The 54831-nt window shown below is 67.6% G+C and carries 56 protein-coding genes and 2 tRNA genes (2 of these 58 running past the window's edge); 29 read left to right on the top strand and 29 right to left on the bottom strand.

The window, feature by feature from the left end:
- The 5 genes from atpA to QSJ34_RS07160 all read left to right on the top strand — a co-directional run.
- A protein-coding gene (atpA, locus tag QSJ34_RS07180; protein ID WP_285573192.1) for a F0F1 ATP synthase subunit alpha crosses the window boundary here: on the top strand, positions 1 to 513 show its 3' portion. The gene continues 1056 nt to the left of window position 1, outside the view; 513 of the gene's 1569 nt are visible here — the last part of the coding sequence; its start codon lies off the left edge, out of view; its stop codon occupies positions 511 to 513.
- 4 nt (positions 514 to 517) lie between these two features.
- A complete protein-coding gene (gene atpG / locus QSJ34_RS07175; protein WP_285573189.1) occupies positions 518 to 1399 on the top strand; it encodes an ATP synthase F1 subunit gamma in 882 nt (293 codons plus the stop codon).
- A 119-nt stretch (positions 1400 to 1518) separates the two neighbouring features.
- Complete coding sequence (atpD, locus tag QSJ34_RS07170) at positions 1519 to 2955, top strand: F0F1 ATP synthase subunit beta (RefSeq protein ID WP_285573187.1); 1437 nt, start codon at positions 1519 to 1521, stop codon at positions 2953 to 2955.
- A gap of 63 nt (positions 2956 to 3018) precedes the next feature.
- Complete coding sequence (gene atpC / locus QSJ34_RS07165) at positions 3019 to 3441, top strand: ATP synthase F1 subunit epsilon (RefSeq protein WP_285573184.1); 423 nt, start codon at positions 3019 to 3021, stop codon at positions 3439 to 3441.
- A gap of 49 nt (positions 3442 to 3490) precedes the next feature.
- Positions 3491 to 3847 carry an Hpt domain-containing protein gene (locus QSJ34_RS07160; protein ID WP_285573182.1) on the top strand — a complete coding sequence of 119 codons (357 nt, stop codon included), beginning with the start codon at positions 3491 to 3493 and terminating at the stop codon, positions 3845 to 3847.
- Between the two features lie 17 nt (positions 3848 to 3864).
- Here the strand turns inward: QSJ34_RS07160 and QSJ34_RS07155 are convergent, their stop codons facing one another.
- A complete protein-coding gene (locus QSJ34_RS07155; protein ID WP_285573179.1) occupies positions 3865 to 4626 on the bottom strand; it encodes an MBL fold metallo-hydrolase in 762 nt (253 codons plus the stop codon).
- Positions 4627 to 4703: 77 nt separating this feature from the next.
- Positions 4704 to 5297, bottom strand: coding sequence for a hypothetical protein (locus QSJ34_RS07150; RefSeq protein WP_285573176.1), 594 nt, complete (start codon positions 5295 to 5297; stop codon positions 4704 to 4706).
- Positions 5298 to 5662: 365 nt separating this feature from the next.
- Between QSJ34_RS07150 and QSJ34_RS07145 the strand changes: the two genes are divergently transcribed.
- Together QSJ34_RS07145 and QSJ34_RS07140 are read left to right on the top strand one after the other, a co-directional pair.
- The gene (locus tag QSJ34_RS07145; RefSeq protein WP_285573174.1) at positions 5663 to 6706 is read left to right on the top strand and encodes a tetratricopeptide repeat protein; all 1044 of its coding nucleotides are present in this window, start codon (positions 5663 to 5665) and stop codon (positions 6704 to 6706) included.
- A gap of 92 nt (positions 6707 to 6798) precedes the next feature.
- Positions 6799 to 7677, top strand: a complete 879-nt coding sequence (locus tag QSJ34_RS07140) for a phosphoribosylaminoimidazolesuccinocarboxamide synthase (RefSeq protein WP_285573170.1) — start codon at positions 6799 to 6801, stop codon at positions 7675 to 7677.
- A gap of 6 nt (positions 7678 to 7683) precedes the next feature.
- On the opposite strand, the gene QSJ34_RS07135 is transcribed toward QSJ34_RS07140, so the two are convergent.
- The 3 genes from QSJ34_RS07135 to QSJ34_RS07125 form a co-directional block, all read right to left on the bottom strand.
- The gene (locus tag QSJ34_RS07135) at positions 7684 to 8937 is read right to left on the bottom strand and encodes a M16 family metallopeptidase (RefSeq protein WP_285573167.1); all 1254 of its coding nucleotides are present in this window, start codon (positions 8935 to 8937) and stop codon (positions 7684 to 7686) included.
- The gene (locus tag QSJ34_RS07130) at positions 8934 to 10586 is read right to left on the bottom strand and encodes a M16 family metallopeptidase (protein ID WP_285573163.1); all 1653 of its coding nucleotides are present in this window, start codon (positions 10584 to 10586) and stop codon (positions 8934 to 8936) included. Before QSJ34_RS07130 ends, QSJ34_RS07135 begins: the two co-directional genes overlap by 4 nt.
- A gap of 282 nt (positions 10587 to 10868) precedes the next feature.
- The gene (locus tag QSJ34_RS07125; RefSeq protein ID WP_285573160.1) at positions 10869 to 11774 is read right to left on the bottom strand and encodes a DUF4097 family beta strand repeat-containing protein; all 906 of its coding nucleotides are present in this window, start codon (positions 11772 to 11774) and stop codon (positions 10869 to 10871) included.
- 106 nt (positions 11775 to 11880) lie between these two features.
- Between QSJ34_RS07125 and QSJ34_RS07120 the strand changes: the two genes are divergently transcribed.
- The 3 genes from QSJ34_RS07120 (at position 11881) to yihA (ending at position 14454) form a co-directional block, all read left to right on the top strand.
- The gene (locus QSJ34_RS07120) at positions 11881 to 13056 is read left to right on the top strand and encodes an acetyl-CoA C-acetyltransferase (RefSeq protein ID WP_420798833.1); all 1176 of its coding nucleotides are present in this window, start codon (positions 11881 to 11883) and stop codon (positions 13054 to 13056) included.
- A gap of 89 nt (positions 13057 to 13145) precedes the next feature.
- Entirely contained in the window at positions 13146 to 13832 is a 687-nt protein-coding gene (ftsE, locus tag QSJ34_RS07115) for a cell division ATP-binding protein FtsE (RefSeq protein WP_285573156.1), read from the top strand.
- Between the two features lie 34 nt (positions 13833 to 13866).
- A complete protein-coding gene (yihA, locus tag QSJ34_RS07110; protein WP_285573154.1) occupies positions 13867 to 14454 on the top strand; it encodes a ribosome biogenesis GTP-binding protein YihA/YsxC in 588 nt (195 codons plus the stop codon).
- On the opposite strand, the gene QSJ34_RS07105 is transcribed toward yihA, so the two are convergent.
- Positions 14451 to 15521, bottom strand: a complete 1071-nt coding sequence (locus QSJ34_RS07105; RefSeq protein WP_285573151.1) for a VanZ family protein — start codon at positions 15519 to 15521, stop codon at positions 14451 to 14453. The genes yihA and QSJ34_RS07105 overlap by 4 nt on opposite strands.
- Before the next feature lie 157 nt (positions 15522 to 15678).
- Here QSJ34_RS07105 and QSJ34_RS07100 point away from each other — a divergent pair, with 157 nt between their 5' ends.
- Together QSJ34_RS07100 and QSJ34_RS07095 are read left to right on the top strand one after the other, a co-directional pair.
- Positions 15679 to 15927 carry a hypothetical protein gene (locus QSJ34_RS07100; RefSeq protein ID WP_285573148.1) on the top strand — a complete coding sequence of 83 codons (249 nt, stop codon included), beginning with the start codon at positions 15679 to 15681 and terminating at the stop codon, positions 15925 to 15927.
- A gap of 4 nt (positions 15928 to 15931) precedes the next feature.
- Complete coding sequence (locus QSJ34_RS07095) at positions 15932 to 16681, top strand: YdcF family protein (RefSeq protein WP_285573146.1); 750 nt, start codon at positions 15932 to 15934, stop codon at positions 16679 to 16681.
- Between the two features lie 81 nt (positions 16682 to 16762).
- Here the strand turns inward: QSJ34_RS07095 and QSJ34_RS07090 are convergent, their stop codons facing one another.
- Together QSJ34_RS07090 and QSJ34_RS07085 are read right to left on the bottom strand one after the other, a co-directional pair.
- Complete coding sequence (locus QSJ34_RS07090; RefSeq protein WP_285573143.1) at positions 16763 to 18886, bottom strand: S8 family peptidase; 2124 nt, start codon at positions 18884 to 18886, stop codon at positions 16763 to 16765.
- Positions 18887 to 18902: 16 nt separating this feature from the next.
- A complete protein-coding gene (locus QSJ34_RS07085) occupies positions 18903 to 20927 on the bottom strand; it encodes a cadherin-like beta sandwich domain-containing protein (protein ID WP_285573142.1) in 2025 nt (674 codons plus the stop codon).
- A 211-nt stretch (positions 20928 to 21138) separates the two neighbouring features.
- Between QSJ34_RS07085 and QSJ34_RS07080 the strand changes: the two genes are divergently transcribed.
- Positions 21139 to 21804, top strand: coding sequence for an SOS response-associated peptidase (locus tag QSJ34_RS07080; RefSeq protein ID WP_285573140.1), 666 nt, complete (start codon positions 21139 to 21141; stop codon positions 21802 to 21804).
- Positions 21805 to 22073: 269 nt separating this feature from the next.
- Here QSJ34_RS07080 and QSJ34_RS07075 read toward each other — a convergent pair.
- Both QSJ34_RS07075 and QSJ34_RS07070 read right to left on the bottom strand, forming a co-directional pair.
- A tRNA-Glu gene (locus QSJ34_RS07075) sits at positions 22074 to 22148 on the bottom strand.
- A 17-nt stretch (positions 22149 to 22165) separates the two neighbouring features.
- Positions 22166 to 22240, bottom strand: a tRNA-Gln gene (locus tag QSJ34_RS07070).
- Positions 22241 to 22333: 93 nt separating this feature from the next.
- On the opposite strand from QSJ34_RS07070, the gene QSJ34_RS07065 reads away from it, so the two are divergent.
- From QSJ34_RS07065 to QSJ34_RS07040, 6 genes are read left to right on the top strand one after another with little or no spacing between them, the layout of a single operon-like run.
- Positions 22334 to 22882, top strand: coding sequence for a hypothetical protein (locus tag QSJ34_RS07065; protein ID WP_285573138.1), 549 nt, complete (start codon positions 22334 to 22336; stop codon positions 22880 to 22882).
- On the top strand, positions 22882 to 23667 hold the full coding sequence (locus QSJ34_RS07060; protein ID WP_285573136.1) for a hypothetical protein: 786 nt from the start codon (positions 22882 to 22884) through the stop codon (positions 23665 to 23667). Before QSJ34_RS07065 ends, QSJ34_RS07060 begins: the two co-directional genes overlap by 1 nt.
- Positions 23664 to 24602: a GGDEF domain-containing protein gene (locus QSJ34_RS07055; RefSeq protein WP_285573134.1), complete on the top strand. Its 939-nt coding sequence runs from the start codon at positions 23664 to 23666 to the stop codon at positions 24600 to 24602. The genes QSJ34_RS07060 and QSJ34_RS07055 overlap by 4 nt, the downstream gene beginning before the upstream one ends.
- Positions 24603 to 24632: 30 nt before the next feature.
- The gene (locus QSJ34_RS07050) at positions 24633 to 25565 is read left to right on the top strand and encodes a GGDEF domain-containing protein (protein WP_285573131.1); all 933 of its coding nucleotides are present in this window, start codon (positions 24633 to 24635) and stop codon (positions 25563 to 25565) included.
- Positions 25562 to 26980: a serine/threonine-protein kinase gene (locus QSJ34_RS07045; RefSeq protein WP_285573128.1), complete on the top strand. Its 1419-nt coding sequence runs from the start codon at positions 25562 to 25564 to the stop codon at positions 26978 to 26980. Before QSJ34_RS07050 ends, QSJ34_RS07045 begins: the two co-directional genes overlap by 4 nt.
- Positions 26981 to 27022: 42 nt before the next feature.
- Positions 27023 to 27490, top strand: coding sequence for a DMT family transporter (locus QSJ34_RS07040; protein ID WP_285573126.1), 468 nt, complete (start codon positions 27023 to 27025; stop codon positions 27488 to 27490).
- A gap of 15 nt (positions 27491 to 27505) precedes the next feature.
- Here QSJ34_RS07040 and QSJ34_RS07035 read toward each other — a convergent pair whose 3' ends face one another.
- Both QSJ34_RS07035 and QSJ34_RS07030 read right to left on the bottom strand, forming a co-directional pair.
- The gene (locus tag QSJ34_RS07035) at positions 27506 to 28036 is read right to left on the bottom strand and encodes a hypothetical protein (RefSeq protein ID WP_285573124.1); all 531 of its coding nucleotides are present in this window, start codon (positions 28034 to 28036) and stop codon (positions 27506 to 27508) included.
- Positions 28037 to 28085: 49 nt separating this feature from the next.
- On the bottom strand, positions 28086 to 28370 hold the full coding sequence (locus QSJ34_RS07030) for a hypothetical protein (RefSeq protein WP_285573122.1): 285 nt from the start codon (positions 28368 to 28370) through the stop codon (positions 28086 to 28088).
- Positions 28371 to 28473: 103 nt separating this feature from the next.
- Here QSJ34_RS07030 and QSJ34_RS07025 point away from each other — a divergent pair, with 103 nt between their 5' ends.
- The 5 genes from QSJ34_RS07025 (at position 28474) to QSJ34_RS07005 (ending at position 34256) form a co-directional block, all read left to right on the top strand.
- Positions 28474 to 29286, top strand: a complete 813-nt coding sequence (locus QSJ34_RS07025) for a DUF4097 family beta strand repeat-containing protein (protein WP_285573120.1) — start codon at positions 28474 to 28476, stop codon at positions 29284 to 29286.
- Positions 29287 to 29439: 153 nt separating this feature from the next.
- Positions 29440 to 29937, top strand: a complete 498-nt coding sequence (gene nrfH, locus QSJ34_RS07020; protein ID WP_285573118.1) for a cytochrome c nitrite reductase small subunit — start codon at positions 29440 to 29442, stop codon at positions 29935 to 29937.
- Positions 29938 to 30014: 77 nt separating this feature from the next.
- Positions 30015 to 31505 carry an ammonia-forming cytochrome c nitrite reductase subunit c552 gene (locus QSJ34_RS07015; protein ID WP_285573116.1) on the top strand — a complete coding sequence of 497 codons (1491 nt, stop codon included), beginning with the start codon at positions 30015 to 30017 and terminating at the stop codon, positions 31503 to 31505.
- A gap of 179 nt (positions 31506 to 31684) precedes the next feature.
- On the top strand, positions 31685 to 32938 hold the full coding sequence (locus tag QSJ34_RS07010) for a hypothetical protein (protein ID WP_285573114.1): 1254 nt from the start codon (positions 31685 to 31687) through the stop codon (positions 32936 to 32938).
- Between the two features lie 25 nt (positions 32939 to 32963).
- Entirely contained in the window at positions 32964 to 34256 is a 1293-nt protein-coding gene (locus QSJ34_RS07005; protein WP_285573113.1) for an amidohydrolase, read from the top strand.
- Between the two features lie 31 nt (positions 34257 to 34287).
- Here the strand turns inward: QSJ34_RS07005 and QSJ34_RS07000 are convergent, their stop codons facing one another.
- From QSJ34_RS07000 to QSJ34_RS06980, 5 genes are all read right to left on the bottom strand, one after another.
- A complete protein-coding gene (locus QSJ34_RS07000; protein WP_285573112.1) occupies positions 34288 to 35073 on the bottom strand; it encodes a PhzF family phenazine biosynthesis protein in 786 nt (261 codons plus the stop codon).
- Between the two features lie 54 nt (positions 35074 to 35127).
- Entirely contained in the window at positions 35128 to 35514 is a 387-nt protein-coding gene (locus QSJ34_RS06995; protein ID WP_285573108.1) for a response regulator, read from the bottom strand.
- Between the two features lie 27 nt (positions 35515 to 35541).
- Positions 35542 to 36600, bottom strand: coding sequence for a helix-turn-helix transcriptional regulator (locus QSJ34_RS06990; RefSeq protein ID WP_285573105.1), 1059 nt, complete (start codon positions 36598 to 36600; stop codon positions 35542 to 35544).
- A gap of 73 nt (positions 36601 to 36673) precedes the next feature.
- Positions 36674 to 37807 (bottom strand): chromate efflux transporter, encoded by a 1134-nt coding sequence (gene chrA / locus QSJ34_RS06985; RefSeq protein WP_285573102.1) that lies wholly within the window; start codon positions 37805 to 37807, stop codon positions 36674 to 36676.
- 52 nt (positions 37808 to 37859) lie between these two features.
- Positions 37860 to 38477 (bottom strand): class I adenylate-forming enzyme family protein, encoded by a 618-nt coding sequence (locus QSJ34_RS06980; RefSeq protein ID WP_285573100.1) that lies wholly within the window; start codon positions 38475 to 38477, stop codon positions 37860 to 37862.
- Between the two features lie 136 nt (positions 38478 to 38613).
- On the opposite strand from QSJ34_RS06980, the gene QSJ34_RS06975 reads away from it, so the two are divergent.
- Together QSJ34_RS06975 and QSJ34_RS06970 are read left to right on the top strand one after the other, a co-directional pair.
- Entirely contained in the window at positions 38614 to 40278 is a 1665-nt protein-coding gene (locus QSJ34_RS06975; RefSeq protein WP_285573098.1) for a DUF4382 domain-containing protein, read from the top strand.
- 160 nt (positions 40279 to 40438) lie between these two features.
- Positions 40439 to 41602, top strand: coding sequence for a serine hydrolase domain-containing protein (locus QSJ34_RS06970; RefSeq protein ID WP_285573095.1), 1164 nt, complete (start codon positions 40439 to 40441; stop codon positions 41600 to 41602).
- Here QSJ34_RS06970 and QSJ34_RS06965 read toward each other — a convergent pair.
- The 5 genes from QSJ34_RS06965 to murA all read right to left on the bottom strand — a co-directional run bounded on the left by QSJ34_RS06965 (position 41599) and on the right by murA (position 46430).
- Positions 41599 to 42762 carry a class I SAM-dependent methyltransferase gene (locus QSJ34_RS06965; RefSeq protein WP_285573093.1) on the bottom strand — a complete coding sequence of 388 codons (1164 nt, stop codon included), beginning with the start codon at positions 42760 to 42762 and terminating at the stop codon, positions 41599 to 41601. The genes QSJ34_RS06970 and QSJ34_RS06965 overlap by 4 nt on opposite strands.
- Positions 42762 to 43709: a ribose-phosphate diphosphokinase gene (locus QSJ34_RS06960; protein ID WP_285573092.1), complete on the bottom strand. Its 948-nt coding sequence runs from the start codon at positions 43707 to 43709 to the stop codon at positions 42762 to 42764. The genes QSJ34_RS06965 and QSJ34_RS06960 overlap by 1 nt, the downstream gene beginning before the upstream one ends.
- 145 nt (positions 43710 to 43854) lie before the next feature.
- Entirely contained in the window at positions 43855 to 44364 is a 510-nt protein-coding gene (locus QSJ34_RS06955) for a DinB family protein (RefSeq protein WP_285573090.1), read from the bottom strand.
- 64 nt (positions 44365 to 44428) lie between these two features.
- On the bottom strand, positions 44429 to 45115 hold the full coding sequence (locus tag QSJ34_RS06950) for a helix-turn-helix transcriptional regulator (protein ID WP_285573087.1): 687 nt from the start codon (positions 45113 to 45115) through the stop codon (positions 44429 to 44431).
- Between the two features lie 13 nt (positions 45116 to 45128).
- A complete protein-coding gene (murA, locus tag QSJ34_RS06945) occupies positions 45129 to 46430 on the bottom strand; it encodes a UDP-N-acetylglucosamine 1-carboxyvinyltransferase (protein ID WP_285573086.1) in 1302 nt (433 codons plus the stop codon).
- A gap of 85 nt (positions 46431 to 46515) precedes the next feature.
- Between murA and QSJ34_RS06940 the strand changes: the two genes are divergently transcribed.
- Both QSJ34_RS06940 and lon read left to right on the top strand, forming a co-directional pair.
- Positions 46516 to 46929: an Hsp20/alpha crystallin family protein gene (locus tag QSJ34_RS06940; protein WP_285573083.1), complete on the top strand. Its 414-nt coding sequence runs from the start codon at positions 46516 to 46518 to the stop codon at positions 46927 to 46929.
- A gap of 13 nt (positions 46930 to 46942) precedes the next feature.
- The gene (gene lon / locus QSJ34_RS06935; protein ID WP_285573081.1) at positions 46943 to 49342 is read left to right on the top strand and encodes an endopeptidase La; all 2400 of its coding nucleotides are present in this window, start codon (positions 46943 to 46945) and stop codon (positions 49340 to 49342) included.
- Between the two features lie 5 nt (positions 49343 to 49347).
- Here lon and QSJ34_RS06930 read toward each other — a convergent pair whose 3' ends face one another.
- The 5 genes from QSJ34_RS06930 to QSJ34_RS06910 form a co-directional block, all read right to left on the bottom strand.
- A complete protein-coding gene (locus QSJ34_RS06930) occupies positions 49348 to 49563 on the bottom strand; it encodes a nuclear transport factor 2 family protein (RefSeq protein WP_285573079.1) in 216 nt (71 codons plus the stop codon).
- A gap of 65 nt (positions 49564 to 49628) precedes the next feature.
- Positions 49629 to 49781 (bottom strand): hypothetical protein, encoded by a 153-nt coding sequence (locus tag QSJ34_RS06925; RefSeq protein ID WP_285573077.1) that lies wholly within the window; start codon positions 49779 to 49781, stop codon positions 49629 to 49631.
- Positions 49782 to 49867: 86 nt separating this feature from the next.
- Entirely contained in the window at positions 49868 to 50785 is a 918-nt protein-coding gene (locus QSJ34_RS06920; protein WP_285573074.1) for a helix-turn-helix domain-containing protein, read from the bottom strand.
- A gap of 49 nt (positions 50786 to 50834) precedes the next feature.
- Positions 50835 to 51266: a signal peptidase I gene (lepB, locus tag QSJ34_RS06915; protein ID WP_285573072.1), complete on the bottom strand. Its 432-nt coding sequence runs from the start codon at positions 51264 to 51266 to the stop codon at positions 50835 to 50837.
- A gap of 5 nt (positions 51267 to 51271) precedes the next feature.
- Positions 51272 to 51625 (bottom strand): 6-carboxytetrahydropterin synthase, encoded by a 354-nt coding sequence (locus QSJ34_RS06910; RefSeq protein WP_285573071.1) that lies wholly within the window; start codon positions 51623 to 51625, stop codon positions 51272 to 51274.
- A gap of 181 nt (positions 51626 to 51806) precedes the next feature.
- Here QSJ34_RS06910 and QSJ34_RS06905 point away from each other — a divergent pair, with 181 nt between their 5' ends.
- Positions 51807 to 53843, top strand: a complete 2037-nt coding sequence (locus QSJ34_RS06905; protein WP_285573063.1) for a (Fe-S)-binding protein — start codon at positions 51807 to 51809, stop codon at positions 53841 to 53843.
- Positions 53844 to 53913: 70 nt separating this feature from the next.
- Here QSJ34_RS06905 and QSJ34_RS06900 read toward each other — a convergent pair whose 3' ends face one another.
- Positions 53914 to 54576, bottom strand: coding sequence for a 3-oxoacid CoA-transferase subunit B (locus QSJ34_RS06900; RefSeq protein ID WP_285573059.1), 663 nt, complete (start codon positions 54574 to 54576; stop codon positions 53914 to 53916).
- 8 nt (positions 54577 to 54584) lie between these two features.
- A protein-coding gene (locus QSJ34_RS06895) for a CoA transferase subunit A (protein ID WP_285573056.1) crosses the window boundary here: on the bottom strand, positions 54585 to 54831 show its 3' portion. 440 nt of this gene lie beyond the right edge of the window; the window shows 247 of its 687 coding nt (coding positions 441–687); the start codon falls outside the window, past its right edge — the gene reads right to left on this strand; its stop codon occupies positions 54585 to 54587.

Below are 54831 nucleotides of genomic sequence, written 5' to 3'. Positions count from 1 at the left end.
CAGATCTTCCTCGAGAGCGACCTCTTCAACGCGGGCGTCCGCCCCGCCGTGAACGTGGGCATCTCCGTGAGCCGCGTGGGTGGTTCCGCCCAGGTGAAGGCCATGAAGTCCGTGGCCGGCACCATCAAGCTCGACCTCGCCCAGTACCGCGAGCTGGCGGCCTTCGCCCAGTTCGGTTCGGATCTGGACAAGGCCACCCTGGCCCAGCTGAACCGCGGCCAGCGCCTCGTCGAGATCCTCAAGCAGGGCCAGTACCAGCCCATGCCCGTGGAAAAGCAGGTGGTCAGCATCTGGGCCGCCACCAACGGCTACGTGGATGATCTGCCCGTGCCCCAGGTGCGCCGCTTCGAGGCCGAATTCATGGCCTTCCTCGACGTCAACGCCCCCGAGGTCCTGCGCGGCATCCGCGACTCCAAGACCCTCAGCGACGACGCCAAGGCCCAGCTCAAGACCCAGGTGGCGGCCTTCAAGGAGACCTTCGTGGCCTCCCTGAACCAGACCGCGGGAGCCTAGTCCGATGGCCGGTCTCCAGGACATTCGCCGCCGCATCCGGTCGGTGAAGAACACCCAACAGGTCACCAAGGCCATGAAGATGATTTCCGCGGTCAAGCTGCGGAAGTCTCAGGAACGCCTGGTGGCGCTGCGCCCCTACGCCGGCAAGATGATGGAAGTCGTCCAGCGCGTCGTGGGCCGCATCAAGGGTGATTCCGAGATCCAGCCGGGCCCCACCGCCCAGGCCTTCCTGAACCCTCGCGAGGAGAAGCGCATCCGCGTCGTCCTCGTGGCGTCGGACAAGGGCCTTTGCGGCGGGTTCAACGCCAACGTGCTCAAGGCCGCCAACGCCTTCGTCTCCGAATGCGCCGCCGAGATCGTCCACCTGGACGTGGTGGGCAAGCGGGCCGTGGAGTGGGCGCGCAAGCGCAAGATGACCGCCGCCGGGGAGTATCTCAACATCCCGCTGACGGGCTTCCAGCATGTGGTGACCGAGATCGCCGCAGGTGCCGCCGCCCAGTACCAGGCCGGCGAGATCGATGCGCTCTACGTGATCTACAACTACTTCAACAGCCCCGTGGCCCAGACGCCCACCGTGTTCCGCGTGTTCCCCATGGCGCTCGACCGGCGCGAGGACAGCCGCGAGGTGCCCGAGGTGTCCCACCTGCTCGAGCCCGATCCCAATTCGGTGCTGGAGACCCTCCTGCCCCGTTTCGTGGAGACGGAGCTGCTGCGCAACCTGCTGGAAAGCAGCGCCTCCGAGCACGGCGCCCGCATGGCCGCCATGGACAAGGCCAGCAACAACGCGGGTGAGATGATCGCCAAGCTGACCCTGACCATGAACAAGATCCGCCAGGCCAGCATCACCAACCAGATCATCGAAATCGTGTCCGGAGCAAATGCCTGAAACCGCGAATTTCGCGAATGTTCGCGAATGGAACGGCTCCTTGAATCACCCGTCTTGTTTTCACGTTTTTCTTCGCGCCCATTAGCGTCATTCGCGGTTACTTCTTTTTCGAGGTCCCCATGTCAACCAACCTTCAAGGCCGCGTGATCGCCATCGTCGGTCCCGCCGTGGACGTCGAGTTCGGCAGCCACCTGCCCGAGATCATGAACGCCCTGCTCACGGACATCACCAATGCCCAGGGCGTCACGGCCTCGGTCACGCTGGAAGTGCAGCAGCACCTCGGCGAGAACCGCGTGCGCTGCGTCGCCATGCAGCCCACCGAGGGCATGGTGCGCGGCCAGATCGTGACCGACACCGGCAAGCCCATCAATGTGCCCGTGGGTCCCGAGACCCTGGGCCGCATCATCAACGTCGTCGGTGATCCCGTCGACGAGCGTGGCCCCATCGGCCACAAGATGACCCTGCCCATCCACCGCGAGGCCCCCAAGTACGAGGACCTGAACACCTCTTCCGAGATGTTCGAGACGGGCATCAAGGTCATCGACCTGCTGGAACCCTACGCGAAGGGCGGCAAGACGGGCCTCTTCGGAGGCGCCGGCGTGGGCAAGACCGTGCTCATCATGGAGCTCATCAACAACATCGCCAAGGGCCACGGCGGCTACTCCGTGTTTGCGGGCGTCGGCGAGCGCACCCGCGAGGGCAACGACCTCTGGCACGAGATGATGGACAGCGGCGTCATCGACAAGAACGACCTCTCCAAGAGCAAAGTGGCGCTCATCTACGGCCAGATGACCGAACCCCCCGGAGCCCGTGCCCGCGTGGCGCTGACTGGCCTCACCGTCGCCGAGTACTTCCGCGACGTGGAAGGCAAGGACGTGCTGCTGTTCGTGGACAACATCTTCCGCTTCACCCAGGCCGGCGCCGAAGTGTCCGCGCTGCTGGGCCGCATGCCTTCGGCCGTGGGCTACCAGCCCACCCTCGCCACGGAAATGGGCGAGCTGCAGGAGCGCATCACCTCCACGAAGAAGGGCTCCATCACGTCCGTGCAGGCCGTGTACGTGCCCGCGGACGACTACACCGATCCCGCGCCCGCCACGACCTTCGCCCACCTGGACGCCACCACGAATCTCTCCCGTGAGATCGCAGCCCTCGGCATCTACCCCGCCGTGGATCCCCTCGCGTCCACCAGCCGCCTGCTGGATCCCCGCATCCTGGGCGACCACCACTACAACACCGCCATGCGCGTGAAGGCGATCCTGCAGAAGTACAAGGAGCTGCAGGACATCATCGCCATCCTCGGCATGGACGAGCTGAGCGACGACGACAAGCTCATCGTGGCCCGCGCCCGCAAGATCCAGCGCTTCCTCAGCCAGCCCTTCTTCGTGGCCGAGCAGTTCACGGGCATGTCGGGCAAGTACGTGAAGCTCGAGGACAGCATCAAGGGCTTCAGCGAGATCTGCGACGGCAAGTGGGACCACCTGCCCGAGCAGGCCTTCTACCTCGTCGGCACCATCGAGGAAGCCGTCGAAAAGGCCGAGAAGCTGGCGGCTGTCTAGTTCCTGCCTTTCTCCAACTCGGAATCCGCGCAAGCGGATTCCGAGCTTTGAAAAGAGTCTGCCATGTCTCAAACCATCAAACTGGAAGTGGTGACCCCGGAGCGGCCCGTCTTTTCGGCGGAAGTCGCCGAGGTGCAGTTCCCCACGGCTTCCCGCGGCTACTACGGCATCCTGCCGGGGCACACGCCCCTGATGACCGAGGTGGGTGACGGCCTGCTCTACTACATCCTGGACGGCCAGAAGCACTGGCTGACCGTCTTCGGCGGCTTCGCGGAAGTGGGCCCCGACCGCGTCACCATCCTGGCCCGCGAAAGCGAGACCGTGGACATGATCGATCTGGAGCGGGCCGAAGCCTCGCGTCAGCGCGCCCTGGCCCTCCTGAAGGAAGCCCACACCGAGCATGACCTGGCGAACGCCCAGGCCAAGCTGGACGCGAGCCTGATCCGTCTCCAGGCCGCCGGACACCCCGCGGGCCACGGCTTCTGATCGATTCCGGCCTTCCTGCCAGGCGAAGATCCCCCATCCCGGAGCTGCCTTGAGCGAATGGCCCATCCTTGATCCGCAACCCCTGCGCGACCTGCTGGACATGGGTGCCGAGGGGGAGCTGGTCCAGGAACTCATCGCGCTCTTTCAGGAAGATGTGCCGCCCCGCATGCAGGCGCTTCGTGAGGGACTCGCCTCGGGAAACCTGCAGGCCCTCCTGATGGAATCGCATCAGATGAAGGGTGCGTTGAGCAACCTGGGCCTGGTGCGCTTCGCCGAGATGGCCGGGCGCATCGAGATCGAGGCCCGCGCCGGAAACCTGGAGGAGGCCCCCGCCCTCATCGCCTCGCTTCCCGCGGCCTACGACGAGGCGCTGCAGGCCCTGCAGCAGGCCTTCCCCGCGGCCTGAGGCCGTTCTTCACCCGGTTACCAGGCCAGGCGTTCGTCCTGGGCCAGCAGGCTGATGCGGGCGTCGCCCAGGGCCTCGAGCTGGGGCAGCATGATGGCCTTGTCCCCGGGGGTCAGGTGGTAGATCCGCACGGGGACCTGACCCTTGAGCTTCTTCAGCTCGGCGCCGAGCTTGGCGGGCGTCAGGTGCTTGGAAGCCTCCGCCAGCCAGGCCTGCTCGTTGGGGAAGCTGGCCTCGGCGATGACGAGTCGCAGGTTGGGCGTGGCGTTGGCCACTTCCCAGATGCGGTCGGTTTCCGCCGTGTCGCTGGTGAAGATGAAGGCGTCCTTGCCGTCCTCCACCACATAGCCGACGCAGGGCACCAGGTGGTTCACGCGGATGGGCGTGATGCGCAGGCCGCACACCTCATAGGTGTGTTCCGGCTCGATGTCGGTGTAGCGGATGGTGGGGTCGTTGGGGCTGGGGATCACGCTGAAATCGGGCCATAGCTCGTCGTTGAAGAGGTGGCGGCGAAGCACGTCCAGGGTTTCGGGCAGGGCGTGGATCTCCACGGCCTCATGGGTGTGGCCGAAGATGTTCTTCGTGAAGAAGGGCAGCGTGCAGATGTGGTCCAGGTGCGAGTGGCTGATGAAGACGTGCTGGATCTTCACCTGCTCCTCCACCGTGAGGGCCGCGGTGAGGGAGCCGGCGTCGATGGCGACGCAGCCGTTCACGAGCAGCCCCGTCAGACGCTCGCCATCCGCCTCGCCGCCGCTGCAACCCAGGACCCGCAGTTCCATCGTTCCTCGGAGAAAGTGTCTCCATCATACGTAAAAGGGGCACCGCAGGGTGCCCCTTTCATGCGGATGTCTTGCGATCAGAAGCGGATGCCGCCGTAGATGCCGATCTGCACCTGGGGTGCGAGGGCTTCGGCGAAATCCTTGGGCGTGGTGGTGGTGTCCTTCTTGGAGAGGGGCGCGGCCACCTCGAAGAGGAAGAAGGGGCTCACCAGGGGGGTGGGGATGCTGAACCCGACGTTCACGCGGGCCCAGGGGCGTCCCTGGGTGGCGTCGCCGTTGCCGAAGGCGGCCGTGGTCGAACGCCAGGTGACCTTCTCGGAGCGGTACTCGACGCCGGCGCCCACGTTGACGAGCAGCTTCCAGTTCACCATGGCGCCCGCGGCCAGGTACTGGTTGTCGAATTCACCGTAGTTGTTGCCGCCGTAGGTCAGGTCGCTGGTGGTCTTGTTGTGCCAGGTGGCGTTCAGCTGGAGGGCGGCCACCTTCAGGTCGAGAATGTCGAAGCCGCCGCGGATGCCAAAGCCGGTGGGGCTCACGGCGTCGTATTTCTGGGTGCTGAAGGTGGTGGCCGCCTGGGCCTTGCCCACCTGCTTGTCGAGCAGCAGTCCCAGCTCGCCGGCGCAGGCCGGAAGTGCCACCAGCATGGCCGCGAAGGCGAGACTCTTGCGCATGACAACCCCCGAAACAAGTCGAATACTGCATGATCAGCCCAGGTGGAAACCCGGTCAACCTCCTTTGGTACTAGATCCTTGTTAATCTCTGTGGAGAGCTCATAACAAAACCCGACGATGCCGCGATGAGGCCAGGCGGGATTCGCCGCAAGGAAGGGCCCGTAGGGCGATGCGGGACATCGTTCAAGGGACCTGACGCCGCGGGGCGCCCGCCTGGCTTCATCCCTTCGGGCGGCGGGTGGCGGGCATCGCGAGGCCGCGTCACGCTCGTCGCGCGTAGTACCTGCTACGCTTTGACTCGCCTTCCTCGCCTAGCTCGCCCGGCACCCGTCGCGCGGCGGCGTGGGGTTTTGTTATGAGCTCTTATGCGGGCCCACCTGCGTTTCCTGATCCTCGACGACTTCGACCCTGATACGGGAGAGCTCGCCCTCCGGGTGGCCTTCCAGCCGGGGCCCGAGCCCGGTCTGGAGATGATCCGGCTCCGCCTGCACCTGGGGCGTTCGGGAAACCCGCTCGATCCCCTCAGCCGGGAGCTGCGCACCCACGTGCAGATGCCCGTGCCGCCCCTCTGGGAACACGGCCTCAAGATGATCATCCACGCCATCGAGGAGGAACTGGCCGGGCCGGATGGACGCAACGCCCTGCGCTATCTCTGGGTGCGCACCCAGATCCTCCATCCCGCCGAACCCGCCCGCTCCACGCCGAACCATGCGGTGCCCCGGCAGGTCGAGGTGCTGCGCGACTGGGCCCACCGCCTGGATCAGGAAGGCCAGTCCCTGCGCGCGGCCGAGGTGCTGGACCGGCTGCTCCTGCTGGCGCCGAAGGACGTGACCACCCTGGCCTATCTGGCGGGTTTCTTCCGTGCCCAGGGCATGGCCGAGGAAATGGCCGCCGTGTCTGAGCGCTGGATCAAAATTGAGCCCGACCGGGTGGAGGCCTGGCTGCGCCACGGTGAAGCGCTGCTGCGCCTGGGACGGGCCCAGGAGGCGCGGGCCGCCTTCGAGGCCGTGCTGAAGGCCCATCCCGTCCACCTGCTGGCCCATCTGGGCATGGCCCAGGCCCTGGGTCTGCTCGGCGGCAATCCCTTTCCCCACCTGGACGCGGCGCAGGAGCTGGATCCGGCGGCCACGGCCTCGGTGCTGCGCGAGACCTTCGACTACCGCCTGCTGACGCCGCCCGTCGGGGATCGGAACTACCCTCCGGAAGAGCTGCCGGCGCTGATCGGAGTTTCGGGCGCTGAGGTGCAGGACTACGTCCAGTTCCTGGGCCTGCCCTTGGCCGGGCCCGAGGGGACCGTGCGGGAATCCGAACTGGCCCGCTGGGTGGGCGTGATGAACCGGTACGCCCTGCTGCCGGGTGGATTACACTGGTCGGCCCCGACGCCCAGACGGCTTCCCGAGCTGGCCTGAGCGCCCCGGGCCACGGCATCCTTGTCCAAACATCCAGGCTGGGCGGTCCACGCGAGCTCTGCGATGATGGAAGATTCTATTCGGAGCGACCCATGGGCGTCCTTCTCAGCACTGATCTCTCCTTCCCGGTCTTCCGCCGGGGCAAGGTGCGGGATGTGTATGACCTGGGCAACCAGCTGCTCATCGTGGCCACGGACCGCATCAGCGCCTTCGATTGCGTGATGCCCGAAGGCATTCCCGACAAGGGACGGATCCTCACGGCCGTGGCGGCCTACTGGTTCGCCGCCACCGAGGACCTGGTTCCCAACCACTTCCGCGGCAACCTCAGCTGGCCCGCGGCCCTGGAACCCCAGCGCGAGGCCCTGGGAGAGCGCGCGGTCATCGTGGAGAAGACGCGGCCCCTCCCCGTGGAATGCGTCGTGCGCGGCTACCTCGCCGGCAGCGGCTGGAAGGAGTACCAGACGAGCCGCTCGGTCTGCGGTGTGCCCCTTCCCGCGGGTCTGCAGCTCGCGGACCGGCTGCCCGAGCCGATCTTCACGCCCGCCACGAAGGAAGACGAGGGGCATGACGAGAACATCTCCTTCGAGCGCATGGCCGAGATCGTGGGCGCGGATCTGGCCGCCCGCCTGCGCGACCTGAGCCTGGCCCTCTACAAGCGGGGCGCCGAACTGGCGGCCCAGCGCGGCATCCTGCTGGCCGATACGAAATTCGAATTCGGCCTCAGCGACGCCGGTGAGTTGATTCTCATCGACGAGGCCCTGACGCCGGACAGCAGCCGCTACTGGCTGGCCGACAGCTGGGCGCCGGGGAAGAACCCCCCGAGCCTCGACAAGCAGTTCCTGCGCGATTACCTGGAGACCCTGGACAGCTGGAACAAGCAGGCGCCGGCGCCGCATCTGCCTGCGGAGATCGTCGAAGGCGTCCGCGCGCGCTACCTCGACCTGGCGGGCCGCTTCGGCATCAAGGTCTGATCTCCATCAAGGCCTGACCAGCGTCTTCATCAACTCGGGATCCCCCGAGACGCCGCTGCGGAGCTGAGCTGGATCCAGCCAGCTCCGCAGCGCGGCATTCAGGGCCTCCAGGTTCAAGGCCGCCATGCGCTCGGCGCTCACGCCACGGCCCGTGGCTTCGGCCAGGGCCGCGTCCATCTGAGCCTCGGGGTGCAGGGAATCCAGATGGCGGGTCTCCGCCCAGGCGCTCCGCGCGCGATCGAGGTCGCCCTGGGTGAAGCCGCGCCGGCGCAACGCCTCCAGCCGCAGGTGGAGCAGGGCCCAGGCATGGGTCGACGTGGCGCTGGTGTCCGCGTCCAAGGTGGCCAGGAGGCCGCCGGGTTCCGCGCTGATCCGCACCGGGAACAGGAGGCCATCCCCCGGAACCAGCCGGGCGAGCAGCCAGGCCGCCTCGGGCGAGAGGCCGTCTGGGCGGGGGGCCAGGGCCTGCACCCGCAGGCCTGTGCCGATGACACTGATGCGCGAAGGACTTGCGGGAGGGGCCGTGATGGCTGAGGAGGGTGTCGCAGGGGCCGCGGGTTCGGTGCGCTTCGGTGGCTCCTGGGGCGTCCAGGTGCCCAGGCTCAGCAGCACGAGCCGCTTGGCCTGTTCCAATCCGAGGTCGCCGTGAAGCACGAGCACGGCACGATCAGGCCGGAAGACCAGGGCCCTGAAGGTGAGCAGATCCTCCCAGGCGATGGCGCCGAGGCTGGTGAGGGTGGGCGTCGAGGCGGGATCCCGCCTCAGCAGGCGCTCCAGCTGCGCGTGGGGGGAATCCGCGGGCCGGTCCACCTGGCGCCAGCAGGCCAGGCGCTGGATTTCAAGATCGGAAGGATCGAATACGGTGCGCTGCAGGCGGTCGGCCAGCAGGCCCAGGGCGCGATCCTGATCGCGGCTGCGCGCCACGATCCGCCAGTCGAGTCCCTCGCCGTCCGCGGTCTGCGTCATCTGGATGCCCGAATCATCGAGCAGGCGGTCGAAGCGTTCGGCCTTCAGGTCGCCGGCCTCGGAATGGGCGAACATGCGCAAGGCCAGCTCGGGAAGCCCCTGGCGGCCCGGAGGCAGGTCCGCCGGGCGGAGGCTCAGGTGGAGCCGCGCGCGGACGAGGGGATGCTCGTGGTCTTCCAGGTGCAGCACCCGCAACCCATTGGGAAGGGTGAAGGTCTGGACTCTGGGCTGGGCCTGGAGCACCACGACCGAAGCCAGGGATGTGGTCAGGACGGCTGCCAGCGGGATTCTCATCGCTTCTCCGCAGGCAGCTGGGCTTCAAGCAGCTTCAGCGTGTGGCGGCGCTCTTCGGCGCTCAGCATGCGCAGTTGGCGGAGCCCATCGGACACGAGGCGTTCCCGCTGGGCAGGGTCCTCGATGCGGGAGCTGGCCAGGGCCTTGAGCACCCGGGCCATGGCCGCTTCGAGGGGGTCCTGGGAGGCGCTGGGAGCGGGCTCCAGCAGCACCGTCGTGCGGTGGCTGGGGCTCAGCCAGGTGCGGGTGGCCATCTGGACGGCATCGGGGGTCAGCGTGCGCAGACGCTGGCTGTCCAGATCGATCAGCCGCCAGTCGCCGCCTTCAGCCCAGGCGAGCCCAAGGGAGCGGGCCAGGCTGGCGGGTTCGTCCAGCTCGCGCACGTGTTCGGCTTCGAGTTGGGCCAGGGCCCGCTGCCACTCGTCCTGGGGGATGGCCTCCTGCTGAAGCCGCAGGATCTCGCTTTGGAGGGCGGCCTCGACCTCCGCCAGGCTGTGTCCGTCGACGGGGCTCAGGTCGGCCACCAGCAGGCCCGGGAAGCGCCCCCCGGGCCGGTCCAGGCTCAGGTCGGCCTTCTGCACGAGGTTCTTCTCGTTGATGAGGCGCGTGCGGAGGCGGCCGGAACGGCCGCCGCCCAGCAGTTGGACGGCCATGTCCAGGGCCAGGTGATCCGGATGCCGCCGGGAGGGGATGCGCCAGCCCGTCAGTAGGCGCGAGGAGCCCCCGAGGGTGGCCTGCACGCGACGGTCTCCGAGGTCGGCGGGGATTTCCGGCAGCACGGCTTCTTCGGCATCGGGGGGCAGGGGCAGGGCGCCCAGGCTGCGCTCGATCTGGGGCAGCGCGCTTTCCAGGCTGAGGCCCCCGACGAGGATGATGGTGAGCCGATCGGGCCTGAGGGTCCGGTGGGCATAGGCCCTGAGTTCGGACCGGCGCAGGGCCTCCAGGGCCGGCAGGTGGTCCGTGAGATCCCGGCCGTAGGGGTGGCCGGGCAGGGCCGCGCCCTGGAGCATGGCGAGGCCCTGGACGCCCTGGCCCCGCAGCTCCGCCGCGAGCGCGGCCCGCGCCTGGGAGAAGCGGCTGAGCTGAACGCTGCGCAGGCGCTGGGCCTCGCTGCGGCACCACAGGTCAAAGGCCGCCTGGGGCAGCTCCGTGTGGGCCATCAGGGCATCCGCCGTGGCCTCGGCGGTCTGGGTGCCACCCTTGGCCGCGTAGAGGTCCTGCAGCGGTGACATCGAAAAGTGCGCCCTGAGCTCGGTCTGGATCGCGTCGAGGCGGGCCTCCAGAGCCGGGATCTGGGACGTGGCGGGGTCGCGGCGGAGGCGTTCCAGGCGGAGGGATTCCAGCAGCCCTTCCTCCTGCTTGAGGAGGGATTCGAGTTGGGCCTGTGCGTTCGAAGGTGCCAGATCCTCGGGCCAGGTGGCTCCGTAGAGCGCCCGGGCCAGGAGGTCCGTGGCGCCGGCGGCACTGGCCGGCTCTTCGGCGCGGCCCCCCTGGAAGACGAGCGTCGCATGGAAGGCGGTCAGCCCGTGGCGCTCCACCAGCAGGAGCCGCGCGCCATTGGCCAGCCGCCGCTCCTGCACCTCCGAAGGATGCGGAGCCTGGGCCTGCAAACCGAGCGTGGCGAGGAGGATGGGAACCAGCAGATGCATGGATCCCAGAGTACTATGAGCGCCTAACGAAACCCGACGTTGCCGCGATGAAGCCAGGCGGGATGCACCGCAAGGAAGGGCCCGCAGGGCGATGCGGGACATCGTTCAAGGGCTCTGACGCCGCGGGGCGCCCGCCTGGCTTCATCCCTCCGGGCGAGGGTGGCGGGCGTCGCGATGCAGCGTCACGCTCGTCGCGCGTAGTGTCCGCTACGCTTCGACTCGCATGTCTCGCCTCGCTCGCCCGGCACCCCTCGCGCGGCGGCGTGGGGTTTCGTTAGGCGCTCATCGCACCCGGATGCTGCCGTTGGTGGTTTCGAGGCGGATCGACTGGCTGCGGCCCGGCACCTTCAGGTGGGCGTTGTGCTTGGTCTGCTCGATCACCTGGGCGTTGGCCACCTTCAGCTCCAACGCGCCGTTGCTGTTCTCGGCCACCAGGTCGCCCGTGGCCTTGCCCAGGTCGACTTCGATGCTGCCGTTGGTGGATTCGAGGTGGATGCCTTCGCCCCATCCGTCGAGGTTGCGGGCCGTGATGCGGCCATTGGTGGTTTCCAGATGGATGCCGCCCAGCACGTCTTCCACCGTGATGCTGCCGTTGGTCGTGCTGCCCTTGATGCGCGCATCCAGGCTGCGGGCCTCGATGGGACCGTTGGTGGTATCGACGTGGACCTCGCCGCGGATGCGGCTCACGTGGATGCTGCCGTTGGTGGCCTCGCAGCGGGCGTAGCCATCCAGGTTCTCAGCCGCGACGGTGCCGTTGGTCGTGCGGAAGTAGCCCAGCACCCTGCGCGGCACCTGCAGCGTCATTTCGCAGCGGGGGCTGACGTAGAAGCCGAAGGTCCAGGAGGGCTGCTGGAAGACCGCCTCGATGTCGAGGTCCTGCCCCTTGCGCTGCAGCACCAGGTCCACACGGCGCTTGGCGCTGTCCCGGATCTGGGCGGTGAGGGCGACCTCTTCCTTGTCCCAGCCGGTCACGCGGATGCCGCCGTTGCGGTTCTTGACCCAAAGCTTGGAACCGGAGATCAGCTTTTCGGTGCGCTGCTCGGTGCGGGATCCCGACGGCATGTCCACCCCGATCATGGGGGCGGGCGGCGCGGGGGGCGCTGGAGGCGGAGGTGGAGGAGGCGGCACCTGGGCCAGCAGGGAACTCCCGACCAGGATGAGGGGGATCCAGCGGCTGGAGACGGTCATGGCAGCTCCCGTGGGAGAAAGATCCAGGGCTCGCCTGGGTGATGTGTTCACGGTCCGGAGACCTAAGCGTTTAGTCACGATACCCTGGAAGGTCCCATTGGAGCCCATCATGTCCGTCTATGTCCTGTCCGCCACCCGCACCGCCGTCGGAACCTTCGGGGGCGCGCTCAAACCGCTGAACGCCGTGCAAATGGGCGCCCTGGCCATCACCGAGGCCCTGGGCCGCGCCGGCGTGGAGGCCTCGGCCGTGGGGGATGTTGTGATGGGGAACGTGCTCCAGGCCGGCAGCGGCCAGAACGTGGCCCGTCTGGCGGCCCTGAAGGCGGGGCTGCCCCATGCCATTCCTGCCCACACGCCGAACCAGGTCTGCGGATCGGGTCTCAAGGCCGTGGCGCTGGGCGCCCAGAGCATCCTGATGGCCGACGCGGATCTGGTGGTGGCCGGCGGCACCGAGAGCATGTCCAACGCCCCCTACCTGCTGCCCGCCGCCCGCTGGGGTGCGCGCATGGGCAACACCCAGCTCATCGACAGCATGATCCAGGACGGCCTCTGGTGCGGCCACGGCGACACCCACATGGGCATCACCGCCGAGAACGTCGCCGCCAAGCACGGCATCAGCCGCGAAGCCCAGGACGCCTTCTCCCTCCAGAGCCAGCAGAGGGCCGCCGCCGCCCAGGCCGCGGGCGCCTTCGACCGCGAAGTCTTTGCCGTGACCCTGGCGGGCAAGAAGGGCGACACGGTCTTCGCCCGCGACGAATACATCAGGGCCGACGCCAGCGCCGAGGGCCTGGCCAAGCTCAAGCCCGCCTTCAAGAAGGACGGCACCGTGACCGCCGGCAACGCCAGCGGCATCAACGATGGCGCCGCGGCCCTGGTGCTGGCTTCCGAATCCGCCGCCAAGGCCCACAGGCCCATCGCGCGCATCCTTGGCTTCGCGCAGGCGGGCGTGGACCCGGCCACCATGGGCCTCGGCCCCGTGCCCGCCATCCAGAAGCTGCTGCAGAAAACCGGCGTGAAGCTGGCCGACATTGATCTTTTCGAGCTGAACGAAGCCTTCGCCGCCCAGAGCCTGGGCGTGCTGGCGGAACTGCCCGACCTCGATCCCGCCAAGGTGAACCACCGCGGCGGCGCCATCGCCATCGGCCACCCCATCGGCGCCAGCGGCACCCGCATCCTCGTCACCCTCCTGCACCTGCTCCAGGACGAGAACAAGAAGCTCGGCCTCGCCGCCCTCTGCGTCGGCGGCGGCCAGGGCGTGGCCATGCTGGTCGAGCGCCTCTAAGACTGGAACCGCGAATGGCGCGAATTGGCGCGAATGAAGGATGGCAATTATTCGCGATCATTCGCGTCATTCGCGGTTAGCTTTTTCTCATGATCACCCTCACCCACGTCGGCAAGCAGTACGACCGCATCCACACCGCCCTGGCGGATGTGAGCTTCGCCATCGACGCCGGGGAGTTCGTGTTCCTCACGGGGCCCAGCGGGGCGGGCAAGTCGACGCTGCTGAAACTGCTCTTCCGGGAGCAGACGCCCAGCAGCGGCGATATCCAGATGGCGGGGCACCGGCTGGCCTCCATGTCCGAAAAGGAGATCCCCCTGCTGCGCCGCAAGCTGGGCGTCGTCTTCCAGGACTTCAAGCTCATCCGCAGCCGCACCATTTTCGAGAACGTGGCCTTCGTGCTGAAGGTGCTGGGCGTGAGCGCCGCCGAGCAGAAGCAGCGCACCTTCCGGGCGCTGAAGATGGTGGGCCTCCAGCACAAGCTGAGCAGTTACCCGCTGCAGCTCTCGGGCGGCGAGCAGCAGCGCGTGGCCATCGCCCGGGCCCTGGTGAACGACCCCCTGGTGCTGCTGGCGGACGAGCCCACGGGGAACCTGGATCCCGACCTCGCCCAGGAGATCATGGCCCTCTTCGAGCGCATCAACGGCCAGGGCACCACGGTCATCGTCGCCACCCACGATCGCAGCCTCATCCAGCGCATGAAGAAGCGCGTCATCGGCCTCGACCACGGCCGCATCGCCTTCGACCAGCCGGCGCCGACGAGCCTCGTGACGGTGTAAAGGCGGTAGGCTGGAAGCTGTCGATCGGATTCCCATGGCCCAGCCCCTCACCGATGCAAGATTCGTTACCTCCGCCGCGGATGCGCGGAAGCTCGGCGTGTGCCACGCGGAAGTGGCCTTCGTGGGCCGCAGCAACGTCGGCAAATCCTCGCTGCTGAACGCGCTGGCCAACCAGAAGCAGCTGGCGCGCGTCTCGAAGACGCCGGGCCGTACGCGCCTCATCAACGTCTTCCTCACGGGGCCGGATCGCTGGATCGTCGATCTGCCGGGCTACGGCTTTGCCACGGGCCCCGCGGCCGAGCGGGCCACCTGGCAGGCCATGATCGAGGGCTACCTCACGGGCCGCGCCACGCTGCGCATGGTCTTCGTCCTGGTGGACGCGGAAGTGGGCCCCACCAAGCTCGACCATCAGATGATCGAATGGCTGCGCGCGGAGGGCCTGCCCCTGCGGATCGTGGCCACCAAGGCCGACCAGGTGAAGCCCAGCAAGGCCCTCAAGCAGCGCAAGGACGTGGCCGCGGAGCTCGGTCTGCAGCCGAACGACATCGCCTGGACCAGCGCGGGCAAGGGCGTGGGCATCCCCGAACTGCGGCGCGAAGTGGCGGATCTGCTGGAACTCTAGAGGGCCTCCACCCGGCCGTTCCGCCACACCATGAAACGCCCCTCGTGGGCCCAGGGCAGAGCGATGCCGTTGGCCTCCACCTCGTGGGTGTGGAAGTGCCCCGTGAGGAAGGTGGCGCCGGGATGCGCCTCGGCGGCATGCCGGAAGGCCTCGCGGGGGAACCGGAGCTTGTAGGCGGCGTTGGTGGTGCGCAGCTTCCGCTCCATCCAGGCGGACACGCTGCGGGCCATCCGGCCGGGCATCAGGCGGAAGACGAGCCAGAGCATGCCCGAGCGGGAGACGAGGTTCCACAGCCGGTAGTTGCGATCCGCGGCGTTGATGAGGTCGCCGTGCTCGAAGGCCAGGCCCTCGCCCTCGAGGTGGCCGCCGATGCCTTCGCCGAGCAGGTCGAAATGGCGCGCGTGGCCGTCGAGGAAGTACTCCCGGTTGCCCAGCCAGAGGCCCACCCAGCGGCCCTCGGCGCGACGCCGGTCCACCCAGTCGAGGAAGGCGCCCTGCGCCTCGGTCTCCATGCCCGGGAGGCCCACCCACACGTCGAACACGTCGCCGAGGAAGAGCCAGTCGGCCTGGGGGTGGCTGGCCGTGGCCGCCTCGAGGCCCGTGAGCGCCGTGCTCCAGTGGGGATCGGCCACGAGGATCAGGTCCTTGGTCGCATCGAAACGGCCGGGGATGCCGCGAAGCCAGGAGAGGGCCCCCAGCCGTCGTGTGAACAGCAGGTGGAGGTTGCCCACCAGCAGCGCCAGGGCGCCGCCCGTCGTGTCCGCCACCCAGTCGCCGAACTCGCAGGAACGGCCCGGGACGAAGCTCTGGTGCCATTCGTCCGTGGCCCCGTAGAAGGCGACGAAGGCGAGCACGATCAGGTGCCGGCGGTACAGGGGAAGGTCCGGCCGGTTGCGCTGGAAGGCCAGATCCAGCAGCCAGGCCAGGAGCCCGAAGACCATCGCATGGGCGGCCTTGTCCAGGGGCGGAGGCAGGGAGATCCCGCCGGGGTACTGCGACTGGGCGCTCAGCCACAGGATGGTCGCAGCCACGGCCAGGGGGAGGATCCAGAACCAACGCATGCGCATGAACCATCCAAACACGGGCAGGCCAAGGCTGGGAACCCAGCAGAATCCCGGGGCCCGGAATGGCTTCGCCGAAGCGACCGGACATCAACTCATCCCTTAACATCAATTAACTTGCGGGGCCTTTGAACGTCTGACGAGATGGACCCCAGAGGTCCCCATGCACCTGACATCCCACGACCTTCGCATCCTGCGCCTGGCGGCCTGCGATGGCGAAGGACGGCTCGGCTTCTTCATCGGCGAGGATGGCGCCATCGCCCTGGTGGGCCGGGGGCAGGCGGTTCCCATCCCGGCCGACGAATCGCTGCCGAAGCTGGAGGAAATGGGTCTCCTGAGTCGGGAACTGAGCCGCTCCTACGTGCTGACGCCCGAAGGGTGGGACGCGCTGCGGCAAACAACCCCAGAATGAGGGCATGCTCACCCTCACGAAACTGATCGGAATGCTGCTCATGCCCCTGGGGCTCCTTTGGCTGGGGCTGTTGGCGGCCACGCTCTGGGCCTTTCGAAAGCGGGCCCGCGGCCTGGGCGCCTTCCTGGCGCTGCTCACCCTCGGGCTCAGCCTGGCGGGCAACCCGCTGGTGGGACACTTGCTGAAAGCGCGTCTGGAACGCGGCCTGCCTTCCCTTCCCGACCACGCCCCGCCTCTGGAGGCCCTGTACGTGTTGGGTGGGGGCTCGGACCTGGATGAGCACGGACATCCCATCCTGGGGGAATACGGGGACCGCCTCCTGGAAGCGGCGCGGCTATGGCATGCGGGGCGAGTGAAGCGCCTGGTGGCCGGGGGTGCTTCCCATGAGGCCGATGGGCGCCTCCGGGATTTCGGGCAGGAATCCCGTGTGATCTGGATGGAGCTGGGGGTGCCCGAAGATGCCATTCAGGTGATCGGGGAACCCTGCTTCATCACACGGGATGAGATCCAGGCTTTCCAGCGCCTGAAGGCCCAGAAACGCTGGACCCGCGTGGGCCTGCTGAGTTCCGCCTGGCATCTCCCAAGGGTCTTGGCCCTGGCCGGCCGTGAAGGCCTCGACGCGCTGCCCTTGCGGAGCAAGCGCCCCAGCCGCATTCCCCCCTTCCGCCTGTGGCAGGTCGTGCCGCAGGAGGAAGGCATCCGGGGCACCCAGCAGGTGTGCTGGGAAGTGCTGGGCCGCTGGGCGGGCCGCTGATCGGATCGAAAAACCATCTGGCCGGCACCCGCGAGGTCGCGGAGGCCGGCCAGAGGCTTGCAGCCTGAACCTAGCGGTTCATCAGGGGACGGTCACCTTGTACCAGTCGGAGGCGGCCGTCAGGTTGCCGTTGTAGAGCGTGTTGACGGTGATGTTCTGCGGCGCGGCGCTGGAGTGGGAGGCACTGCCCGCGAAACCGCCCGCAGCCGGGGACGCGAAGGTGCCGGGGGCAGGGTTGGTGGCGTAGAGGGAGGTGCCCACCCACAGGGCGTATTCGCCGATGTAGGTCTGGTAGGGCTTCAGGTTGATCATCAGCACCTGGTTGGGCGCGGTCATGACCTTGGCCGTGTCCAGGGCGCCGAGATCGACGCTGGTGAGGAGCTTGGCGGAATTGAAGTCATACACGTTGACGATGTCGTCCGTCGTCGTCTGGCTGGAGGCGGCCGCATCGGGGAGGGTCTGGATGTTGTAGACGGAGGCCTTGAAGGGCACCGTCACGGTGGGATTGGTGCTGGCCGAGGTGACGGTGATCAGGGGCGAGTAGGCCTGGATGCCGGACACGTTGCAGCGGGCGACGTAGGTGCCGGGGCGCAGGAGGTTGAAGTCCACGGAACCGGCGGGAGCCAGCAGGGAATCGGTGTCGCCGCTGGTGACGGAGCTGGCCACGAAGTTGGTGATGCGACCTTCGGGATCACTCTGGTAGAGGTAGACCGGCGTGTTGGTGAGGGGCGTCGTGGTGCCGTTGAAGGTGTTCTGGACGTTCACCCGCAGGGGCGTGTTCAGGTAGTTGGAGGCGGGTGCGGTCTTGGCGGTCACGTCGGCCACGACGGCGCCGATGGTCTTGAGCGTGTTGACGCGGCCCCAGCCGTTGGTTTCCGTGAAGCCCGTGGCGCCTTCGATGAAGTCGGCGTTCTTCTCCAGGTAGGTGCGGATCTGGGCGGGCGTGAGGTCGGGGTTCCAGGTCAGCATGTAGCTCACGAGGCCCGTCACGAAGGGCGCCGACATGGAGGTGCCGGACATGGACTCGTAGTCATCGGGGCCCTGGTTGCCGCAGGAGATGATGTCGAAGCCCGGGGCGGTCACGGAGATGTGGGAGCCGCTGGTGGAGAAGTGGACCTTCTTGTCCTGGCCGTTGGTGGCGCCCACGGCGATGACGCCCTGGTAGGCGGCGGGGTAGTTGGCCTGGTTCTGGCCGCTGTTGCCCATGGAGGCGATGATCACGATGTTGTTGCTGGTGCAGGCCTCGACCACCTCGATGGCGAAGGCGCTGGCGCCGCTGCCGCCCAGGGACATGTTCACGGGGATGGTGTGGTTGTAGGCCGTGGTGGTCTTCCAGCGGAGCAGGTGGTAGAGCGAGCCGTAGATGGCCCAGGTGCTGCCCGATCCGTTGAGCAGGCCCTTGTAGCTCACGAGGTTGGTGTTCCAGCAGACGCCGGCCACACCCTTGCCGTTGTTGCCCTGGGCGGCGATGGTGCCGGCCGTGTGGCTGCCGTGGGCCTCGTCATCGGTGTTGGTGGTGGCGGTGCCGATGTAGTCGATGGGATCGATGGCGTACGTGGTGGTGGGGACGATGGGCTTGTTGCCGTTGGCCAGGTCGTACCAGGAATAGGCGTGCTGCACGATGCCCGTGCTGCCCTTCTGGAAATCCTCGTGGGCCCAGTTGATGCCCGTGTCGATGTCGACGACGGTGGGGGTGTTGGGGCCGAACCCGTAGGTTTTCCAGGCATCCACGGTCTTCGTGAGGTAGATGGAGTATTCCTCGCTGACGGCCCGGGGATCCAGGTTGTTCAGGGTGATGCCACTGTCCGCCTTGACCGGCAGGTCGGCCTCGGCGAAGAGGACGCCGGGGTTGGCCTGCAGCATCTGCAAGGTCTCCAGGACGTTGGAGTCTTTGTACAGGTGGTAGTAGTCAAAGCCGTTGAGCGAGATCTTGCCCTGGATGGACAGGCCCATGTGCTCGAAGGTCGCCGGGTTGAAGCCGGGGCCGGCCTTGGCGATGAGGTAGCCGTAGACCGAGTTCTGCTTAAGGTCGTTCTCGGAGGCCGGCGTGAGGAACTGGTACTGGGAGGCCGGATTGACTGTCACGGGCGTCGCGCTGCTGGAGGTCGTCTGCGTTGCGTCCGATTTGGGCGCGCAGCCCAGGACCAGGGCGAGGGCCAGGGAGGTCGCAAAGGCCGTCAGGTGTTGGATTTTCGGGATGCTCACAATCTTCTCCTTCACGCTACTGGGCATTGGGATCGATGGTTAGGGTGAAGTAGCCGTTGACGGCCCCGTAGCTGTGTTCGTACGTACTTCCCATGGCGATGGCCACGCCGTAGCTGGTGCTCGTGGGATCGTTGTACGGATAGGTGTACTTCCGGAACTGGCAGGCGTTGGCCGTAGAGGTTCCGAAGATCGTCCACTGGTAGCTCACGCCCGGCTGGAAGTAGCCCATGGGCGCCTGGATGGTGATGTTGGCGTGGGTCGCATCGATGGAAAGGATGCTGCTGGCGTCGGACCAGGTGCTGGAGCTCGACGTGGGGCGGGTTTCAAAGCGTCCCGCCGCGAAGTTGTAGCGGCAGTACATCGCGTAGGAGGCGGCGGTTCCGGTTTTCTCCGTCACGCTCAGGGTGAAGTAGAAGTAGTCGGACACCGCCGGGTCGAAGAGGGCCGGGTTGGTGATGGAGAAGGTGAACTTGGGCGCAAGGCTGCTGGAGATGGTCTCGGTGGCCGGGGCGGCGAGCTGGGCCGTGAAGGCCGGCAGGAAGGTGCTGGCGATGGGCATGGAGTACTGGCTGTAGCCGCCGTTGTTGGTGGTGTTGCCGTTGAAGCCGCGCACCTTGTAGTAGTAGGTCGTGCCCAGCTGGAGGGTGGGGTCGTTGTCGGTGTAGACCAGACTGGAGGCGGTGGTGGGCGCCTCGAAGAGCTGGGTGGCGACCTTGGTCCAGAGGGTGCCGCTGGTGGAGCGGTAGACCTCGTAGCCCGTGATCTTCTGGGCCACGTTGGAGCCGTTCAGCAGCGAGAAGAAGATGTCGGGCTCGTACGTGGTCGGCGGAGCGTCGGTGGGCGTGGTGGCGAAGATGCTGCGGGTGAGCCCGTGGGTGATGAGCTGCACCGTGACCTTGGAGGGCGTGAGGGCGGAGAGGTCGGCCTGGGTGGTGTCCGCGGCGCCGTCGGTGACGTTCAGGTAGATCTTCTGCTCGGTGCGGTTGTTGGCCACGTCGTAGACGACGAGATCCACGTAGTGCTTGGTGTTGGCCGCGTAGTTGGAGAGCGGGATGGCCAGGTCCATGGTCGACTGGTAGAGCGTCGTCGAGCCGGAGGTGACCGGGGTGCCCACTTCTTCCACCCAGTAGGGACCGTTGTTGTTCCAGGCCCAGGCGGGCTGATCCACATTCAGGCCCATGCCGAAACCGGACCAGGCCGTGGCGGCGATGTTGCAGCCGCCCTGGGCCGTGACGCGGAGCGCGGCCATGTTGGCGAGCACGTCACTGAGACTGTTGCCGCTCAGGGCGTTCCAGGTGACGCCGTCCGCGCTGGTGGCGAGGGCGGTGATCTGCGGGGCCTGGGCGGGGAAGTTGATCATGCCGAGGGGGTGGCAGTAGAAGTTGGCGACGGTCTCCCGCGTGGAATCGAAGCCCTGGAACATGGACTGGGCCGATCCCGGCGCCTGGGCGCTGAGGTTGTACTTGGAGACGCCGTCCAGGCCGAGGGTGGTGGTGCCGTTGGCGCCCACGGGGATGCCGGTCTGCAGCACGTTGCCCGCCGCATCGGCGACGGTGAGTGTGGTGCCCTTGAGGGGCACGCCGTTGGTGGAATCCAGCACGTGCACCGTGGTGTTCTGGGCGTTGATCGTGCAGGCGATGGTGTAGGTCTGGGTGGTCTTGCCGTCCTGGGCCTTGACGGCCACCGTGATGGTGTTGGACCCAACCACCATGGGGATGGCTGCGGAAGGCGTGTTGCTGGCCAGGGCCGCGCCGTTCACCGTCATGGTGGCGGTGGCGTCGGCCAGGGTGGCCTTGACCGTCACGGGTGTGGGATTGGCCGCGTAGTTCGTCTTGAGCGTGTAGGCGAAGGTGCCCTGGGCGAAGGCCGGGGCGATGTCGCCGTTGGCGCCCTGGACCGTCAGTGCCGAAAGGAAGGCGTTCGAGCTGAGGGGAATGGGAGGCGGGGTGCTCTTGTGGCCGGAGCATCCCAGGGCGAACACGAGGGCCGCGGCTGGAAGGCCCGCCAGGCCTAGGGCCGACAATCGGGTACGGTTTTGCATACGCGGTTACTCCATGAATTGTGGAGGGTGGAATGTGGATCGTCTGGATCCGGTGGGAGCTCGGAACGATTAACTCACGCCCGATTTGGATGAGGTGGTTAAGAAATGTTAAGAAGGGCTTGGATAAAAGGCGGCCATGGCATGGGTGCCCAGGAGCCCATACCAAGACTCATTCCGCTGTGATCGGATCGGAAGCAGGCATCCTGATCCCATGGATGCCCGCTACACCCTCATCTTCGACGCCCCGTCCCTGACCGAGGCCTTCGGCCTGATCCCGCCGGCATTTCCGATTCCGAAGAGATACAACATCGCGCCGGGCCAGCACATCGTGATCATCCGCCCCGAGAAGGATCGCCGCGTGGTGGATGTGGCGTACTGGGGCATCATTCCGGGCTGGGTGAAGGATCCGAACGCATTCTCGAAGCCCATCCATGCGCGCGCCGAAACCCTGGAGGAGAAGCCCTCCTTCCGCACGGCCTTCAAGCGGAAACGCTGTCTCATTCCTGCTTCGGGATTCTATGAATGGAAGACCGAGGGGAAGACTCAGCAGCCCTTTTACATCCACCCCAAGGATGGCGGCTTCTTCGCTTTCGCCGGGCTCATGGAGGACTGGCAGGGCCCCCACGGCGAGGTCATGATCAGCGCCTGCCTCATCACCACCGAGGCCAACGGATCCATGGCCGGCATCCACGCCCGCATGCCCGTCATCCTGCCGAAGGAATCGTGGACCCTGTGGCTGGATCCCGCCGCGCAGACGAGGGAACTGCGCCCTCTCCTGGTGCCCTGCTCAAGCCACCTCCTGGTCACCCACCCCGTGAGTCCGGCCGTCGGCGATATCGGGAACGAAGGGCCGGGGCTGATCCTGCCGGTGGCTTAGGGGGGCAACTTTCAGCTTTCGTTGAAACACAAGAAAGCCCGGCTTTCGCCGGGCTGTTTGGTAGTCCCAAGGGGAATCCCTCCACGTCACCTCTGCGGCTGCGCCTTCGCGGTGACGTCCCGGCCGCACGACTGGCTGCGCACGGGCCTCCGCCTGCGGCGGACCGACCTGGACAGCGTCCGGCTGTCCAGGTCTGGCCCTGCCTGCGCGCCATTCGTGATTTCGATTCCCCTTGAGATACAAGAAAGCCCGGCTTTCGCCGGGCTGTTTGGTAGTCCCAAGGGGAATCGAACCCCTGTTCCCGCCGTGAGAGGGCGGTGTACTAACCGCTATACGATGGGACCACTGCACAAGTTTTGAATGGTTGGGGAGGAAGGATTTGAACCCTCACCTGACGGTACCAGAAACCGTTGTCCTACCATTAGACCACTCCCCAACGAGTGGAAAACCAACTGTACCACGTGCGGGACAAAAGGCAAGGGGTCGTTCCGCCGATGGGGGATGTAGCCTACCGGGCAGAGGTGTTTTCATGGCGGAACCCATCAAGCTGGCGTATTTCATGGCCGTCAAGGAGGGCGCGAGCTACCTCGGGGGCCTGCTGGTGACGGACACCTCCGGCATTCCCCTGGATTTCCGATACACCGAACCCATCACGCCCACGCGCCTGCAGGGCATCCTCTACGGCAAATCGCTGGAGCCCCACCTCAAGGAGGAGGTCATCCAGAAGACCCTGCTGAAGGAGCTGAAGACGCCGCCGGATCTGTTCATCCTCAGCGCCACCGAACTGGCTGGCGGCTGGTCCGGGGAGGCGAAGTATCCCGTGCTGGCGGTGCAGAAGAGCCAGGAATCCCCCCTCGCGAAGGTGGGCGAGGCCTTCCGCGCCGGCCCGCGGGAACTGCTCCTCCAGGTCTCCGAAGGCGCCGCGCCGCTGCGCGTGATGTTCGCGGCCTCGGTGGATGCGGCGGCCCAGGAGCAGGCCATCATGAAATTGCTGGAGGCGGGCTACCACATGGATCTGGCGGAGCCCCTGGAGCGCGTGTCGGCGGCACTGCAGAGCCTCGTGGTGAAGGAAGCCTGATGTTCGGCCGGGTGAAGGACGCGGTGGCGGACGCGGCGGAAACGCTGCGGCGCGCCTTCGCCGGGCTGAACGTGGTGGAGGCGGCACCCGAACCCTTCGAGCCGCTGAGCCATGGGTCGGAGGGCTTGAAAGCCGAGGGGCGGGCCGGGCTGGAGCCCCCGGCCACCCTCTGCCGGGAGATGGGCCTGCTGCGCGAGGCCGTGGAAGGCCGGGCCCTGGAGCCCTTCCAGGCCCGGCTCTGCGACGAATCCGGATGGGCGCGCTGGGGCGCCGAGGCCGAAGTGATCCGCATGACGCCGCTGGAAGGCGGCCGGGTCTCGGGCATCGCCGTGCCTCCGCTGCCGCGCAGGGCCCAGACGGCAGGCCGCGTCGAGCCTCCTGTTCGGCCCTCGACCCGCCGATGGGCAGAGCCGCTGCCCGCCCCCGGCTCCCGGCGCCTGGATCCCGATCTGAGCGGGGCCGGCGCCAAGGCGGGCCTGGACACCATCCTGTCGCTGGCGGTGCCCATCCAGGGCGAAGACCTCCAGCACCTGCCGAAGGGGCTGTGGATGCGCTACAGCCTGCAGCTGGTGCGGGGCACGGGCGAGAACGTGCGGAACCTGGAGGTGCTCGGCCTCTTCCGCCTCCCGCGCAAGGGCGTGGCCGACCTCAGGCACGACCCGGCGCGTGGACGTATTCTGGTCCGCCTGGAGGCCGCGGCGACCCGGGCGCCCCGCGCGCCGTTCATCCTGGCCCGCCGCAAGGACGATGGCGCCCTGGTGAGTTGCTTTGTGGAGGATCCGTGACCCGTAAGCTGTCGCCCAAGCGGCCGCCCCTGACCCTGAAGACGCATCCCGGCCTGCCGGAGATGCCCACGGAGGTGCGGCCCAAGGCCGAGGGGGATCCGCAGCAGACGCCGGCGCAGTGGGCGCTGGTGGCCTACGCGGGGGCGGCCCTGGGACGGGTGTTTCCGCTCTCGACGGGCCAGGTGCTGGTGGGCCGGGCACCCGAGGCGGGCGTGACGCTTCTGGACGGCGAAGTGAGCCGCCACCACGCGCGCCTCCACGTGGAAGAGGGCCGGGTCCAGGTGGAGGACTTGGATTCCACCAACGGCACCCGCGTGAACGGAGAGCCGGCGCAGGGGCGGGTGGACCTGCTGGCCGGGGACCGCATCGCCATCGGTGGTCACGTATTGAAGCTCGTCTACCTCGATCCCCTGGAGCGCGCCTTCCACGAGACCCTGCTCGACCTCAGCACCAAGGATCCCCTGACGGGCCTGGCCAACCGCGGGAGCATCCTCGGGGAGCTGCAGAACCGGTTCGGCCTGAGCCTGCGGTACAGCCGCCCCATTTCGGTGGTGGTCTGCGATCTGGATCATTTCAAGCAGGTGAACGATACCCATGGCCACGGCGCCGGGGATTTCGTCCTGCGCGCCTTCGGCGAACGGCTGCTGGCGACCCTGCGGGAAGCGGATCTGGCGGGCCGTATCGGCGGCGAGGAATTTCTCATGATCCTTCCGGAAACGGACCTGACCGGGGCCCGGCCCTTCGCGGAACGCCTGCGCCGGGCCATCGCCGCGACGGCGGTGCAGCTGCCGACGGAGGACCTCAGCATCACCTGCAGCCTCGGCATCGCCGAGCGGATCGCAGGGGATTCCGATGCAGGTCAGCTCCTGGCCCGGGCGGATGCGGCGCTGTATCGGGCCAAGGCCGCCGGGCGGGATCAGGTCTGCGAGGGCTAGGTTTACCCGATCTCAGCTAGACTTTCCCGGATGCCCCTCGATCCGACGCCCCCCGACCTGCCCGCCTGGGATTCGGCCTCCGGGCCGGAAGAAACCGAACTGCTCGGGGATCCCGACACCCGCGAATGGGTGCTGATCCGCTACGTGGGCCACCCCATGGGCGACTTCATCCCGCTGCCGGCCGCGGGACTGGACGTGGGCCGGGCGCCGGAGAACGGCCTCTGTCTGCCCGATCCCGAAGTGAGCCGACGCCATGCGCGGCTGCAGGTGGCCGCGAACCTTGAATGCGTCGAGCTGCGGGATCTGGGATCGACCAACGGCGTCTTCCTGAACGGGCGGCGCGTCCAGGCCGATCCGGGCCCCGTGACGCTCAGGGCCGAGGACGTGCTCCGTGTGGGCGGACACGCGTTCAAGATCAAGCACATGGATGCCCTGGAACGCCGCTACCACCAGGACATGGCGGCCCGCACCACCCTGGATCCGCTCACGGGCGTGGGCAACCGCGCGACCATCCTGCACCAGCTCCAGTCGAACGTGGACATGGCGCTCCGCCACGAGCGGCCCCTGTCGGTCATCCTCGCGGACCTGGATCACTTCAAGCAGGTCAACGACACCCTGGGGCACCGGATGGGCGATCGCGCCCTGGAGGCCTTCGGAAGCCTTCTGCGGCACCGCCTGCGCGGCTCCGATGCGGTGGGCCGCCTGGGCGGCGACGAGTTCCTCATCGTGCTGCCTGAAACGACCGGGATGCTGGCCCTCGCCGCGGCCGAAGGCCTGCGCCGCGCCCTCGCCGAACACCCCTTGAAGCTGGAGGGAGGGCAGGTCCTGCCGCTCACCTGCAGCCTCGGCGTGGCGGAGTTCAGGAAGGGCGATATGGATGGCGGGGCCCTGCTGGCCCGGTCCGATGCGGCCCTTTACGCGGCCAAGGCCGGAGGGCGCAACCGCGCGCATCCGGCGTCATGAGCGGCCTGCGGCCGCCCACGCAGATCGGCAGCGTGCGCCTGCTGGAGCCCCTGGGCGAAGGAGGCATGGCCATCGTCTTCCGCGGCGAGGACCGCTTCCGCCCCGGAATCCAAAGCGCCGTGAAGCTCCTGCGTCCCGAGGTGCACCGCGACCATGAGCTGGTGCGCCGCTTCCTGCGCGAGGGCGAAGTGCTCACGCGCCTCTCCCACCCGAGCCTGGTGGAGATCCATTCCTTCGGCACGAGCGGCGCCTGGCCCTATCTGGTGATGGAGCTGCTGCCGGGCGGCAGCCTGAAGGCCTGTCGCGGCGAGGCGCCGGCCCTGCTGGCGCGGCGCCTGATCCCGGTCTGCGGCGCGCTTTCCGTGGCTCACGCCGCCGGCGTGGTGCACCGGGATCTCAAGCCCTCCAACCTGCTCTTCGCTGCCGATGGACAGCTCAAGGTGACGGATTTCGGCGTCTGCTTCTGGGAGGGCGAAGAGGGCCGCACCCGCGCCACCCGCAGCCAGATGGTGGTGGGCACGCTGGGTTACATGGCGCCCGAACAGCATGGCGATCCCCGGCGGGTGGACGGTCGTTGCGATGTCTACGCGCTGGGGGCGATCCTCTTCGAATTCGCCACGGGCCAGGCCTACGCCCAGGTGCAGATGCCCCCGGCCGCCGTGCGGCCCGGCTTCCCGCCGCGCATGGCGGGGATCATCATGCGGGCGCTCCAGCCGGATCCCTCGAAGCGCCTGCCCAGCATGGACGTGTTTGGACAGGAACTGTCCACTTGGCTCGAAAGCGCCGAAGCCGCGGGCTGGGGCGAGGAACCGCTGCCGGGCTTCTCGCCCCGCGACCTGGAAGCCGCCACCGTGGCCGGACCTCGCCGCGACGAAGATCCCGAGACCCGGCTCGGGCCCTACCTCGACGCCCTCGCCACGGGTCCCGTGGGCGCGCGGAGATCGGCGGCCGAAGGCCTGGTGGCCGCCGTGCGGACGGGGGACAGCCCCTGGCTGGTGGAGGCCCTTCAGCGCTCGCCGGAGGGTGCCCGCTTCGCGCTGGCGCGCGCCCTGGGCAAGGTGGGGGCGGCCGACACCCTGGGGGCCCTCCTGGCGCTGCTTCCGGATCCCTTTGCACAACGGGAGGCGGCGGAGGCCGCGGCGGCCGTGGCCCTGCGCACGGGTCAGGTGGAGGCGGCCCGGAAGGCCCTGACCGAATCCGGGCTGGGCGCGACCTGGCGCTGGCCCGCTCGGGCCGCCCTGGGCGATGAGTTCTGGGTGTGGGCCCTGGCGGCCGAGTGGCCGCGGCTCACGCCGCCCTTCCGGCTGCAGGCCCTGGAGGCGAGCCGCGGCCTGCCCGAGGATCTGAAGGCCGCCGTGAAGGCCGCCACGGCCGACGCCACGGGCCAGGCCCGCGCGCTTTGGGAATCCCTTTGAAGTTGAGACGCGCTACCATCTGCACTCTTGTCTGAGGTCGGAATGGTGCTGCTTTTTCTCGTCATGGCCTTCGCCATCGGGCTGGTGATCCCCCTGCAGTCAGCGATCAATAATGCCCTGCGAAATGCCCTGGGAAGCGGGGCCCTGCTGGCGGCCTTCATCTCCTTCGCCGTCGGTACGCTCTGTCTCGCCGTCATCAGCGCCCTCACCGGCCAGCCTCTTCACACGCTCTGGGGCTTGCCGCGCATCGCCTGGTGGCAGTGGCTGGGCGGGGCCCTGGGGGCCTTCTTCGTCTTCGGCACCACGCTGCTGGCGCCGCGCATCGGCCTGGCGGCGATGATCTCGCTCATCGTGGCGGGCCAGGTGCTTTCCTCCCTCCTGTTCGACCGCTACGGCCTGCTGGGTCTGCCCGTGCGCGACATCTCCTGGGTCCGCGTGGCCGGCGTGGCCCTGCTGCTCGTCGGCGCCGTGCTGGTGAACTTCGGGGACCGCTGGCTGGCGCGCCTTTGATCCGTCTGGGCCCGATCAGCCCCTCGCGGCGAGCGGCGTCGGCAGCCCCATGAGGAATTGAAGTGAACCGATGGAGCGCCGCTCCCAGGTGCGATCCGGGGAGGTCCGGCGCGGGGGCGGGAGAGCCCGTATCATCCGCGCCAGGCCCAGTTCGGGGAATTCGAGGGCCTCCTCGAACCAGGGGGCCATCCAGGATTGGGGGAAGACCCAAAGCCCGTCCGAGCGCTGGCCTTCGCCCCGGCCGCCGAGGAGGCGCCGGAGGTGTCCGTACGTGGGGCCGGGCGCGTCCGCGTGCAGGTTCAGGATGGCGGTCTGACGCAGGTCCGCCCGCAGGTCCTGGTGCTCCAGCAGGGTGGAGATGAGACCCCGACCGTCCAGGGAGACCAGGTCGAAGCCCGCGGCGCGCTCGGGCAGCTGGCGACGGAAATGCACGTGGGCCCGGGCCCCTACCAGGTCCAGCTGGTAGGTGAAGAAGGCCTCCGCCCGGGGCCAGACGGATGCATCCTCCTCCACGAACAGGATCTTCACCCCTTGGTCCGGACTCATCTGACCCCCGGAATCAGGCCCGCGGGCGCGGACCTTTGCCTTGAGACTGTCAGCTCTTCTTGGACCTTTCGGCCACCTTGTCGAGCATGTCCCAGACCTGGTGGCAATCCTCGCAGGAGGATTTCGGATCCCCGCAGGGGAAACCCTCGATGCCCATGCCCTGGCACCTGGGGTTGCGGAAGAAGAAGAGGAGTTCGTTCAGCGAGACGTGCAGCCGGGAGCGGAGCGCTTCATCGGGAAGGGCCCGCAGGTTCTGGATGAACTGCCACTCCTCGGCGCTGAGTTCGGGGCGGTCGATGGTTCGAGGGGTTTGAGGCGCGGACGGTTGGGTCATGGGCACTCCGGACAGGGCCAGTATACGGATTTCCGGGGCCCTAAACGTCCCTCCGACAAGCTTCGTATCCCCCTCACGATCTCTGACATCCCAGGAGGCATCCATGTCCCTCGCCCGTCCCTTCGCCGCGGCCGTCGCCGCCCTCATCCTCTGCGCCCCGCTGGCGGCCCAGTCCCAGGTGATCCAGCCCACCAAGGCGGAGAAGACCACCGAGACCCGCACCCTGCCGCTGGCCTCGGGCTCCAACCTCAAGGTGAAGAACGTCAACGGCTTCATCCGTGTGGAAGCCTGGGACCGCGAAGAGGTCCAGTTCACCGGCGAGTTCAAGCCCAGCAGCAAGGACGAGCAGGTGAAGGTGGTGGTCGAAGCCGCCAAGGGCTCCCTCGAGATCCGCGGCGAATATCCCAAGCATTCCGGTTGGGGCCCCTATTCGGGACCTCAGTGCCAGATGACGCTCAAGGTGCCGCGTCGCGTGTCCTCCACATTGGAGACGGTGAACGGCGAAGTCGTCCTCAACGGCACCCAGGGCCAGGCCAACGTGAGCACGGTGAACGGCGCCATCCGGGCCTCGGGCCTGGAGGACCACCTCAAGGCTGAGACCGTCAACGGCGGCATCCAGATCGAGCAGGTGAAGGGCGGCCTTTCCTTGCAGACGGTGAACGGCGCCATCAAGGGCACCGGTCTGGATGGGCAGGGCAAGGGCATCAAGGCCGAGACCGTGAACGGATCCATCCACCTCCAGATGGCGGGCATGAAGGGCCGCCTTCGGGCCAACACGGTCAACGGCGGCATCACCTTCAACGCCAAGGGCGCCGAACAGGTCGAGGTGAAGAAGCACCGCGTCACGGCCGTCTTCCCCGGCAGCGACCAGGGCATCGACATCGACACCGTCAACGGGGGCATCACGCTGGACTGAGACGGTTTAGGAACAAAAAAGGGGCCGGTTCAGCCGGCCCCTTTTTTGTTCTCTATGGGCAGGTCGTTTAAATTTAGGATTGACGAGTCCGGATTTCCCTTCATGCTTTCCCTCGTGCCCGGCCGGTGCCGGTCACCCGATGTGGATGCCCCCGTGAGTGGAAAGCGCCGACTCCTCTTCTTCAGCCTGGCCGCCAGCGTCTTCCTGGGCGTGTTCCTGGGATCGGGCGCCTACACCTTCGTGTCGGCCCATGGCACCTCGTACCTGTCGAACGATCCCCAGGTCTGCGTGAACTGTCACATCATGCGCGAGGACTACGACGGCTGGCAGCACGCCTCCCACCATGCGGTGGCCGTATGCAACGACTGCCATCTGCCCCACGACAACGTGGTGAACAAGCTCTTCGTGAAGGCCAGCAACGGCTACCACCACTCGAAGGCCTTCACCCTCCTGAACTTCGCCGAGCCCATCCGCATCAAGCCCGGCAACGCCAAAGTCCTGGAAGACAATTGCCTCCGCTGCCACGGCGAGTTGACGAGCGAGATCACCGCGCACGGCACCCTGGGCGTGCCCACGGATCCCACCCGGAAGGCCGACCTCTACGGCTGCGTGCGCTGCCACCAGGGCGTGGGCCACGGGCCCACCCGCTGAAGCCCGATCCGATGAACCCTTCCCACCCCTGACCCCCAACCGATGATGCGTGCCCACCACGCGGGAGGACCCCTCCGATGACCGACCAACCCACTCCGCTGCTCTCCCGGCCCTGGGCCCGCATGGGCCTTCTGGCCGCCGGTGCCGCCCTGGCCACCGTGCTGGTGATGAGCCTCTACGCGAGCATCTCCAACCGCAAGGCCGAGGCCCGGCAGACCAGCTTCAAGCTGGTGGACCTCGATGAGAAGTCCGTCGATCCCGCCCTCTGGGGAAAGAACTTCCCGCGTCAGTTCGACGCCTACCAGCGCACCGCCGAGAAGTACAGCACCAAGTACGGCGGCGCCGGCAGCGAGGCGTTGCCCAACAGCCGCATCAAGGAGGATCCCCGGCTCGTCACCATCTTCGACGGCTACGCCTTCGCCATCGACTTCAATCAGCGCCGCGGCCACGCCTACATGCTGGATGACCAGCGCAACACCAAGCGCGTCACCGAGCGCAAGCAGCCCGGCTCCTGCCTCCACTGCCACGCCTCCAACACCGTCGCCTTCCGCGAACAGGGCCTGAAGGGCGGCGCGCCCGGCACCCTGGACGAACCCTTCACCAGCCCCAACGCCCAGGCCCAGCTCATGAAGGGCTTCGAGGACGTCTGCAAGATGCCCTACGGCGAGGCCACCAAGCTCGTGAAGCATCCCGTCGCCTGCATCGACTGCCACGATCCGAAGAACATGGCCCTGCGCGTCACCAAGCCCGGCTTCATCCGCGGCATCGCCGCCCTGGCCAACAGTGCCGAGCCCGTGCCGCACCTGCCCTCCATCGAGAAGTGGCGCAAGGGCGACAAGGCCACGCCCTACGATGCCAACCGCGACGCCTCCCGCCAGGAGCTGCGGTCCATGGTCTGCGGCCAGTGCCACGTGGAGTACTACTGCGGTCCCAAGACCACCCTCTTCTTCCCCTGGAACAACGGCCTCAAGGTTGAGCAGATCGAGGCCTACTACGACGGCTACAAGTTCCCCGATGGCCACCGCTTCTTCGATTGGCAGCACGCCAAGACCGGCGCCGAGGTGCTGAAGGCCCAGCATCCCGAATTCGAGATGTGGAGCCAGGGCGTGCACGCGCGCTCCGGCGTCTCCTGCGCCGACTGCCACATGCCCTACGTCCGCGAAGGCGCCGTCAAGATCAGCAGCCACCTCGTGCGCAGCCCCCTGCTGGACGTGTCGCGCTCCTGCCAGACCTGCCACCGCTTCCCCGAAGAAGAACTGAAGGCTCGCGTCACGGCCATCCAGGACCGCACCAAGGCCCTCATGGACCGCGCCGAGGATGCCGTCGTCAACCTCATCAACGACATCGAGGCGGCCAAGAAGGCCGGCGTCGACGACACCAAGCTCAAGCCCGTCCTCGAATTCCAGCGCAAGGCCCAGTGGCGCACGGATTTCGTGAACGCCGAAAACTCCATGGGCTTCCACGCGCCCCAGGAAGCCGCCCGCATCCTCGGCGAGGCCATCGACTACGCCCGCCAGGGCCAGGTCGTCCTGCGGGATCTGGGCGCGGCCAAGGTCGCCAAGAAGTAATCAGTGGATTCACCAAGCAAGGGAGCGGACAGCCGCTCCCTTTTTTTATGGGGCATTTGATTCGTCGCGGAGAGCCTGATAGGCTTCGCTCAATTTCTGTTCACCTTGTTTTTACTAATCCATTTTAGTGTTTGCAGGGGGTTTGTATGAATGGGCGACATTTGATTGGAATGATTCTGGTGGGGCTGCTTGGACTGGGAACGGAGCCTCTGCCTTGCCATGGGGCCACGCCTGCCGGGACGGATGAGCAGAAGGCCCTCGAGAAGCAAAAGAAGGCCCTCAAGACCCTGGTCTATCGGCGTCAGCGCCTTCTCAAAGAGATGCTCAAAGACGCGGATGAAGCCCTGAAAAAAGCCCAAGGTCAGGTGGCTGTCGTGCTTGGCCCTGGGGCCGTCGCGGCCAGGAAGCCGGAAGTATCCAGTTTTCTCGAGGCCCCCACGCAGAAGCAGCAGACCATCCAAAACCAATTGACGGCCTTGGCGAAGGCCTTGGAAGTGGTGAACGGCGCGGCCACTTCGAGCGATCTGGAGGGTTTGCTGAAGCCCGAAGCCATTGCCACGGCGAGGGGCCAGGCTGCGGGTAAAACCGAGGGGCTTCAGGCCCTCCAATCGGTGAAGACGGATGCCGAGCGCATGGATGACGCCGCGGTCGCCGCCAGTCTAGATGGCATGGAGCTCGCCAGCCTCAAGCTGTTCGTCGTGGGTGGTGTGATGAGCCTGGGGGAATCCATGCAGGGGCAGAACAAGGACCCCAAATTCACCGTGGCCATGATCGAGTATCTGCCAAAGCCCAGTGATGACTGGAACGGATTTCAGACCCTGCTCGCGTCGGGGCGGATCTATCCCACGCATGATCCGATCGTCATCGCCACCGAATCGAAGACGCCCAGTTCTGGTTCCACGGAGGTGGACAACGACTACTTCAAGCGCAAGTTCTCCTGCACCCTCGGCGGCAGATGGATGGCCTTCAGGGATTATTTCAACGGGGCCAACCTGCATCACGCGGCGGCCCATGGTGTCCTCGCGGGGCTTTCACTGGATCAGTACGAAATCGGCAGGATCACGAGAGTGACCGATGCGAACGGGACGAAAGAGAGCGGCGTTTCGGACACGGTGGGCTACACGGCCCCCTTTGCGGCCTACCGGTATGAAATCCTGCCCGGGGCGGGAAGCCCCATGGCCGGATCCTTTTGCGAGCTGGGCTGGAAGTACGACAGGATCTACGTGGTTCCTGCTGAAAGGAGCCGCTACTACCTGAAGGTCCGGGGCGTCTTCTTTGATCAGAAGGAGAGCAGCAATAACCTGATGGTCGAGGTCAACGTGGAAACCGGACATGGCCAACGGAACTATTGGGGCGTTTCCATGGGCTATCAGTGCAAGCTCTCGACACTGTTCAAGGCCGCAGGAGTCTCGTCCTCCCTCCCCCAGTTCTAGGCTGAAATCCATCCCGGGAGTCCCCATGCGCCCATGGCAGGTCTGCTTCCTCTGTCTGCTGGCAGCCGCGAACCTCGGGGCCCAACCCCGTTCCGTGCCGATTCAAGCCATCCGCGCCGAACTGGAGCGCCACTTCCAGAGTCTCGAATCCTTGTATCAGGACCTCCACCGCCATCCCGAACTCTCGGGGCACGAAGTGAAGACCGCCGCCAAGATCGCGGACCAGATGAAGCAGGCAGGTTTTGTGGTCACTTCGGGCCTGGGAGGCACCGGTGTGGTGGGCGTGCTGCGGAACGGCCCGGGGCCGACCCTGCTGCTGCGCACCGAACTCGACGCCCTGCCCCTGCAGGAGAAGACGGGGCTGCCCTACGCCAGCCAGGAGCCCGGCGTCATGCACGCCTGCGGCCACGACCTGCACATGACCTGCCTCACGGGGGCTGCCACGCTGCTCAACAAGATGAAGGACCGTTGGCGCGGCACCCTGGTGCTGGTGGCGCAGCCCGCGGAGGAGACCGTGGGCGGCGCCCGCGCCATGATCGCCGATGGCCTCTTCACGCGCTTCCCCAAGCCCGATTTCGCCCTGGCCCTGCATGACACCGGCAACCTGCCCTCGGGCCAGGTGGCCTGGACGGAGGGCTACGCCTTCGCCAACGTGGACAGCGTGGACATCACCATCTTCGGCAAGGGCGGCCACGGGGCCCGGCCCAACAGCACGGTGGATCCCATCGTGATTGCGGCGCGGACCGTCCTGGCCCTGCAGACCCTCGTCTCGCGGGAGAAGGATCCCATGGAGCCCGGCGTCATCACCGTCGGCTCCATCCACGCCGGCACCAAGCACAACATCATTCCCGACGAGGCCAAGCTGCAGCTCACCGTGCGCAGCTACGCCCCGGCCGTGCGCAAGCAGCTGCTCGACGGCGTCGTGCGAATCGCGAAGGCCGAGGCCGTGGCGGCCAGGGCGCCGAAGGAACCCGCCATCGCCTTCAGCGAAGGCCAGGATGCCCTCTACAACGACCCGACCTTCATCCGGCGCCTGGCCGCGGCCCTCGGGAAAGGCCTGGGAGCCGAGAACGTCGTGACCGCCCGTCCCGAGATGGGCGCCGAGGATTTCGGCGAGATCGGCAAGGCCGCGGGCATCCCCTCCGCCATGCTGCGGCTGGGCGCCGTGGAACCGGGGCGCTACGCCGCGGCCCAGGCCTCGGGCGAGGTGCTGCCTTCGCCGCACTCGCCGCTCTTCGCGCCGGACCGCGAACGCAGCATCCGCACGGGTGTGGAGGCCCTGGTGCTGGCCTCCCTCGAGGTGCTGGCGGTGCCCTGAACGATGGGATTCGAAGGCAGCTGATCCGGCCTTAGATCTCCGCGGTGCCTTCCAGGTAGAAGACGCAGGAGCCTTCCAGCTCCACGCGATCCCCCACCATACGGCAGATGAGCTCGCCGCCCCGCCGCGAGGCCTGGAAGGCGCGGAAGGTGGTTCGGTTCAGTCGCTGGGCCCAGTAAGGGGTCAGGGCGCAGTGGGCTCCACCGGTGACTGGATCTTCGGAGATGCCCTTGGCCGGGGCGAAGTAGCGGCTGACGAAGTCGTAGCCGCCATCGCCGGGCGCGGTGACGATCAGGCCGCTGCGGTCCAGGCGGGCGATCGCCGCGAAGTCGGGCGCGAGCCCGCGCACGAGTTCTGCGCGCTCCAGCAGGGCCAGGTAGTTGAATCCGTCGGCCACCACTTCGAGGGGCGTCACACCCAGCGCCTCCGCGAGCCCGGGCGGGGCGGGCACCGGCTGGGAAAACCGCGCCGGGAAGTCCATGACGTAGCCCGTATTGGTGCGACTCACGAACAGCGACCCGCTCGCCGAATGGAAGACCACGCGGCGCCGCGATGGTTCCAGCCGCTCCATGACGACGGCGGCGCTGGCCAGGGTGGCGTGGCCGCACAGGGGCACCTCGAGGGCGGGGGTGAACCAGCGGATGCGGTAGTCCTCGCCGTCGCGGACGAGGAAGGCCGTCTCCGCCAGGTTGTTCTCGGCCGCGATGGCCTGCATGACGGCGTCTTCGGGGAACTGGTCCATCGGCATCACCGCGGCGGGATTGCCCGCGAAGCGTCGGGTGCTGAAGGCATCGATCTGGAATATCGGTGTGCGCAAGGGATGTCCTGCTGAATGGCGGCGGTTCGGGTCTTCGCGAGCCTTGGGCTGGTTTCAGGCTTTTGAATTCAGTTTCTGCTGCTGGCAGATGCGGTTCACCGCACCCAGGAGATCTTCCGCATGGATGGGCTTGTATAGGATGTTCCGGACGCCCATGGCCTTGAGCTTGGTGTCGCGCTTCGCATCCCGGTTGGCCGTCAGGATGAGGATGGGGATTTTCGGATTGCTGAATCGGACGGCCTTGATCACCCCCTCGCCGTTCAGGATCGGCATGTTGAAATCGCTGATCACCAGGTCAGGGGTGGAGGTGTTCAGGTGATTGATGAGGGCGGCTGAGGACTTGGGCGGAAGGTCTTCCACCTCGAAGCCAGCTCCTTCCAGGTTGTCCCGGAGGATGTTCCGCATCAGGGTGCTGTCATCGATGACCAGGATCTTGACCATGAGCCCTCCACACCAGATTGGCGAGGCCTAACGGTACTTCGCCGCCATCCCCTTCAGCGTCGCGGCCATGTGGGCCCGCAGTGTCTTCGGTTCGAGCACCTCGGCCTCGGCGCCGAACTGCAGGATGAAGCGCGTGGGGCCGGAGAGTTCGGTGGCCTGGAAGCCGAGCAGTACGGTGCCGCCCTTCTCCTTGCGCACCGCGACGCCGGGCAGGGCAGGGGGCGCGTCCAGCAGGGCCTGGGGCCAGTTGGTGCCCGAGACGCGCACCTGGATCTGCATGGGCGGCGCGAGGCGGAACCAGCCGCCGATCTGCAGCTCGCGGGCTTGTTCGAGGGGTCGCTTGTCGGGGATGAGGCCGCGCCGCGTGAGGGCCTTCGCCTCCTCGATGCGGGCCAGGCGGAAGTGCCGCGGCTCCTGCTTGGCCAGATCCCAGGCCAGCAGGAAGGCTCCGCCGGAGAACACGTCATGGGTGAGCGTGAAGGGCACGACGGTGCGCGCGCTGGTGCGGCCCGTGGAGGCGGCGGCATAGGTCAGCTCCAGCTCGCGCGGGCCTTCGGGGTGGCCCAGGGCCAGCAACACCTGGGTGAGCATCTTCGTATCGAGGGCCTGCTGATCGTCGGCGCCGCCGCGCACGCTGACGTGCTCCTGCAGGGCGCGGAAGAGGTCGCGGTCGCGGCTGCTCAGGTGGCTGTCGGCGAGGGTGCGCAGGCCCTCCAGCTGATCGAACCAGAGCTCGGTGGCGGTGCCCTCCAGGGCCATGAGGGCGACTTCGAGGGCCACGCGGGCGTGGGGCGTGATGCGGCTGTCCCAGTCCGGCGCCTTCTCCAGCGTGAAGTGGATGATGGCGGGGCGGCCTTCGCGGGCCTTGCCGAAGCGGGCGCCCTGCTCCTCCAGCAGCTGCACGGCGCGATCCACCGTGCGCATGGCGACGCCGCCCAGTTTGCGGGACAGGCCCTCCTTCGTGATGCCGCGCTCCCCGGCGTCGCGGATGGCCTCCAGGACCACCTGAAGCCGCTCGGGCTTCACCAGGTGGGCGCCGTCGGGGCGGGGGGATTCAAGGGCCTTGCGGGAGACGGAGCGGGCCATGGCAACCTCCGAGTCCCAAGGATTGGCCAGTGACTGTCCAATGGCAAGGAGAATCGCCGCAAGACAGGTCGGTTCACCGCCCCAGGTGGAGCAGGTATCCCGCCAGCCCGCCGCCCAGCAGCACCCAGGTGGCGTTCACGCGCCGGCGGATGAGCAGCCAGGCGGCGAGAAGGCCCAGGGCAACCGTGCACCAGGAGGCCAGGGTGGCCCTGCCGAGATCCCACAGGGCCGTCGCCATGAGGGCCACGGCGGCGGCGTTGACGCCGTTCATGAAGGCCGACAGGGCGGGGGATCGGCGGATCTTCGGAAGGAAGGAGGCACTGGCGGCCACCAGCAGGAAGGCGGGCACGAAGATGGCGGTGGTGGCCACCAGGGCGCCGCGCCAGGAGCCCAGCAGGTAGCCGATGAAGGTGGCCGTGGTGAACACGGGGCCCGGCGTCACCTGACCCACGGCGACGGCGTCCAGCAGTTGGGTTTCCGTCAGCCAGCCCAGGCGGTGCACGAGGTCCGTGCGCAGGAAGGCGACGAGTACGTAGCCGCTGCCGAACAGCGTGGCGCCCACCTTCAGGAAGACCCAGAAGAGGCCACCGAGGCTGAAGGGCACGGCGAAGGCGGGGAGGGCAGGCAGGGGCAGCAGCGCGGCGCCGAAAGCCGAAGCCCGCAGGCGCGGCCGGGCCAGCGCGAGGGAGACGGCCCCGGCGCCGAGGATGAGGAGGGCCTCCTGGAGGCCTGCCAGGTTCGCCGCCAGCACCGCCACGCCCAGCAGGGCGGCGCGCCAGGTCTTCAGGGCTGAGCGTCCCAGGTTCCAGACGGCCTGGGCGACGATGGCCAGCACGATGGGCTTGAGTCCCATGAGGAAGCCCTGGGTCGCGGGCAGCCGGCCGAAGCGCACGTACAGAGCGGCCAAGCCGAGCGTGAGCAGGGCCGCAGGCAGGATGAAGCAGAGGCCCGCCAGCACGAGGCCGCGCCAGCCCGCTTTGGCGCGACCGATGGCGATGGCCATTTCGGTGGAGTTGGGCCCGGGTAGCAGGCTGCAGAGGCCCAGCAGATCGAGGAAGGCCGCGTGGTCCATCCACTTCCGGCGGCGGACGACCTCCTCTTCCATCATGGCGATGTGCGCGGCGGGGCCGCCGAAGGCCGTGAGGCCGAGTTTGAGGAAGAGCCCCGCGAGGGACTTCAGGGGGCGGGGTTCCAGAGCCTCATCCATGGCATCAGATCAGCATGGTCGGGGCGAAAAGGGGAAGGCCTTCCGGTGGATCTCAGGTTTCCCAGAAGGCTTCGAAGGGTCTCGCATCCCAGGCCGGAGCCACCTTTCGGAAGCGACCCAGAAGGCCGGTGGGGGTCGGCGCCTCCACCGCCAGCACCGCGTGCGCGCCCGCGTAGAGGGCGCTCCAGAGCGCGGCGCGCAGGGGCGCCTCGCCCAGCCGCGCGAAGGGCAGGTCGACCCGGGTCGTGTGATCCCAGCCCAGCTGTACGTTCAACCGGCGCAGTCGCGCCATCAGCTCGCCCTGATCCAGGCCCGCGGTGAAGGGTGTGGCGGCCGCCACGACCTGTTCGCGGCGGTGGTAGGGGCCCCGGCCCTCGTCGTGGTTGAAGCGCGGGCCGCCCAGGATGTCGGCGTGCAGGGCGGCTCCGGCGGGGTCCCAGGCCAGACCCGAGGCCGCCACGGCCAGTTCGGCGGCCCAGTCCCAAAGGGTGCCCGTCGAGCTGAAGAGGGCCGATGGCACCTCTCCGGATAGCAGGCCCAGGGCCACGCCCTCGGCGCGGTTGCGGAGCTGGGCATAACTCAAGGTGCCCCAGTCCGGAGCCGTCAGGGCCGGCCGGTCCTGAAGCCGTGCGGCGCGCTGGATGAGGAGGTCCCGGAGGGTGGAGGGCATGGAAGAAGTGTCGCAAGACGAGGGCCGAAGGGGCCTGCGAATTCTTGCGTAAACCCTCCCGGCGGCCATGGGGTCAGTGGGGATGTCCGATTCCCTCCCCCACCCGGAGCCCCCGCTCCGATTCATGGAGTTCTCCATGCGTCCTTCGCCCCGCATCTGCTCTTTCCTGACGGTTTCCGCCCTCACGGTCCTGGGCCTGTCCCTGGCCTGCAATGGCGGCTCCTCGGGCAGCTCGGCCTCCACACCGGCCCCTACCGCCACCGGCGCCGCCTCGATCATCCTGACCGACGCGCCGTCGGATCAGTGGTCCGCCATCGAGGTGGTGGTCACCAAGGTGACCCTGCTCGACAAGACCGACCATACGAAGGAGGTGGTGGCCTTCCAGGGCGCCACGGCCAAGATCAACCTCGTGGACCTGGACAGCGTGGGTGAGCTGCTGGCCACGGCGCAGCTGCCCGTGGGCACCTACGATGCGCTGCGCATCACCATCGATCCCAGCAGTGTGAACCTCGTCAAATCCGATGGCACCGCGGTGCCCGCGAGCCAGCTTCACGTGCAGGGTTCCACCGTGCAGGTGGGCCTGAGTACGGATCTGGTGGTGACCTCGGGCGGCAGCAACGCTGTGCAGATCGACTTCGACCTGGGCCACCCGCTCTTCCTCGTCCAGACGCCCAACGGTGACTGGTCGATGAACTTGCAGGCCCGGCACCGCCCCAACGCGAACGGCATGATGGGCATGGCCCAGATGGCCTTCCGCCACCGCAAGGGCACCATCGCCTCCGTGGGCGCCTCCAGCTTCGTGCTGCACACGGACAGCGGCAACGACCTCACGGTGAACGTGGATGCAGGCGCCTGGTTGTTCGACGTGGACGCCAAGGCCGTGGGCAGCTTCGCGGGCCTGGCCACCGGCAAGAACGCGCTGGTGAAACTGCGCATGCAGTCCGATGGCAGCCTCTGGGCCGTGCGCGTGTGGTACAGCGCCAGCGCCCTCCAGGGCTGGACGCCCGAGGGTCACGTCATCGGTGTGGATCGCGTCAACAACCACCTGCTGGTCAGCACCAATGCTGGCATGCCGCGGGCCATCGCCATCGACGCGGACACCGCCTTCACCTTCCATTCGAGCCAGGCCTTGGGCACGGGCACGGCGGCGCTCGCGGACGTGTGGATGGGCTTCAAGGTGCAGGTGGAGGTGAAGGATCCCCTGCAGGTGCCCATGCACGCCAGCAGCGTGAACATCCAGCGGGCCGTGGATGGCGGCGCCATCAACGCGGCGACGGCCACCTCCTTCACCTATCACCACCCCATCGCGGGTGACCGCACCCACGCCTACGCGAACCCCTTCACCTGGTGGTATCTCGGCTTCCCCGGCATCACGTCGACCCTTCCCGGTGACTTCGCCGCCGCGGTGACGGGCGCCGGAGACGTTCGGGTGCAGGGCGCCAGCGACCTGGTCTGGAACACCGGCACCAGCACCTGGGATGCGAGCACGGCCGTCTTCCTGCCCGTCGCGCCGCCCCAGGGCACCATCAGCGGCTCGTACAACGGGGGCCAGCTCGGGTTCACCTTCACGAACTCCGCCGCCACCAGCCAGACCCTCACCGTCAACCTGAAGACGACGGTGGGCATGCAGCCGGCGGTCGTGGAAGTGGCCAACCAGGGCGGCGTCATCACCGTCTCGCCCATCGATGTGAGCGCCTGGGCCACCAAGCTCGTCGCGCCCGCCAAGGCCCGCGTGGCCGTCGTGCCCAAGCCCGACGGCACCTTCTCGGCCTATGCGGTGGTGGTGTTCACGGGCTTCTGATCGTCCGTCCGGATTCGACGTGGCGTGGCGCCTCCTCGGGGGCGCCACGTTCGTGTGAGGGCCGGGAATCCGTTCGCTGTCATGATGGCCATTCACGAAGCTCCCAGGCTGGCACCGCGAGGGGTTCGCCTGCTCTCGCTCCACTTGCAAGGATGACGCCGTGCGTCCTCGAATCTTCAGAATCCTGATGATCGGGTTGGGCCTAGCACTGCTGGCCCCAGGGGCGCCCGGCTTCGCCCAGACGCCTCGACACGCACCGGCGGCGCCGGTTCTGGGCGGCGACGGGTGGGAATCCGTGGATCCGCGCAGGGCCGGTTTCGACCCGGACCGCCTGCGGGCGGTGCTGGCGAAGATGGTCAGCGGCGAGGTGAATCTGCACGCGGTGATCGTCGAGCGGCACGGAAGGCTGGTGGCCGAGGCCTACCGGAAGGGGAAGGACCACCCGCAGTTCACCCTCTTCAGCCGCACCGTGGACTTCGACCCTGCCACCCGCCACGACACGCGCTCCGTCGGCAAGAGTGTGATCGGCCTCCTCGTGGGTGTCGCCCAGGCGCGGGGCCAGCTCGGTTCCCTCGCCACGCCCGTGATCGACTGGTTTCCCGAATCCCAGGACCTTGCCACGCCTGAGCTGCGCAAGGTCACCCTCGAGCACCTGCTCACCATGAGCAGCGGCTTGGCGTGGCGCGAATCTGGTGTGGGCTTTCCCAATGACGAGGACCGCCTGGCCTGGAAGGGTTCCCCCACGCGCTTCGTGCTGAGCCGGCCCGCCGTGGCCGCACCCGGCACCACCTTCAACTACTGCAGCGGCGGCACCGTGGTGCTGGCGGACATCCTCTCGCGGGCGACCCGCGTGCCCTGGCCGGAGTTCGCCCGCTCGGCCCTGTTCCAGCCCCTGGGCATCACGGACTACGAGTGGGTGACGGACCTCCGGGGCCGGCCCATGCCAAACAGCGGCCTGCGCCTGCGTCCCCGGGACATGGCCAAGCTGGGGCGCCTCGTGCTGAACCGCGGCACCTGGCAGGGCCAGCAGCTCGTGCCCGCGGCGTGGATCGATGCCTCCCGGCAATCCCGCTTGACCACGGGCTTCGATGGCACGGGATACGGCTACCACTGGTGGACAGGCACCGTGGGCTGGCAGGGGCGCACCTTGCCTTGGTGCGCGGCCTTCGGCAACGGAAGCCAGCGCATCTACACGGTGCCCGACCTGGACCTCTGCGTGGTGACCACGGCCGGAGCCTACGGCGACCTCAGGACGGTCCGCCAGGTCCAGGCGTATTTCCAGGAGCTCGTGACCACCGTCGTCGAGGGGCCAGCGACCCGCTAGGCCCAGGCCGTGATGCCCGTGGCGTTGAAGGCGGGGTGGCGGTCCATGAGGGGGCGCGGAGGCGGGATGAAGGCCACGGCAGGAAATCCGGCGTGACGCAGTGCCTTGTCCCAGGCCTCGGGGCTCAGGAAGCCGTGGGCCGGGCGCCAGTCGGGATCCAGCTGCACCTCGGTGAAGCTGCGGATGAAGGTGAAGAAGAATTCCAGGTAGAGGGGTTGATGCCAGTCGGACTTCACGCATTCCCCGATCACGAGGCGCCCGCCGGGTTTCAATCGACTGCGGAGGTCGCGCAGAGTCGCTTCCAGATCCTGCGCCACGTGTAGCACGTTGACGCCGACGATGACGTCGAAGCTGGCGGCTTCGATGCCCTGATCGCCGAGGGGATGGTTGAGATCCAGCGCCTGGAAGGTCAGGGGCAGCCCCGGCGTGACGGCTTTCAGCTCCCGCTGGGCGCGGCGCAGGAAGGTCGGCGCCACGTCGGTGAAGCGGTATTCGGCGATGCGTGACAGCCAGCCCGCCTCGGCGCCCTTCCGGGCCACGAGCTGCGCGAAGGAGCCTGCGCCCGCGCCGAGTTCCAGCACGCGGGCGCCCTCGGGCAACTGCTCGCGCAGGGCCAGGAGGGAGAGCAGGTTGTTGGGCAGGTAGCAGAGGTTCTCGTTGCGGAAATAGGACAGCCAGAGGGGGAACAGGGTCAGGTCGAAGAGCAGGCCTTCGCCCGGCCTGCCTTCCGTGAAGAAGGGTCGGATCCGCGCCCGCACGCCATCCAGCAGGTCGAAGTTGACGCCGTGGCCCGGAGCCTCCTGGTCCACCGCCGCGCGGATGCCGGCCAGGTCCAGGTCCGGCTCTCCGTTCAGCACGTAGACGCCGTCGCGGACCGTGAGCAGATCTTCGGCGGCGAGGAAGGGCAGCATCCAGGCCAGGGGTTTGCGCACCTGCTCGGGCCGCCCCTGGCAGAGCTCATCGAGGCTGGTGCCGACGCGAAGCTGGGCCTCCCAGCCCAGGTCGAAGAGCAGCAGGAGGCAGATGCGCGCCGTATAGAGTTCCGAGGCCCGGTGCACCACCAGGAAGGGCCGGGTGAAGAGCTGGCTGATCTCGGGCCCCTTCGGCCCCAGCAGGTCGAGGCTGGGTGGAGCCCCGATGGGGCCGAGGGCTGGGACCATCAGTCCATCATCTCGCTGATGCTTCGTCCGCCGTGGATGCGCAGGATGGCGTCGCCGAACAGCGCCGCGGTGGAGAGCACCTTGAGGTTGGGCATGGCCTGGGTGAAGTCGGCGGAGACAGGGATGCTGTCGGTCACCACGAGTTCGTCCAGTTCGGCCGAGCGGAGCGTGTCCAGCGCGTTGCCCGAAAGCACGGGATGGGTGACGCCCACGCGCACGGTGCGGGCGCCGAATTCGCGGATGATGCGGGCCGCCTCCTTGATGGAGCCGCCGGTGGCGATCTCGTCGTCGTAGATGATGGCGTCGCGGTCCTTCACATCGCCGATGAGGGCCACGCTCTGGGCCTTTTCGGAATCATCGAAGCGGCGCTTGTCGATGATGGCCATGGGCACGGAGAGGCGCTTGGCGAAATGCCCGGCGAACTTGGCGGCACCGGCATCCGTGGCCACCACGGTGGCGTTGGACAGGTCCTTGGTCTTGAAATAGTTCGTGAGGATGGGCGTGGCCAGCAGCTGGTCCGCGGGCTTGCGGAAGAATCCGAGAATCTGGGGCGCGTGCAGGGTCATGGTCAGCACGCGGTCCGCGCCGGCGGTCTCCAGCAGGTCGGCCACCAGGCGGGCCGTGATGGAAATGCGCGCCTCGTCCTTCTTGTCGCTGCGGGCATAGGGGAAATAGGGCAGGACGGCCGTGATGCGGGCCGCAGACGCGAACTTCAGCGCGTCGATGAGGATGAGCATCTCCATCAGGTTGTCGCTGACGGGGGGGCAGGAGGACTGGATGACGAAGACATCCGCCTCGCGGACATTTTCCTCGACCTTCACCTTGATGTTCTCGTTGGAAAAACGAGTCACCTTGAGGCGGCCCAGCGGCATGCCCATGTGAGTGGCGATGCCCCTCGCCAGGTCCGGGTGGCTGCTCCCGGAAAACACTTTCATCTCGCCGAACATGGATCCCCCGATCGTGACTTCAGTGTAACCGACCGATGCGGGGGCCGGGTTGCCACAGCCGGGCGCCGGCGGCGAAAAAGGGGGTGGACAAGGAGAAGGAGGTGGCGCCGGGTTGGCACCACCTCCTTCCGTCCTCCCTCAGGGCTCAGAACGTGGGTTCGTCGGCGCTGGGGCCGTAGATCGAGGGCACGGGCACATCCAGCATGCGGAGGTAGAGCGCGACCTGGGCCCGGTGGTGGATGAGGTGGTTCATCACGAAGCCCCGGAAGACGGCGATGCGGGGCATGGAGAGCACGGCCTCCCCCTTGTTCTTCAGGGTCCAGATCACCCGGAAATCCTCATCACTGGCCTGGTTCAGGGCCTCGAGGGCCCCTTCCACGCAGGCATCCAGCGTGCTGAGCAGGCCCTCCGTGGTGCTGCTCGGCTTGGGCTGCTTGGCCTGGGTCTCGGGCAGGCCGAAATCCAGCTCGGTCTCCTTCAGCGTGGTCACGGTCCAGCCGGGAATGGTCACGAGGTGGTTCACCAGGGCATGGAGGTCGAAGGACTTGGGATGGGGGCGGAAATCCAGGCGGTCCGCGGGCACGCGCTCGACCACGCGGCGCAGGACGCTCATTTCATGGGTGAATTCGGGGATGAGGGATTGGGCGATGGCCATCGGGGCCTCCTTGAATGAAGACCCATGTTGGAACAGGTCTCCTGACAACCTTGTGTCAGGAGAGTCAGCCGATTTTTTCCGCCCGCATCTGGCTCAGGTAGCTTTCCAGGCTGTGACCGTGGGAGGGCTCGAAGGCATCCAGGAGTTCGCTGCTCTGGATGCGGTCCACGCGGAAGGTGCGCATGGCCCCGCGCAGTTCGCACCAGGCGGCCAGGTGCCAGCGGTAGCCCCAGAAGATGAGCCCCAGGGGCTGCAGCACCCGGTCCGTGCAAGTGCCATCGGCCTTCTCATAGCTGACGCGCACACGGCGCTGTTCCCGCAGGCCCTGGCGCAGCTCGCCGAGAAAGCGGGCGGTTTCGGGTGGCACGTGGAAATCCGGCACGAGGAAGGGCAGATCCGACAGGGAGGTCCGGCGCCCCGCGGGCAGGACGGCCTCCACCTTCCGCAGCAGGTTCTCGGCGGCCTCCCGCAGCGAAGGATCGCCCCAGGCTGCCACGATGCGCGCGCCCAGGAGCAGGGCCTCGCCCTCCTCCGCATTGAACATGAAGGGGGGCAGGTCGAAGTGCCGGGGCAGGCTGTAGCCGACGCCCGCCTCGCTTTCGATGGGCACGCCGGAGGCCATGAGGTCGGCGATGTCGCGGTAGAGGGTGCGCTCGCTGACGCCCAGTTCCTTCGATAGCCGCGCGGCGGTGCTGTGGCGGTCCCGCCGGAGCAGCTGCACGATCTGGAACAGGCGGTCAGCGCGGCGCATGAAATCCGGAGGCCTAGACCCGGCCCCCGCCCACGCGCTCGATGTGCGCGCCCACGCCCTGGAGCTTCTTCTCCAGGCCCGAGTAGCCGCGGTCCAGGTGGTAGATGCGGTCGACGATGGTCTCGCCCCGGGCCACCAGGCCCGCGATGACGAGGGCGGCGCTGGCGCGCAGATCCGTGGCCATGACCGTGCAGCCCGTCAGGTCCGCGGGGCCAGCCACGATGGCCGTGTGGCCGTCCGTGCGCAGGTTGGCGCCCAGTCGCTCCAGCTCCATGGCGTGCTGGAAGCGGTTCTCGAAGATGCCCTCGTTGATCACGCTGATTCCGCAGGCTTGCGTCATGACGGCCATCACCTGGGCCTGCAGATCAGTGGGAAATCCCGGGAAGGGCAGGGTGGTGACGTCCTTGGAGCGCAGCTTCTGGCCCACTTCGCGCTGGATGCGCAGCTGACGGCCATCCTGGCCCTCGCGCTCGGTGATGACGCAGCCCGTGCGCTCCAGCAGGTCCAGCAGGGAGCGCAGGTGCTCGGGCTCGCAGCGGTCCAGCACCACGTCCCCGCAGGCGGCGGCCACGGCGCAGAGGTAGGTGCCGGCCTCGATGCGGTCGGGGATGACGGCGTGCTCGCAGCCGTGCAGGCGCTCGACGCCCGTGATGGTGAGGGTGCCCGTGCCGATGCCCTCGATCTGGGCGCCCATCTCCACCAGCAGGCGGGCCAGGTCGCCGATCTCGGGCTCCAGCGCGGCGTTGCGCAGCACCGTCGTGCCTTCCGCCAGGGCCGCGGCCATGAGGATGTTCTCGGTGGCGCCCACACTGACCTTCTCGAAGGTGTGGTCGATGGCCCGGAGACGGCCCTTCACGGTGGCGTGGATGTAGCCGTGGCTGATCTCGATGAGTGCGCCCATGCGCTCCAGGGCCTCGAGGTGCAGGTTCACGGGCCGGGCGCCGATGGCGCAGCCGCCGGGCAGGCTCACGGTGGCCCGGCCGAAGCGGGCGAGCAGGGGGCCCAGCACGAGGATCGAGGCCCGCATGGTCTTCACGAGGTCGTAGGGCGCCTTGGGATCCTCGGAGCCCGCACAGGCCAGGCTGGCCGTGAGCTCGAAGCCGTCCGGATGGGCCTCCAGCGTGGCCTCCGTGCCCAGGGCCTGGAGCACCTTCACCATGGTGCGGATATCGGCCACGGCGGGCAGGTTGGAGAGGACCACCGGTTCCGAAGTGAGCAGGGCCGCCGCCAGGCAGGGCAGGGCCGCGTTTTTCGCACCCGACACCCGGATGCGCCCCCGCAGGGGATGTCCACCTTGGATCACCAGTCGGTCCATCGAATCTCCAGCCTTCCAGCGTAGCTCAACCTTGCGGGGGCGGGGCGGATCCCCATCCTTGAGGTGGACGGGTCGGAGGCGGCCCATGAAATCCGGCGATCCGCGAACCTGGATGTGGACCCGCGCCCTCGAGGCGCTGAACGAGGCCGAGCGCCTGCACAAGCAGTTCTTCCACCTGGGGCGCTCGCCGTCGCGGCGCCCGGTCTGGGAACCGCCCGTGGACATCTTCGAAGGCGATGGCGCCCTCCACATCGTGGTGGCCCTGCCCGGCGTGACCCTCGACCGCCTGAAGGTGGTGTCTGAAGGAACCTCCCTCCTGATCAGCGGCGACCTTCCCGTCCCCTGGGAGGGCCGCATCGGCGCCCTCCACCGCATGGAAATTCCCCATGGGCGCTTCGAACGCCGCATCGAGGGCCTGCCCCCGGGCCTGCAGGCCACCCGTCACGCCCTGTGCGATGGCTGCCTCTTCCTCAGTTTCCGCAAGCCGGAGCACCCATGAACGCGAACCGCCCATGAACGCCAACCATGGATCGCGGGTGGACCGCGGATCCCACGAAGCGGAAGGCCCCGGGGCGAGGCCCCATCCCCCGCTTCCGAAAGATGCGGCCGCCATCATCGCCGTGCGCAACCTCGCGCTCTTCCCGGGCATGGTGACGGCGGTGAGCATCGGGCGGGAGCAGTCCGTCACCGCGGCTCAGGAGGCCATCAAGACCGAGCGCCCCCTGGGGATCCTGCTGCAGCGCGATCCCGCCGAGGACGAGCCGGGCCCCCGGGAACTCTACGGGGTGGGCACCATGGCCCATGTCCTGCGCTACATCACGACACCCGACGGATCCCACCACCTCATCTGCCACGGGGAGCACCGCTTCCGGGTGATCGAGTTTCTGGATGGCTGGCCCTTCCTCGTCGCCCGCATCGTCCAGGTGCCGGAGGACGAGACCCTGTCCAGTGCCCTGGAGGCCCGGCTCGTGACGCTGCGCCAGCAGGTGCAGGAGTACGCTGAGGCGCTGCCCATGCCGCCCATGGAGCTGATCAACGCCATCCACCAGCTCACGGCGCCCGGGCCCGCCGCGGATCTGGTGACGGGACTGATGGACATCAAGGCCCAGGAGAAACAGGAAATCCTCGAGACCTTCGATGTGCGTGAGCGGCTCGACAAAGTGCTCGCGCGCATGGCCCACGTGCTCGAAGTGATCCACATGTCCCGCAAGATCACCGAGCAGACGCGGGAGGCCATGGACGCCCGGCAGCGGGAATTCCTCCTGCGCGAGCAGCTGAAGCAGATCCAGAAGGAGCTGGGGGACACGGACGAGACCGCCGCGGAGCTGGAGGAGGTGGCCAAGGCCATCGCCAACGCGAAGATGCCCGAGGAGGTGGAGAAGCAGGCCCGCAAGGAGCTGAAGCGTCTGCAGCGCATGCCCGATTCCGCGGGCGAATACTCCATGATCCGCACCTACCTGGATTGGCTCACCGAACTGCCCTGGTCCAAGGAAAGCGAGACAGCCATCGATATCGCCGAGGCGCGGCGGATCCTCGACGAGGATCACTACGGCCTGGAGAAGATCAAGAAGCGCATGCTCGAGTACCTGGCGATCCGCAAGCTCAATCCCGGCGGCAAGAGCCCCATCCTCTGCTTCGTCGGCCCCCCCGGCGTCGGAAAGACCTCCCTCGGCCAGAGCATCGCCCACGCCACGGGACGGAAGTTCGTCCATGCGAGCCTGGGCGGCGTCCACGACGAGGCCGAGATCCGCGGCCACCGCCGCACCTACATCGGCGCCCTGCCGGGCAGCATCATCCAGGGCATCCACAACGCGGGCACGCGCAACCCGGTCTTCATGCTCGACGAGATGGACAAGCTGGGCGCCGGGGGCTTCCACGGCGATCCCGCCTCGGCCCTGCTGGAGGCCCTGGATCCCGAGCAGAACGGCACCTTCCGCGACAACTACCTGGGCCTGCCCTTCGACCTCTCGCACGTGATGTTCATCGGCACCGCCAACGTGCTCGACACCATCCCCGGCCCCCTGCGGGACCGCATGGAGGTGATCCAGCTGCCGGGCTACACGGAAGAAGAGAAGCTCGAAATCGCGCGCCGCTACCTGGTGGCGCGGCAGCTGGCCACCAACGGGCTGACGGCGCCCCAGTGCGCCTTCGAGGAGGGCGCCCTCGCCGCCATCGTCCGCGACTACACGCGGGAAGCCGGCGTGCGCAACCTGGAACGGGAGATCGGATCCGTGCTCCGCCACGTGGCCATGGGCGTCGCGGAAGGCAAGGTGGAATCCGTCCGCGTGAAACCGGAGGACCTGGGCGAGATCCTCGGTCCGCCCCGCTTCGAATCCGAAACCGCCATGCGCACCAGCGTGCCGGGCGTGGCCACGGGCCTCGCCTGGACGCCCGTGGGCGGCGACATCCTCTTCATCGAGGCGGCCCGGGTGCCTGGCAGCGGCAAGCTCCTCCTGACGGGCCAACTGGGCGACGTGATGAAGGAAAGCGCCCAGGCGGCCCTCTCGCTGCTGAAGGGGCGCCTGGGCGAACTCGGCGTTTCCGGCGAGGACTTCGAACAGCTGGACGTCCACATCCACGTGCCCGCCGGCGCCACGCCGAAGGACGGGCCCAGCGCGGGCATCGCCATGTTCGTGGCGCTGGCCTCGCTGTTCACGGGCCGCTCCGTGCGCAGCGACACGGCCATGACCGGCGAGATCTCCCTGCGCGGTCTCGTGCTTCCCGTAGGCGGCATTAAGGAGAAGGTGCTGGCAGCCCTGCGCTCGGGCATCAGCCGCGTGCTGCTGCCCGAGCGCAACCGGAAGGAATACGAGGATGTCCCCCCCGCCGCCCGCGAACGGCTCCAGATCCTCTGGATCGACCAGGTGCACGAGGCCCTCGAGGCGGTGTTGGAGGAGGGCCGGGACATCTGAGTGGCTCAGGGCTGGAGAGATTCCGCCAGCTGGAAGGTATCGGTGTACTGCTGGAAGCGCCGCACCTTGCCCTGGGCCAGGGTCCAGACGTGGGCGACCTGGGCACGGAAGCGCTTGCCGGTGGCCTTGGGGGCGCCTTCGTAGTAGCCGAGCATGACGATCCGGTCGCCCGCCTCCAGGAGTTCATCGACGCGGATGGTCAGGTCGTGGGCTGAGGGCATGGGTGTTCCTGTGAAAAAGAGAGGGCCCGAACCGCCTGGATTCGGGCCCTCACGTTGGGGGGTGTCTATCGGGCCATGACGGCGTAGGCGGCCGGGTCAGCCTGGACCTTGGCGGCGCATTCGTCGCAGCAGACCGTGAGTTCCTTGCCCGCCACGCGCACCTTGATCCCGCCGTCCTTCATGTCCCAGTCGCACACGGGGCACTTGTCGATGCTCATCACCTTCTCCTCGTGGGGCCGACGCGGAGCCACCATGGCCGCCGGGTTCGAACCCCGTGAAGATGAAGGTAGGAAGGGCGCGGGTTTCAGACTTCCAGATTCTTGCTCATTTCACGCAGGGTGCGCAGGCTGGCGTGCTTGCGCACCTCCGAAGGGGTCCGGCCGAACTCCCTGCGGAAGGCATCCGCGAAGTGGCTGTGGCTGGAGAAACCGAGGTCCAGCGCCAGGGCCGTCAGATCCTCTTCGCCGCCCGCCAGGCGTTCCAGCGAGGCCCTCAGCCGCAGCAGCGTGAGGTAGCGGTGGATGGACACCCCCGTGCGCTGCTGGAACACGCGCGCGAAGTGGAAGGGCGAGGCGTGCACGGCGCGGGCCACCTCGTCGAGGGTGAGGCGTTCCCCCAGGTGAGCCGCGAGGTGGACCTTGGCGGCTTCCGCGAGGTTCGCGTGATCGGCCTCGGTGCCTTCCCGGCGGCTGCGGCGGGGGTGGCCCGCCTGGGCGAAGGCCGCTTCGAGGGTGTCGGCCACGATCTGCAGGGCCGTCACGTCCACCCAGAAGGGCTCGAGAGCTCCGGTCCCCGCCTCGAGGCGCTGCACCAACTCCCGGTGGCGCCAGAACACCGACGATTCGCAGGGGCCGGAGACGAAGGCGAAGGGCTGATCGGGGCGTTCATCGACGCTGGGATCCAGCTCCCGGACGATGTCCCGCAGGACGCGGGGTGCCACGGCGAAGACCGTGCCGCGATCGCCGCAGTCCGCCGGGTGGCTCACCTGGTACGTGGAGCCCTTCGAAAAGAAGACCGCCTGGTTGACGTCCGCGGTGGCCTTCTGCCGGCCGAAGTGGCGACAGAAGGCGCCCTGGCGCATGAGGATGAGCGTGTTGGCGTCGGACTCCTCCTCGGGCCCTGGGCCGCTGCGGCAGGCGTGGCAGCGGTATTCCCGGACGCTGAGGAGGGGGCCCTCGTACAGGCCCCGGAAGGCGACGGGAATCTCAGGGCGGCCCGGCATGCCCCCATCCTAGTGCACCTGTCGCCACAGGGAAGATCTGGTCAACCGTTCAGAGGATCCGTCCGCGCATCGACGTGATCGGGATCGCGCCCCAGCTGCGGCCATCCTGGCTCTGGGGGCGGTTGTCGCCGAGGACGAGGTAGCCCTCGCCGCAGACCTGCCGGCCTTCGCCGCCGCGCTCGGGGTGGATCACCCAGGGTTCATCCAGGCGCAGGCCGTTGATCCAGAGGTCGGGCCCCGCCCAGGTCACGGTGTCACCGGGCAGGCCCAGCACGCGCTTGACGGAGGTTCCCTGGGGCCCTTCGACCACCCACAGGTCGCCGCGTCGCGGCGCGTGGCTGGCCCAGGCCCGCAGGGCCCACCGCAGTTCGCCGTCCGCGAGGGAAGGTTCCATGCTGTGGCCCGAGACGCGCAGGGGATGCACGACGAGCAGCGGCGAAAGGGCCAGCGCCAGGGCGGTCAGAGGAATCCAAGGCTTCATACGGCTCAGGCTTGGACCGCCATCCTCCGCCCGGTTCCGTCCGTCAGCGCCACTTCCTTCAGGCGGGCGGGGGCGGGGACGAAGGGGGTGAGTTCCTTCAGCAGGCGCTGGGCCAGGGCGAGGGGGCCGTCGAGGCCCAGCTCCGAAAGCAGGCGGCCCTGCAGGGGGGCCAGGCTGCGGTCCATGGCCGCTTCCAGATCGCGGAAGTCCACCACGACATCGAAGCCGTCCAGGCCCTGGCGCGCGGTCACCACTTCCACCGTGTAGTCGTGGCCCTCCCAGCGGTCGCCGGACCGGAACACCACCGACAGGGGGCGGGTCACGGCGGCTTCGAAATGTAAGGCGGATGCGTGGACCAAGGGGAACTCCGGGCATTGACTCCAGGTCGGGCCTCCAGTTTCTCATGGCCACGGCTACACTGGGCCTTCGAGCCCGCCATACCTGACAATGGGGTGCGTGAATCCTGGAATGGCACCGCCATCCCTGGTGAACCCCCTGGTGAACCCCCTGGTGAACCCTTGACCGCAAGGAGAGACCGACATGAAGGCCCTGGAAATCGCGTTGTTCTGGATCATGACCCTGGGGGCGGGCGGCTTCTTCGCCTGGACCATGCGCCAGCGCCTGGCCACGCTGAAGGCCGGTGTGGCGGACAACCGCTTCGACCAGCCCTGGGTGCGCCTGAAGGGCGTGTTCACGCTGGCCATCATGCAGAAGCGCATGGTGCGCGACAAGTACGCGGGCCTCTACCACATCCTCATCTTCTGGGGCTTCTGCGTCCTCTCGCTGCGCACCATCGGCCTGGTGCTCGAGGGCCTCTTCGGATGGCACATGACCGAGGCCCTGGGTGGGTTCGGCTACGGCTACCAGGCGACGAAGGACATCTTCGAGGCCCTGGTGATCCTGGGCCTCGCTCTCGCCACCTTCCGTCGCCTCGTGATCAAGCCCTGGCGCCTCGAGAACTCCTGGGATGCCTGGGCCACGCTGAGCCTCATCGGCGGCCTGATGGTCACGGACCTGCTGGCCGACGGCGCCTTCATCTGGCTGCACAATCCCGCCTGGAAGACCTGGGCCCCCGTGAGCCTCTTCGTGGCCAACCTGCTGCGCCCTCTTGGCGGCACGGGCCTGCTGGTGCTCTACAAGAGCATGTGGTGGCTGCACCTGGCGATCCTCTACTTCTTCGCCAACTTCCTGCCCTACTCCAAGCACTTCCACGTCTTCACGTCGCTCTTCAACATCTACTTCCGCGAGCTCGAACCCAACAAGAACCTCAAGCCCATGGACCTCGAGGCCGAGCACTTCGGCATCAACAAGATCCAGGACTTCAGCTGGAAGCAGATGCTCGACTTCTACACCTGCGTGGAGTGCGGCCGCTGCCTCGAGAACTGCCCCACGACGCTCACGGGCAAGCCGCTCCGCCCCAAGGATTTCGGCACCGACCTGCGGGACTACCTGAAGGCCACGCCCCTCGATCAGATGGGCCAGGACAAGCCCGCGCCCGAGGATCGTCCGCTCATCGGCGGGCCCGTGCCCGAAGGCTCCGTGTGGAAGCGCGACGAGGAAGCCGCCCCCTGGAGCAAGGAACAGCTGGAAGGCTGGATCAGCCAGGACACCATCTGGGCCTGCACCAGCTGCGGCTACTGCGAATGGGCCTGCCCGCTGCAGATCAGCTTCGTGGACAAGCTCGTGGGCATGCGCCGCTACCTCACGCTGGAGGAAAGCAACTTCCCCGATGAGGCCCAGACGGCCTTCAAGGGCATGGAGCGCCAGGGCAATCCCTGGAACCTGCCCCAGGCCGACCGCGCCAAGTGGGCCGAGGGCCTGGAAGTGCCCACCATCGCCGACAATCCCGACGCCGAGTACCTCTTCTGGGTGGGTTGCGCGGGCAGCTACGATGCGGCTGGACAGAAGGTGTCCAAATCCCTCGTGAAGCTGCTCAAGGCCGCGAACGTCTCCTTCGCCATCCTGGGCAAGGAGGAGAGCTGCACCTGCGAATCCGCGCGGCGCCTGGGCAACGAGTACCTCTTCCAGACGGCCACGGAAACCAATGTGGAGCTGCTCAAGGGCCACGGCGTGAAGAAGGTCATCACCAACTGCCCCCACTGCCTCAACACGCTGAAGAACGAGTACCCGGCCTTCGGCGGCGATTTCGAGGTGGTGCACGGCACCGAGCTCGTCTCCAAGCTCATCAGCGAAGGCAGGATCAAGCTGGAGCAGACGGTGGACGTGGACCTGACCTACCACGACCCCTGCTACCTCAGCCGCTACAACGGCCAGGTGGAGGCGCCCCGCGCCATCCTCGACGCCATCCCCGGCGTGAAGCTCACGGAGATGGAGAAGCACGGCGAGGCCACCATGTGCTGCGGCGCCGGCGGCGGCCGCTTCTGGCTGGAAGAGCACCTGGGCAAGCGCGTGAACCACGAGCGCTTCGAGCAGGCCCTCGAAACCAAGGCCACCACCATCGCCGTGGGCTGCCCCTTCTGCAACGTGATGCTCAACAACGCCGCGGGCGAAACGGGCCACGAGGGCGTGGCCACCACGGACATCCTCGAGTTGGCCGCGAAGGCCCTGAAGGCCTGAGGTCTTTCCAGAATGCAGAACAGGGCGCCTCGGCGCCCTGTTCTGCATAGGGGGTAAAGAACGATCTTTGCTAGAACACCACGGGCCGGCAATCGTTGGGAATGATGATCTCGGCGTCGGTGCGGGCTTTGATCCATTCGGGCGTGTAGGGTTCGAAGTACTCCCGCAGGAAGAAGCGGTTGCCCATCACTTCGAAGAGGCCCAGGTCCGTCACCACCAGGTTCACCTCGCGCACGGCCGTGAGGGGCAGGGTGCAGCGCCGCTTCAGGCGCGAGGCGCCCGAGGGTTCGAAGTGCAGGGTGGCGGCGATGACGACCCTGGATCCCGTGGTGAGATCCATCGCGCCGCCCATGCCAGGCACCATCTTGCCGGGGATCTTGTAGTTGGCGAGATTGCCTTCCTGATCCACCTCCAGCACGCCCAGGACGGTGTAATCCACGTGCCCGCCCCGGATGATGCCGAAGCTCATGGCGCTGTCGAAGTAGCAGCCGCCGGGGGCGATGGTCACCGGCGCGCCTCCGGCGTTGGTGAGGTCGCGGTTCTCCTCGCCCTTGGCGGGGGCGGGTCCCAGGCCCAGCATGCCGTTCTCAGATTGCAGGATGAGGGTGACATCCTCGGGCACGTAGTTGCCCACGAGGGTGGGCAGCCCGATGCCCAGATTCACCACGTTGCCGGGCTTGAAGATCCGGGCGATGCGCCGGGCGATGTTGTCCTTGTTCGCGACATATTCCATGGTCGTCCTCACCCTTCCAGCCGTTCGGCCTGAACCAGGGCATCGATGAAAATCCCCGGCGTGTGGATCGCGTTGGGATCGATCTCGCCCACTTCCACGATCTCTTCCGCTTCGGCGACGACCAGGGAGGCGGCCATGGCCATGAGCGGATTGAAATTCCGGGCCGTGTCCGCGTAGACCAGGTTGCCGGCCCGGTCGGCCTTCTTGGCCTTGATGAGCGCCACGTCGGCCTTGAGGGGCAGTTCCAGCAGGAAG

It is taken from the genome of Geothrix limicola (assembly GCF_030268085.1).
Classification (GTDB): Bacteria; Acidobacteriota; Holophagae; order Holophagales; family Holophagaceae; genus Geothrix; species Geothrix limicola.
This window is presented reverse-complemented; position numbering and strand designations above follow the sequence as displayed.

Coding starts and splice junctions, on each gene's coding strand:
- atpG (WP_285573189.1), top strand. CDS start 518: ATGGCCGGTCTCCAGGACATTCGCCGCCGCATCCGGTCGGTGAAGAAC.
- atpD (WP_285573187.1), top strand. CDS start 1,519: ATGTCAACCAACCTTCAAGGCCGCGTGATCGCCATCGTCGGTCCCGCC.
- atpC (WP_285573184.1), top strand. CDS start 3,019: ATGTCTCAAACCATCAAACTGGAAGTGGTGACCCCGGAGCGGCCCGTC.
- QSJ34_RS07155 (WP_285573179.1), bottom strand. CDS start 4,626: ATGGAACTGCGGGTCCTGGGTTGCAGCGGCGGCGAGGCGGATGGCGAG.
- QSJ34_RS07150 (WP_285573176.1), bottom strand. CDS start 5,297: ATGCGCAAGAGTCTCGCCTTCGCGGCCATGCTGGTGGCACTTCCGGCC.
- QSJ34_RS07145 (WP_285573174.1), top strand. CDS start 5,663: ATGCGGGCCCACCTGCGTTTCCTGATCCTCGACGACTTCGACCCTGAT.
- QSJ34_RS07140 (WP_285573170.1), top strand. CDS start 6,799: ATGGGCGTCCTTCTCAGCACTGATCTCTCCTTCCCGGTCTTCCGCCGG.
- QSJ34_RS07135 (WP_285573167.1), bottom strand. CDS start 8,937: ATGAGAATCCCGCTGGCAGCCGTCCTGACCACATCCCTGGCTTCGGTC.
- QSJ34_RS07130 (WP_285573163.1), bottom strand. CDS start 10,586: ATGCATCTGCTGGTTCCCATCCTCCTCGCCACGCTCGGTTTGCAGGCC.
- QSJ34_RS07125 (WP_285573160.1), bottom strand. CDS start 11,774: ATGACCGTCTCCAGCCGCTGGATCCCCCTCATCCTGGTCGGGAGTTCC.
- ftsE (WP_285573156.1), top strand. CDS start 13,146: ATGATCACCCTCACCCACGTCGGCAAGCAGTACGACCGCATCCACACC.
- yihA (WP_285573154.1), top strand. CDS start 13,867: ATGGCCCAGCCCCTCACCGATGCAAGATTCGTTACCTCCGCCGCGGAT.
- QSJ34_RS07105 (WP_285573151.1), bottom strand. CDS start 15,521: ATGCGCATGCGTTGGTTCTGGATCCTCCCCCTGGCCGTGGCTGCGACC.
- QSJ34_RS07100 (WP_285573148.1), top strand. CDS start 15,679: ATGCACCTGACATCCCACGACCTTCGCATCCTGCGCCTGGCGGCCTGC.
- QSJ34_RS07095 (WP_285573146.1), top strand. CDS start 15,932: ATGCTCACCCTCACGAAACTGATCGGAATGCTGCTCATGCCCCTGGGG.
- QSJ34_RS07085 (WP_285573142.1), bottom strand. CDS start 20,927: ATGCAAAACCGTACCCGATTGTCGGCCCTAGGCCTGGCGGGCCTTCCA.
- QSJ34_RS07080 (WP_285573140.1), top strand. CDS start 21,139: ATGGATGCCCGCTACACCCTCATCTTCGACGCCCCGTCCCTGACCGAG.
- QSJ34_RS07065 (WP_285573138.1), top strand. CDS start 22,334: ATGGCGGAACCCATCAAGCTGGCGTATTTCATGGCCGTCAAGGAGGGC.
- QSJ34_RS07060 (WP_285573136.1), top strand. CDS start 22,882: ATGTTCGGCCGGGTGAAGGACGCGGTGGCGGACGCGGCGGAAACGCTG.
- QSJ34_RS07050 (WP_285573131.1), top strand. CDS start 24,633: ATGCCCCTCGATCCGACGCCCCCCGACCTGCCCGCCTGGGATTCGGCC.
- QSJ34_RS07045 (WP_285573128.1), top strand. CDS start 25,562: ATGAGCGGCCTGCGGCCGCCCACGCAGATCGGCAGCGTGCGCCTGCTG.
- QSJ34_RS07040 (WP_285573126.1), top strand. CDS start 27,023: ATGGTGCTGCTTTTTCTCGTCATGGCCTTCGCCATCGGGCTGGTGATC.
- QSJ34_RS07035 (WP_285573124.1), bottom strand. CDS start 28,036: ATGAGTCCGGACCAAGGGGTGAAGATCCTGTTCGTGGAGGAGGATGCA.
- QSJ34_RS07030 (WP_285573122.1), bottom strand. CDS start 28,370: ATGACCCAACCGTCCGCGCCTCAAACCCCTCGAACCATCGACCGCCCC.
- QSJ34_RS07025 (WP_285573120.1), top strand. CDS start 28,474: ATGTCCCTCGCCCGTCCCTTCGCCGCGGCCGTCGCCGCCCTCATCCTC.
- QSJ34_RS07015 (WP_285573116.1), top strand. CDS start 30,015: ATGACCGACCAACCCACTCCGCTGCTCTCCCGGCCCTGGGCCCGCATG.
- QSJ34_RS07005 (WP_285573113.1), top strand. CDS start 32,964: ATGCGCCCATGGCAGGTCTGCTTCCTCTGTCTGCTGGCAGCCGCGAAC.
- QSJ34_RS06995 (WP_285573108.1), bottom strand. CDS start 35,514: ATGGTCAAGATCCTGGTCATCGATGACAGCACCCTGATGCGGAACATC.
- QSJ34_RS06990 (WP_285573105.1), bottom strand. CDS start 36,600: ATGGCCCGCTCCGTCTCCCGCAAGGCCCTTGAATCCCCCCGCCCCGAC.
- chrA (WP_285573102.1), bottom strand. CDS start 37,807: ATGGATGAGGCTCTGGAACCCCGCCCCCTGAAGTCCCTCGCGGGGCTC.
- QSJ34_RS06980 (WP_285573100.1), bottom strand. CDS start 38,477: ATGCCCTCCACCCTCCGGGACCTCCTCATCCAGCGCGCCGCACGGCTT.
- QSJ34_RS06975 (WP_285573098.1), top strand. CDS start 38,614: ATGCGTCCTTCGCCCCGCATCTGCTCTTTCCTGACGGTTTCCGCCCTC.
- QSJ34_RS06965 (WP_285573093.1), bottom strand. CDS start 42,762: ATGGTCCCAGCCCTCGGCCCCATCGGGGCTCCACCCAGCCTCGACCTG.
- QSJ34_RS06960 (WP_285573092.1), bottom strand. CDS start 43,709: ATGTTCGGCGAGATGAAAGTGTTTTCCGGGAGCAGCCACCCGGACCTG.
- QSJ34_RS06955 (WP_285573090.1), bottom strand. CDS start 44,364: ATGGCCATCGCCCAATCCCTCATCCCCGAATTCACCCATGAAATGAGC.
- QSJ34_RS06950 (WP_285573087.1), bottom strand. CDS start 45,115: ATGCGCCGCGCTGACCGCCTGTTCCAGATCGTGCAGCTGCTCCGGCGG.
- murA (WP_285573086.1), bottom strand. CDS start 46,430: ATGGACCGACTGGTGATCCAAGGTGGACATCCCCTGCGGGGGCGCATC.
- QSJ34_RS06940 (WP_285573083.1), top strand. CDS start 46,516: ATGAAATCCGGCGATCCGCGAACCTGGATGTGGACCCGCGCCCTCGAG.
- lon (WP_285573081.1), top strand. CDS start 46,943: ATGAACGCCAACCATGGATCGCGGGTGGACCGCGGATCCCACGAAGCG.
- QSJ34_RS06930 (WP_285573079.1), bottom strand. CDS start 49,563: ATGCCCTCAGCCCACGACCTGACCATCCGCGTCGATGAACTCCTGGAG.
- QSJ34_RS06925 (WP_285573077.1), bottom strand. CDS start 49,781: ATGAGCATCGACAAGTGCCCCGTGTGCGACTGGGACATGAAGGACGGC.
- QSJ34_RS06920 (WP_285573074.1), bottom strand. CDS start 50,785: ATGCCGGGCCGCCCTGAGATTCCCGTCGCCTTCCGGGGCCTGTACGAG.
- lepB (WP_285573072.1), bottom strand. CDS start 51,266: ATGAAGCCTTGGATTCCTCTGACCGCCCTGGCGCTGGCCCTTTCGCCG.
- QSJ34_RS06905 (WP_285573063.1), top strand. CDS start 51,807: ATGAAGGCCCTGGAAATCGCGTTGTTCTGGATCATGACCCTGGGGGCG.
- QSJ34_RS06900 (WP_285573059.1), bottom strand. CDS start 54,576: ATGGAATATGTCGCGAACAAGGACAACATCGCCCGGCGCATCGCCCGG.